The sequence below is a fragment of the Acinetobacter sp. R933-2 genome (genome assembly GCF_030325485.1).
In the GTDB taxonomy this organism is placed as follows: Bacteria; Pseudomonadota; Gammaproteobacteria; order Pseudomonadales; family Moraxellaceae; genus Acinetobacter; species Acinetobacter sichuanensis.
In genome coordinates this window covers 57,672-115,342 of the sequence record NZ_JACAIJ010000010.1, presented here as the reverse complement: position 1 = coordinate 115,342, position 57,671 = coordinate 57,672, and the positions used below count along the sequence as shown (strand labels likewise).

Annotated in this window: 51 protein-coding genes and 1 tRNA gene (2 of these 52 cut by a window edge); 20 read left to right on the top strand and 32 right to left on the bottom strand. The window is 37.8% G+C overall.

Features of this window, described 5'->3' with window-relative positions:
- The 3 genes from HX005_RS12995 to baeS form a co-directional block, all read right to left on the bottom strand.
- Positions 1 to 151: the beginning of a hypothetical protein gene (locus HX005_RS12995; protein ID WP_286377671.1), read on the bottom strand. It extends 155 nt beyond the left edge of the window; the window shows 151 of its 306 coding nt (coding positions 1-151); the start codon lies at positions 149 to 151; the stop codon falls past the left edge of the window.
- Positions 152 to 349: 198 nt separating this feature from the next.
- The gene (locus tag HX005_RS12990; RefSeq protein WP_107008060.1) at positions 350 to 1,036 is read right to left on the bottom strand and encodes a response regulator; all 687 of its coding nucleotides are present in this window, start codon (positions 1,034 to 1,036) and stop codon (positions 350 to 352) included.
- A gap of 16 nt (positions 1,037 to 1,052) precedes the next feature.
- Positions 1,053 to 2,711: a sensor histidine kinase efflux regulator BaeS gene (gene baeS / locus HX005_RS12985; RefSeq protein ID WP_286377710.1), complete on the bottom strand. Its 1,659-nt coding sequence runs from the start codon at positions 2,709 to 2,711 to the stop codon at positions 1,053 to 1,055.
- A 138-nt stretch (positions 2,712 to 2,849) separates the two neighbouring features.
- Between baeS and HX005_RS12980 the strand changes: the two genes are divergently transcribed.
- From HX005_RS12980 to HX005_RS12965, 4 genes are all read left to right on the top strand, one after another.
- Entirely contained in the window at positions 2,850 to 3,482 is a 633-nt protein-coding gene (locus HX005_RS12980; RefSeq protein WP_286377670.1) for a hypothetical protein, read from the top strand.
- A 297-nt stretch (positions 3,483 to 3,779) separates the two neighbouring features.
- Entirely contained in the window at positions 3,780 to 5,726 is a 1,947-nt protein-coding gene (locus tag HX005_RS12975) for a hypothetical protein (RefSeq protein WP_286377669.1), read from the top strand.
- A 388-nt stretch (positions 5,727 to 6,114) separates the two neighbouring features.
- Entirely contained in the window at positions 6,115 to 7,917 is a 1,803-nt protein-coding gene (locus HX005_RS12970; protein WP_286377668.1) for an acyl-CoA dehydrogenase C-terminal domain-containing protein, read from the top strand.
- Positions 7,918 to 8,113: 196 nt separating this feature from the next.
- Positions 8,114 to 9,895: an acyl-CoA dehydrogenase C-terminal domain-containing protein gene (locus HX005_RS12965; protein WP_286377667.1), complete on the top strand. Its 1,782-nt coding sequence runs from the start codon at positions 8,114 to 8,116 to the stop codon at positions 9,893 to 9,895.
- A gap of 102 nt (positions 9,896 to 9,997) precedes the next feature.
- Here HX005_RS12965 and HX005_RS12960 read toward each other — a convergent pair whose 3' ends face one another.
- Positions 9,998 to 10,411: an ADP-ribosylation/crystallin J1 gene (locus HX005_RS12960; RefSeq protein ID WP_107008065.1), complete on the bottom strand. Its 414-nt coding sequence runs from the start codon at positions 10,409 to 10,411 to the stop codon at positions 9,998 to 10,000.
- A gap of 152 nt (positions 10,412 to 10,563) precedes the next feature.
- On the opposite strand from HX005_RS12960, the gene HX005_RS12955 reads away from it, so the two are divergent.
- Positions 10,564 to 11,058 (top strand): phosphate-starvation-inducible protein PsiE, encoded by a 495-nt coding sequence (locus HX005_RS12955; RefSeq protein ID WP_286377666.1) that lies wholly within the window; start codon positions 10,564 to 10,566, stop codon positions 11,056 to 11,058.
- A 100-nt stretch (positions 11,059 to 11,158) separates the two neighbouring features.
- Here the strand turns inward: HX005_RS12955 and HX005_RS12950 are convergent, their stop codons facing one another.
- On the bottom strand, positions 11,159 to 11,659 hold the full coding sequence (locus HX005_RS12950; RefSeq protein WP_286377665.1) for an RcnB family protein: 501 nt from the start codon (positions 11,657 to 11,659) through the stop codon (positions 11,159 to 11,161).
- Positions 11,660 to 11,835: 176 nt separating this feature from the next.
- On the opposite strand from HX005_RS12950, the gene HX005_RS12945 reads away from it, so the two are divergent.
- Positions 11,836 to 12,288: a hypothetical protein gene (locus tag HX005_RS12945; protein WP_286377664.1), complete on the top strand. Its 453-nt coding sequence runs from the start codon at positions 11,836 to 11,838 to the stop codon at positions 12,286 to 12,288.
- Between the two features lie 108 nt (positions 12,289 to 12,396).
- On the opposite strand, the gene HX005_RS12940 is transcribed toward HX005_RS12945, so the two are convergent.
- Positions 12,397 to 13,860, bottom strand: coding sequence for a phospholipase D family protein (locus HX005_RS12940; protein ID WP_286377663.1), 1,464 nt, complete (start codon positions 13,858 to 13,860; stop codon positions 12,397 to 12,399).
- Positions 13,861 to 13,944: 84 nt separating this feature from the next.
- Positions 13,945 to 16,071, bottom strand: coding sequence for a zinc piracy TonB-dependent receptor ZnuD (znuD, locus tag HX005_RS12935; protein WP_286377662.1), 2,127 nt, complete (start codon positions 16,069 to 16,071; stop codon positions 13,945 to 13,947).
- 132 nt (positions 16,072 to 16,203) lie between these two features.
- Here znuD and HX005_RS12930 point away from each other — a divergent pair, with 132 nt between their 5' ends.
- The 4 genes from HX005_RS12930 (at position 16,204) to HX005_RS12915 (ending at position 20,420) form a co-directional block, all read left to right on the top strand.
- Positions 16,204 to 16,980, top strand: coding sequence for a DUF4184 family protein (locus HX005_RS12930; RefSeq protein ID WP_286377661.1), 777 nt, complete (start codon positions 16,204 to 16,206; stop codon positions 16,978 to 16,980).
- A 179-nt stretch (positions 16,981 to 17,159) separates the two neighbouring features.
- The gene (aspS, locus tag HX005_RS12925; RefSeq protein WP_286377660.1) at positions 17,160 to 18,947 is read left to right on the top strand and encodes an aspartate--tRNA ligase; all 1,788 of its coding nucleotides are present in this window, start codon (positions 17,160 to 17,162) and stop codon (positions 18,945 to 18,947) included.
- Positions 18,948 to 19,205: 258 nt separating this feature from the next.
- Positions 19,206 to 20,081: a lysophospholipid acyltransferase family protein gene (locus tag HX005_RS12920; protein ID WP_286377659.1), complete on the top strand. Its 876-nt coding sequence runs from the start codon at positions 19,206 to 19,208 to the stop codon at positions 20,079 to 20,081.
- A gap of 120 nt (positions 20,082 to 20,201) precedes the next feature.
- The gene (locus HX005_RS12915; RefSeq protein WP_107008073.1) at positions 20,202 to 20,420 is read left to right on the top strand and encodes a hypothetical protein; all 219 of its coding nucleotides are present in this window, start codon (positions 20,202 to 20,204) and stop codon (positions 20,418 to 20,420) included.
- 59 nt (positions 20,421 to 20,479) lie between these two features.
- Here HX005_RS12915 and HX005_RS12910 read toward each other — a convergent pair whose 3' ends face one another.
- From HX005_RS12910 to HX005_RS12900, 3 genes are read right to left on the bottom strand one after another with little or no spacing between them, the layout of a single operon-like run.
- On the bottom strand, positions 20,480 to 21,520 hold the full coding sequence (locus HX005_RS12910; protein ID WP_286377658.1) for a capsular polysaccharide synthesis protein: 1,041 nt from the start codon (positions 21,518 to 21,520) through the stop codon (positions 20,480 to 20,482).
- Positions 21,520 to 22,362, bottom strand: a complete 843-nt coding sequence (locus tag HX005_RS12905) for a WlaTC/HtrL family glycosyltransferase (RefSeq protein WP_286377657.1) — start codon at positions 22,360 to 22,362, stop codon at positions 21,520 to 21,522. Before HX005_RS12905 ends, HX005_RS12910 begins: the two co-directional genes overlap by 1 nt.
- Before the next feature lie 9 nt (positions 22,363 to 22,371).
- Positions 22,372 to 23,145: a glycosyltransferase family 25 protein gene (locus HX005_RS12900; protein WP_286377656.1), complete on the bottom strand. Its 774-nt coding sequence runs from the start codon at positions 23,143 to 23,145 to the stop codon at positions 22,372 to 22,374.
- 144 nt (positions 23,146 to 23,289) lie between these two features.
- On the opposite strand from HX005_RS12900, the gene HX005_RS12895 reads away from it, so the two are divergent.
- The 3 genes from HX005_RS12895 to HX005_RS12885 are packed head-to-tail and all read left to right on the top strand — an operon-like array spanning position 23,290 to position 25,772.
- A complete protein-coding gene (locus HX005_RS12895; protein ID WP_286377655.1) occupies positions 23,290 to 23,982 on the top strand; it encodes a hypothetical protein in 693 nt (230 codons plus the stop codon).
- A 2-nt stretch (positions 23,983 to 23,984) separates the two neighbouring features.
- Positions 23,985 to 24,920 (top strand): glycosyltransferase family 2 protein, encoded by a 936-nt coding sequence (locus HX005_RS12890; protein ID WP_286377654.1) that lies wholly within the window; start codon positions 23,985 to 23,987, stop codon positions 24,918 to 24,920.
- A 54-nt stretch (positions 24,921 to 24,974) separates the two neighbouring features.
- Positions 24,975 to 25,772, top strand: coding sequence for a glycosyltransferase family 32 protein (locus HX005_RS12885; RefSeq protein WP_286377653.1), 798 nt, complete (start codon positions 24,975 to 24,977; stop codon positions 25,770 to 25,772).
- A gap of 13 nt (positions 25,773 to 25,785) precedes the next feature.
- Here HX005_RS12885 and HX005_RS12880 read toward each other — a convergent pair whose 3' ends face one another.
- The 5 genes from HX005_RS12880 to HX005_RS12860 all read right to left on the bottom strand — a co-directional run bounded on the left by HX005_RS12880 (position 25,786) and on the right by HX005_RS12860 (position 32,652).
- Positions 25,786 to 26,592 carry a polysaccharide deacetylase family protein gene (locus tag HX005_RS12880; protein WP_286377709.1) on the bottom strand — a complete coding sequence of 269 codons (807 nt, stop codon included), beginning with the start codon at positions 26,590 to 26,592 and terminating at the stop codon, positions 25,786 to 25,788.
- Between the two features lie 12 nt (positions 26,593 to 26,604).
- The gene (locus HX005_RS12875) at positions 26,605 to 27,495 is read right to left on the bottom strand and encodes an ELM1/GtrOC1 family putative glycosyltransferase (protein ID WP_286377652.1); all 891 of its coding nucleotides are present in this window, start codon (positions 27,493 to 27,495) and stop codon (positions 26,605 to 26,607) included.
- Between the two features lie 79 nt (positions 27,496 to 27,574).
- Positions 27,575 to 28,501 carry a branched-chain amino acid transaminase gene (locus tag HX005_RS12870; RefSeq protein ID WP_286377651.1) on the bottom strand — a complete coding sequence of 309 codons (927 nt, stop codon included), beginning with the start codon at positions 28,499 to 28,501 and terminating at the stop codon, positions 27,575 to 27,577.
- Positions 28,502 to 28,527: 26 nt separating this feature from the next.
- Complete coding sequence (gene glnE, locus HX005_RS12865; protein ID WP_286377650.1) at positions 28,528 to 31,278, bottom strand: bifunctional [glutamate--ammonia ligase]-adenylyl-L-tyrosine phosphorylase/[glutamate--ammonia-ligase] adenylyltransferase; 2,751 nt, start codon at positions 31,276 to 31,278, stop codon at positions 28,528 to 28,530.
- Between the two features lie 99 nt (positions 31,279 to 31,377).
- Positions 31,378 to 32,652: a sensor histidine kinase gene (locus tag HX005_RS12860; RefSeq protein WP_286377649.1), complete on the bottom strand. Its 1,275-nt coding sequence runs from the start codon at positions 32,650 to 32,652 to the stop codon at positions 31,378 to 31,380.
- Positions 32,653 to 33,682: 1,030 nt separating this feature from the next.
- On the opposite strand from HX005_RS12860, the gene HX005_RS12855 reads away from it, so the two are divergent.
- The gene (locus HX005_RS12855) at positions 33,683 to 35,914 is read left to right on the top strand and encodes an NADP-dependent isocitrate dehydrogenase (RefSeq protein WP_286377648.1); all 2,232 of its coding nucleotides are present in this window, start codon (positions 33,683 to 33,685) and stop codon (positions 35,912 to 35,914) included.
- Between the two features lie 96 nt (positions 35,915 to 36,010).
- Here the strand turns inward: HX005_RS12855 and HX005_RS12850 are convergent, their stop codons facing one another.
- Together HX005_RS12850 and HX005_RS12845 are read right to left on the bottom strand one after the other, a co-directional pair.
- A complete protein-coding gene (locus HX005_RS12850) occupies positions 36,011 to 36,136 on the bottom strand; it encodes a hypothetical protein (RefSeq protein WP_286377647.1) in 126 nt (41 codons plus the stop codon).
- A gap of 210 nt (positions 36,137 to 36,346) precedes the next feature.
- Positions 36,347 to 36,433: transfer RNA gene (locus HX005_RS12845), tRNA-Leu, on the bottom strand.
- Positions 36,434 to 36,608: 175 nt separating this feature from the next.
- On the opposite strand from HX005_RS12845, the gene queA reads away from it, so the two are divergent.
- From queA to secF, 6 genes are all read left to right on the top strand, one after another.
- Positions 36,609 to 37,646, top strand: a complete 1,038-nt coding sequence (gene queA / locus HX005_RS12840; RefSeq protein ID WP_286377646.1) for a tRNA preQ1(34) S-adenosylmethionine ribosyltransferase-isomerase QueA — start codon at positions 36,609 to 36,611, stop codon at positions 37,644 to 37,646.
- 90 nt (positions 37,647 to 37,736) lie between these two features.
- Complete coding sequence (locus HX005_RS12835; protein ID WP_286377645.1) at positions 37,737 to 39,161, top strand: SMI1/KNR4 family protein; 1,425 nt, start codon at positions 37,737 to 37,739, stop codon at positions 39,159 to 39,161.
- Positions 39,162 to 39,374: 213 nt separating this feature from the next.
- A complete protein-coding gene (gene tgt / locus HX005_RS12830) occupies positions 39,375 to 40,505 on the top strand; it encodes a tRNA guanosine(34) transglycosylase Tgt (RefSeq protein ID WP_107008348.1) in 1,131 nt (376 codons plus the stop codon).
- A gap of 128 nt (positions 40,506 to 40,633) precedes the next feature.
- Positions 40,634 to 40,963 carry a preprotein translocase subunit YajC gene (gene yajC / locus HX005_RS12825; RefSeq protein ID WP_107008347.1) on the top strand — a complete coding sequence of 110 codons (330 nt, stop codon included), beginning with the start codon at positions 40,634 to 40,636 and terminating at the stop codon, positions 40,961 to 40,963.
- Between the two features lie 53 nt (positions 40,964 to 41,016).
- Entirely contained in the window at positions 41,017 to 42,915 is a 1,899-nt protein-coding gene (gene secD / locus HX005_RS12820; protein ID WP_107008346.1) for a protein translocase subunit SecD, read from the top strand.
- Between the two features lie 7 nt (positions 42,916 to 42,922).
- Positions 42,923 to 43,906, top strand: coding sequence for a protein translocase subunit SecF (secF, locus tag HX005_RS12815; protein WP_286377644.1), 984 nt, complete (start codon positions 42,923 to 42,925; stop codon positions 43,904 to 43,906).
- A 68-nt stretch (positions 43,907 to 43,974) separates the two neighbouring features.
- On the opposite strand, the gene HX005_RS12810 is transcribed toward secF, so the two are convergent.
- The 15 genes from HX005_RS12810 to HX005_RS12740 all read right to left on the bottom strand — a co-directional run.
- Positions 43,975 to 44,640 carry a 4'-phosphopantetheinyl transferase family protein gene (locus HX005_RS12810; protein WP_286377643.1) on the bottom strand — a complete coding sequence of 222 codons (666 nt, stop codon included), beginning with the start codon at positions 44,638 to 44,640 and terminating at the stop codon, positions 43,975 to 43,977.
- An 18-nt stretch (positions 44,641 to 44,658) separates the two neighbouring features.
- Positions 44,659 to 45,093 (bottom strand): excinuclease, encoded by a 435-nt coding sequence (locus tag HX005_RS12805; protein WP_286377642.1) that lies wholly within the window; start codon positions 45,091 to 45,093, stop codon positions 44,659 to 44,661.
- 10 nt (positions 45,094 to 45,103) lie between these two features.
- Positions 45,104 to 46,333 (bottom strand): beta-ketoacyl-ACP synthase, encoded by a 1,230-nt coding sequence (locus tag HX005_RS12800; protein ID WP_286377641.1) that lies wholly within the window; start codon positions 46,331 to 46,333, stop codon positions 45,104 to 45,106.
- Positions 46,333 to 47,058 carry a 3-ketoacyl-ACP reductase FabG2 gene (locus HX005_RS12795; RefSeq protein WP_286377640.1) on the bottom strand — a complete coding sequence of 242 codons (726 nt, stop codon included), beginning with the start codon at positions 47,056 to 47,058 and terminating at the stop codon, positions 46,333 to 46,335. The genes HX005_RS12800 and HX005_RS12795 overlap by 1 nt, the downstream gene beginning before the upstream one ends.
- Before the next feature lie 31 nt (positions 47,059 to 47,089).
- Complete coding sequence (locus tag HX005_RS12790; RefSeq protein ID WP_502872743.1) at positions 47,090 to 47,503, bottom strand: hotdog family protein; 414 nt, start codon at positions 47,501 to 47,503, stop codon at positions 47,090 to 47,092.
- A 5-nt stretch (positions 47,504 to 47,508) separates the two neighbouring features.
- Complete coding sequence (locus HX005_RS12785) at positions 47,509 to 48,708, bottom strand: beta-ketoacyl-ACP synthase (RefSeq protein ID WP_286377638.1); 1,200 nt, start codon at positions 48,706 to 48,708, stop codon at positions 47,509 to 47,511.
- An 8-nt stretch (positions 48,709 to 48,716) separates the two neighbouring features.
- The gene (locus HX005_RS12780) at positions 48,717 to 49,271 is read right to left on the bottom strand and encodes a DUF3261 domain-containing protein (protein WP_286377637.1); all 555 of its coding nucleotides are present in this window, start codon (positions 49,269 to 49,271) and stop codon (positions 48,717 to 48,719) included.
- Positions 49,271 to 50,560 (bottom strand): NAD(P)/FAD-dependent oxidoreductase, encoded by a 1,290-nt coding sequence (locus tag HX005_RS12775; RefSeq protein WP_286377636.1) that lies wholly within the window; start codon positions 50,558 to 50,560, stop codon positions 49,271 to 49,273. Before HX005_RS12775 ends, HX005_RS12780 begins: the two co-directional genes overlap by 1 nt.
- 18 nt (positions 50,561 to 50,578) lie before the next feature.
- Complete coding sequence (locus HX005_RS12770; protein WP_286377635.1) at positions 50,579 to 52,903, bottom strand: MMPL family transporter; 2,325 nt, start codon at positions 52,901 to 52,903, stop codon at positions 50,579 to 50,581.
- Positions 52,878 to 53,462, bottom strand: coding sequence for an outer membrane lipoprotein carrier protein LolA (locus HX005_RS12765; RefSeq protein WP_286377708.1), 585 nt, complete (start codon positions 53,460 to 53,462; stop codon positions 52,878 to 52,880). Before HX005_RS12765 ends, HX005_RS12770 begins: the two co-directional genes overlap by 26 nt.
- Positions 53,463 to 53,595: 133 nt before the next feature.
- Positions 53,596 to 54,015 carry an acyl-CoA thioesterase gene (locus tag HX005_RS12760; RefSeq protein WP_286377634.1) on the bottom strand — a complete coding sequence of 140 codons (420 nt, stop codon included), beginning with the start codon at positions 54,013 to 54,015 and terminating at the stop codon, positions 53,596 to 53,598.
- 3 nt (positions 54,016 to 54,018) lie between these two features.
- The gene (locus HX005_RS12755; protein ID WP_286377707.1) at positions 54,019 to 55,569 is read right to left on the bottom strand and encodes an HAL/PAL/TAL family ammonia-lyase; all 1,551 of its coding nucleotides are present in this window, start codon (positions 55,567 to 55,569) and stop codon (positions 54,019 to 54,021) included.
- Positions 55,570 to 55,584: 15 nt separating this feature from the next.
- Positions 55,585 to 56,511: a lysophospholipid acyltransferase family protein gene (locus HX005_RS12750; RefSeq protein ID WP_286377633.1), complete on the bottom strand. Its 927-nt coding sequence runs from the start codon at positions 56,509 to 56,511 to the stop codon at positions 55,585 to 55,587.
- On the bottom strand, positions 56,504 to 57,259 hold the full coding sequence (locus HX005_RS12745; protein WP_286377632.1) for a glycosyltransferase family 2 protein: 756 nt from the start codon (positions 57,257 to 57,259) through the stop codon (positions 56,504 to 56,506). The genes HX005_RS12750 and HX005_RS12745 overlap by 8 nt, the downstream gene beginning before the upstream one ends.
- Before the next feature lie 3 nt (positions 57,260 to 57,262).
- Positions 57,263 to 57,671, bottom strand: the end of a protein-coding gene (locus HX005_RS12740; RefSeq protein ID WP_286377631.1) for an ApeI family dehydratase. Its footprint extends 1,277 nt past the window's final position; only the last 409 of its 1,686 coding nucleotides appear in the window; its start codon lies off the right edge, out of view; its stop codon occupies positions 57,263 to 57,265.

The window sequence follows — 57,671 nt, the reverse complement described above, 5'->3', positions numbered from 1 at the left end:
AGGTTAAAACAAACAGGATGACCATAATAACAAGCAAAATATAATGCTGCGAACCTGTACTAAAAAATGCAATCAAACAGCCAAATGCTGACAGAAAACACAGTACTGCAAGAAATCGACGAAGATGATAATAATCTGATGGATTTGACATTCAATACTCTTATTTATAATGTAAAAATGGTTAAATTAATTTTTATAATCGCAAAATAAACAAAGTTTTTAGCTGATATTTTTATCTTCTCTCCCGTTTTAAATGATCATTTTTTAAGAAGAGTTATACACTTTTATACCCAAAAACTGTGGATAAACCTGTGTCTATCCACAATATATGTTTCAGTTTGTAAATTTTTTAATCTTCTGGATATTCAAAACGGTAGCCTACACCATAAACTGCTTGCACCCATTCATGACGGTTTCCTGTTTCCGCAGCATCCGATATTTTACGACGTAAGTTTTTGATATGACTATCAATAACACGGTCAGCAACATCAAAACTATCAGGATTAATATGGTCTAAAAGTTGTGCACGAGAATAAACCTGTCCGACATGTTCTAAGAATAACTCTAATAAACGAAATTCAGTTGGTGTTAAATTCAACGATTTTTGTTGATACCAAATACGTTGTTGTGCTTTATCCATACGGAATAAGTTATTTTCCTCAGGCTCAGCTTTACGCTCTAAACGACGTAAAACAGCTTGTACACGTGCCACCAATTCTTTAGGGCTAAATGGCTTACATACATAATCATCTGCGCCCATATTTAGCCCCAAAACACGGTCAATTTCTTCAGTACGGGCAGTGACCATAATAATGGGCAAGTCAGATTGTTCACGTACTTTACGGCAAATCGTTAAGCCGTCCATACGCGGCACCATCAAGTCCAAAATCATCAAACTTGGCTTACGTTGCAAAAAGCTATCATATGCTTCTTGCCCATCATGAAACATACTGACTTCTAAGCCTGCTGCTTCAAGATAATCTCGCACTAACTGTGCAAGTTCCACTTCATCTTCTACAAGCATAATATGTTTCATGCTGTCTTTTTCCTTCTTAATGCTTTGTTTGTTTCGGGAAAGTCAATTTACAACGTAAACCGCCTAAAGGAGAATGGTCAAATGTAAGCTCACCACCTAAAGCTTGTGCAATTTTACCTGACAATGCTAAACCTAAACCTGTGCCACCTGTACTACGTGTACGTGAATCATCCACTCGATAGAAACGCTCACCCAACTTTTCTAGCTGCTCATCTGTTAAACCAAATGGACTATCATCGACATAAATTGTCCAAGATTGTGCATCTTGTACAGTATGTATGTGGACTTTACCACCTGCTTCAGTATAACGAATACTATTCCCTAGTAAGTTGACCATAATTTGTTTAAAGCGGTCTATGTCTAATTGTAATTTCGCACCATCACCTTGAACTTCTACGGATAGATCTGCCTGTTCAAATTTAGGTTTAAAATTTTCTACTTCCTGCACGACCATTGACCAAGGATCAACTTCAGCAAAATAACATTTCAATTGCTGTGCTTCGGCTTGTGCCAAATCTGCCAAGTCTTGCGTCAGTTTTTTCAAACTTGTGACTTGACGTAGCATAGATGCAAAATGTTCAGGCGTTGGTTTACGAATCCCATCCTGCATAGCCTCAATTTGAGCTTGTAACACAGCCAATGGCGTTTTTAGCTCATGTGAAGTATCTGCGACCCATTGGCGACGTGAGGTTTCATGCTGATCAAGAATAATCGCTAATTGATTAATTTCATTAGACAAATCTCCCAATTCATCATTACGATTTACAATCACTTGATGCTGATAATTACCTTTTGTTAACTCACGAGTTGCATTTAGCAAGCGTTGAATTGGCTTTTTAAAATACGTTGCCAATAATAATGCTGCAACCAAACTACTGATCAAAGTCAAAATATAAATCAGTACCAAATAACGTTTTTGATTACTAAAAAAATTAATACTTAATGCATCATCTTGATCTAAAACAGGTTTTAAACCCAAATAACCCACCACCTTGTTCTTTACAATCACTGGGCGATATGACACTGGATCTTCTGAAGGCTCACCTAAAATAAATTGATGTTTTGCATCATACAAAGATAAACGTGAACTTAAACCCAAACGATCTGGCATAGAAATAAAACGTTTTTTGCCATCTTGCTTCAATGTAGACACTGAAGTCTGGCTTTTATTATTTTTTTCAGGCGGTTTAAAAAAGTTTTGATTTGCACTTAATGGAAATTTTAAACCCTCAAAAGGTTGAAACTGCGAAGGTAAATTTTCTTGTAAGATTTGCAACTCAACAGGATCAATCTTATTTTGGTTGGTTGCTGTATCGTGTGCAATTTGATTGACTAGCGTATGCTCTTTAAAATAACGTTGTTGCAACGCAATATCATATTGACGTCTTAACCACCAACGTGACAATTTATCATAATCATCAGGCGCTGCATCACCCTCAATTTGCAAAATTTGAGCCTGAACTGCATTGCCCCAATCATGATATAAACCATAGACATCAGCTAAGTTATCGATTAAATAATCGAGTTTTTGCATTTCGACATCGGCAACATATTTAGCAAAGTTTTTTTGCATCGTCCAATGAAGTACACCTAAACTGACCGTCGTAATCAATAAAGTCGTGAGCAAAACGGTCAAAAATAGACGTAACGCAATAGGAACTCGGCGTATATTCAAAATGAGGCTCACACATTTTCTTCTCTGTTTTGTATTGTAACCAACAGGGACTCAAAATACTCTCCATTGTTTCTACATCATTATTATTTAATCTTTAAGCATTGATAATATTTGAAACTTGTTATTGGAGCAGCCTCAATGAAAGCAACCTCTAAAATTGTACTTGTAACCGCAAGTATTTTGAGTATGACAGCATTGACTGCTTGTCAATCTACAAATACTCCTAAACATGATCATGATGCTCGTATGATGGGACATCATCAGCATGGTCGCCAAATGACACCTGAACAACGCGCACAAATGAAACAAATGCGCGAAGAGCGCAAAGCTATGCATGCACAAATTCAAAAAGCATGTGATGGTAAAGCTTTAGGACAAGCAGTACAGATTAAAGCAGGTGAAAAAACACTGGATGGCTCATGCAATATGGTTTTTAAAATTGATCGTAAAGCCATGAACGAAATGCGTGATGCTCGACACGATCAAGGTCGTATGATGCATGGGCATCATCAAGGTGAACGCCATATGCAACAAATGACTGAAGAGCAACGTGCTCAGCTTCAACAGCAACGTGAACAAAAACGTGCTGAACGACAAGCGCAATGGGAAACCATGCAAAAAGCATGTGTAGGTCAAAACAATGGTCAAGCCATTCAAGTGAAATTAGGCGATAAGACTGTAAATGGCACATGTGTTGTTAAATTCCAAGCACAAAAACAAACTCAACCAATGCAACCTTTGGTTCCTACCAATGACCTAAAAGTTTCATAATTTTTTAAGTATTTTTCTATATCAAAATCGCTTTTCGGAGCGATTTTTTTACATCTATATTTCAGCCATTGCTGTCTTATATTTTAAAATTCAACAAGTTTAGTCCTCATTTGAGGAATAGTATTCATCAATATTTTCCTTAATATTCAAAGTGAAAAATGAAATCATTCATCTCAAGTTAATTTAGAGCATCATCTATTTTACCTGATCGATTTCATTTCTAATTCATTAAAAATAAAGATGATTTTTAATTTTTCATCATATTAAAAATATGGATATCAATTTAGGGGAAAAGATATGAAATTTAAATTCAGTACTGTCACCTGCTCTATTTTATGTGCAACAACTTTGGTTGCCTGTGGAGGTACAGACGATATTATTGACGCCATTATTGATAAAGTTTTACCTCCAATGCCAGAGGAAACCATCGTCACAGCAGATTTAAATCAAGGGCGTGTTGCTATCCCACTAGAATTTAGAGATGCGAAAACAGGTCAAATCGTTCAAGAAAAAATCTCACTTCATGCAGAGGATGATATTGCCCAAAGCAATGTCTATGAAGATCCTACGCAGCAGAACATTCAAAATGGTTATGCTTACATCTATCTCACAGCCGATGCGGCAAAAAGTGCATCAAGCAATAAACCTGTCAAACTCAGAGTGATCATTTCTGCGGATGGCTACTTCACAACAAGCACAGATATCATTTATACAGGTCATCCAATCAGCCTACAAAAAATCAGTCTAGTCAGCAAGGCTGCCCCACCTGCGGGTATTGCTGTTGCATTACAAAAAGATGTTAAAACAGATACTTCAGGTAAATTACTCAAAGATATTCAACTTACTGCAAAAACAACTGATGTCGCTTCAAAAGGTGCGGCTGCGAGTTTTAGCTTAGCTGCTAACACCATTTTAAAAGATGAAAAAGGACAAGCACTTATAGGTGATTTAAAAGTCAGTATTGGTTACTTTAGTCCAAAAACTGAGAATATTGGAGCCGTCTTCCCTGGTGGTCTAAATCCAGATCAGGTCAAAGTATTTGAAAATAATCAATGGCGATTACAACAAGGATATTTTGTCACAGCAGGTTTAATGGCAGTCGATATTACAGACGCGCAAGGACGTAAAGCTCATTTACTCAGTAATGGTCAAGGTACCATGACGATTCAAACACCTGCGGGGCTACTCAACCCTGAAACCAACTTACCCGTCAAAGATGGTGATACGATTCCTGTGTGGAGTCATAGTGAAACAACAGGTCTATGGCAACAAGAACTTGTGGGCAAGTTTAAACAAAATGCGCAAGGTAATTTTGATGTGAGCTACCAAGTTTCACATTTATCGTATTGGAATTTAGATTGGTACTATAACCAAATGTGTGCTGAGCTTCCCCTCCAATATAGCCAAGATTTTCACGTTGATCCTTATTTGACTATGGATGTAGATGTTGAAGGGTTTGGAAAATATCAAACTATATATATACAAAATTCAGGTGAATTCACATATCTATTAAATATGCCACAAGATAGAGCAATCAACTTTCAAGTTAAATATCAGAATAGATTGGTTGGGCGTGGTTATAAAGCCCCAAATACTTGCGGTAAAGTTCACATTGAAATGTTGGAGAAACTTCCAATCACTCGCAATGTACCTACACAAGTCTATATTGCCGCACCCAAAAGCTTTACCAAAGCTGAACTGTCTACACTTTTAGATAACATTAGTTCACTCTCAAATGCAGAAAAAATTGCTATTTTGAAACTCACCCATCCTTCAAATGCCGATGCTAAATTTACAATTAATCAAAATACCTTAAAGAAATTTATGGATTTAGGTGTTGGGGTTAAAGAAATTGGTTTGATCCAAACAGTATTAAGTCTAAAAGTCAAAGTGAATGGAGATTTTAGAGGCTTAGATCAATTTGGAAAAATTTATTTCCAAACACTAAACTCACAAGGGCAAATGACTTTATCTAATCTGCCACAACAAGATATTGTGTTCGATGCACCAAAAACCATGATGAAAGAAAAATATAATTGGTACACACAACAAACGACCACTTATCCATTTACACAAATTTATGCATCTTTAGGAAATTATGTAAAAAATAATCAAGGTGGTTCAACTTATACGGTGATCCCATTAAAAACAGCAACCACAATTAAAAAGACAGACACTCAAGCCACCATTATTTTTGAAGATATTTCCGCGCTTCAACAAATTATGAAAAATATTAAAAAATAATTTTGCTTGATTGAAAGATTGTGAGCGAGTTGGTTTTATTTCACTAAAACAGGCTCGCTTTTTTCTATTTTAAAAATTTCTTTGAGCAAATAGCGTTACTTTTATATTGTGTGATTTGTCATCCTGACAAAATCATGACTAGAAATATCTTTTTACGATTTTGACTATTTGTTACCTTATTTTCACTATAAAACTGTTTACACTCAAAGCACTTACAATATTGACACTATTTTTCTTTGACTTTACAGTCACAGAGAAATCACACAGAAATACTTGTACGTTATTATAAGTTGTTGCACGATGTACATAACAACTATGTGTCGATGAAGACACGCATCGTATTTATTAGGATTATAAATCTGGTTTAACCAGTATTGAGGAAACCGATATGCCACAATACAAAGCGCCCTTACGTGATATGCAATTCGTTTTACATGAATTATTAAATGTCGAAGAACACTACGCTAAACTCCCTGCATTTTCTGAAACCGTAAGCCGTGAGTTGGTTGATCAATATTTAGAGGCTGCGGCTGACTTTTGTGAAAATGAACTTTCTCCACTCAATCAAGTGGGTGACCGTGAAGGTTGTACATGGAATGATGGCGTTGTAACAACACCAACAGGTTTCAAAGAAGCGTATCAAAAATATATTGAACTCGGTTTCCCATCGCTTTCTGTACCAGAAGAACATGGCGGTCAAGGTTTACCTGGCTCATTAGGTACGGTTATCTCTGAAATGGTGGGTTCTGCAAACTGGGCATGGGGTATGTATCCTGGTCTTTCTCATGGTGCAGTACGTACCATTGAGCATCACGGTTCTGCTGAGCAAAAAGAAATTTATTTACCAAAACTGGTTTCAGGTGAATGGACAGGTACCATGTGTTTAACAGAATCTCATGCAGGTTCTGACTTAGGTATTATCCGTTCTAAAGCTGAACCACAAGCCGATGGCAGCTTCGCAATCTCGGGTGAGAAGATCTTTATCTCAGCGGGTGAGCATGACATGGCTGAGAACATTATTCATATTGTTCTTGCACGTCTGCCAGGCGCGCCAAAAGGCACCAAAGGTATTTCGTTGTTTATCGTGCCTAAATTCAATGTGAATGCAGATGGCTCTATTGCAGATCGTAATGGTGTACGTTGTGGTTCAATTGAACACAAAATGGGGATTCATGGTAACTCAACGTGTGTGATCAACTTTGATAATGCAAAAGGCTTCCTGATTGGACCTGAAAACAAAGGCTTACATTGCATGTTCACATTTATGAACACTGCGCGTATTGGTACTGCTGTTCAAGGTTTGACTGCATCTGAATCTTCTTTCCAAGGCGCACTTGCTTATGCAAAAGATCGCTTAGCAATGCGTTCACTTTCTGGTCCTAAAGCACCTGAAAAAGAAGCAGATCCAATCATTGTGCATCCTGCTGTACGCAATATGCTCATGACGCAAAAAGCATTTGCTGAAGGTGGTCGTGCTTTAGTTTATTTCTTATCTCAATACGCTGATGTTGTTGAGCAAGGTGTTACTGAAGAAGAACGTAAATTTGCTGACAATATCTTGTCTTTATTAACACCTATTGCAAAAGCATTCTTAACTGAAACAGGTTCAGAATCTGCAAAACATGGCGTACAAGTCTTTGGTGGTCACGGCTTTATTTCTGAACATGGTATGGAGCAAATTGTACGTGATACACGTATCTCTTGCTTATATGAAGGTACAACTGAAATTCAAGCACTTGATTTACTTGGTCGTAAAGTTTTAGGTACTCAAGGTGCAATGTTGAAAGACTTCACTAAGATCATCCATAAATTTATCGAAGCAAATAAAGACAATGCTGAGTTAAAAGAGTTCTTAGAACCACTTGCTGCTCTGAACAAAGAGTGGGGTGATTTAACCATGCAAATTGGTATGAAAGCGATGCAAAACCCAGATGAAGTGGGTGCTGCGGCTGTTGATTACCTCTATTTCTCAGGTTATATCACACTGGCATTCTTATGGGCGCGTATGGCACTAGTTGCACAAGAAACTTTGGCAGCAGGTACAAATGATGCTGACTTCTATAAAGCAAAAATTACCACTGCACAGTTCTACTTTAAGAAAATTTTACCACGTGTACGCTCACATGTTGACGTTATCGCAGGTGGCTTAGATCCATTAATGGCTTTAGATGCTGAACACTTCGCATTCTGATGCTAAATATCTAACAGATATTAAAAAACTGTACTCTTGAGTGCAGAAATACAGAAAGGACGGTCATAGCTTTAACCGTCCTTTTTCTTTATAAATAGACCGTAATTTAACTTACTTAAGTCGTCTAACAACATTGAAAATCGTTGCTTATACTGATTTAGGTCAACAGATTCAAACAAAAAACAGGTGAACGAACATGCCAATTTATAATGCGCCACTTGCGGATATGAAATTCATTTTAAATGACGTATTTAATGCAGAGCAATTCTGGCAAGCCAATGAAAAACTTGCTCATGTTGATGCTGCAACAGCTGAAGCAATTTTAGAAGAAATGGCGAAGTTTGCACAAAATGTCACCCTTCCCTTAAACCGCACAGGTGATGAAGAAGGTGCAAGCTATAATAATGGCACTGTGTCTACACCTGCTGGCTTTAAAGAAGCATTCCAACAATATGCTGAAGGCGGTTGGATTGGTTTAGGTGCTGACGAAGAATGGGGCGGTCAGGCGATGCCGAAAATGCTGACTGTACTTTCTGATGAAATGCTTTTCGCAACAAACCCATCATTCATGCTCTACCCACTTCTGTCTATTGGTGCAGGTATGGCATTAAACAGCTATGCATCACAAGAGCAAAAAGAAACGTATTTACCGAAAATGTACGCAGGTGAATGGTCAGGTACTATGTGTTTGACTGAACCGCATGCAGGTACAGACTTAGGGATTATCAAAACCAAAGCTGAACCAAATACAGATGGTACATACAACATTACAGGTACAAAAATCTTCATTACAGGTGGTGATCACGACCTTTCTGAAAATATTATTCACCTTGTTTTAGCAAAAACACCAAATGCGCCTGCAGGCTCACGTGGTATTTCGCTATTCATCGTACCGAAATTTATTGTCAATGCAGATGGCTCACTTGGCGAACGCAATGCTGTAGGTGCAGGCTCAATTGAACACAAAATGGGGATCAAAGCATCTGCTACTTGCGTAATGAACTTTGATGGTGCTAAAGGCTATCTCGTAGGTAAAGAAAACGAAGGTTTAGCTGCAATGTTCGTGATGATGAACTACGAACGTTTGTCAATGGGGATCCAAGGTCTAGGTGCTTCTGAATACGCTTACCAAAATGCTGCGCAATATGCGACTGACCGTTTACAAGGTCGTAGCGCACAAGGCGTTCAGTCTCCAAACAAACCTGCGGACAGCATCCTTGTTCATGGTGATGTGCGTCGTATGTTGCTCAATGCGCGTGCGAATAACGAAGCATCTCGTGCATTTGCGGTTTATGTGGGTCAACAGCTCGACATCACGAAATTCTCTACAGATGCAGAAGCTGTAGCAGCTGCAAATAACCGTGTTGCATTACTAACTCCAATTGCTAAAGCCTATTTAACTGATACTGCTTTTGATGCTGCCATTGATGCACAAATGGTCTTTGGTGGTCATGGCTTTATCCGTGAATGGGGTATGGAACAATGTGTTCGTGACTTGCGTATTGCACAAATTTACGAAGGAACCAACGGCGTTCAATCTCAGGATTTAATTGGTCGTAAAACAATTAAATGCAATGGTGCATTTATTGCAGAATACATTGCTGAAATTCGTGATTTTGCCAATGACTTGGATTCGGACTTAAACTTCATTAAAGATGCAACTTTAGACGTTGCAACTGAAATTGAAGTGGTGACACAGCGTATTCTTGAACGTGCTAAGGAACATGCTGATTTTTCCAATGCTGTAGCGGTTGATTACTTACATGCAGTTGGTTTGCTCAGCTTTACTTATATGTTTGCACGTATTGCCAAAGCGGCATCAGCGAAAGAAGGTCAATTCTACCAAGACAAATTGGCATTGACACATTACTTCATTCAACGTGTGCTGCCTGACCTAAGCTCACGTATTGCTAAAATCAAATCTGGTGCAGAAGTGATTATGGGCTTTAGCGAAGATTACTTTACCAATCAGGCTTAAGTTCAAAACCTTTTAAATAGGTTTTAGACTTTGAAAATACCCTCAATTTGTAAAAGTTGGGGGTGTTTTTTATTTAAAGTCCGTTGGTAAGTACATTTTTGATTAATACTCTTTAGAGCCGTCTGGACTGGTTTTAAATATCTCAGGTAATTCGGCATTTTCAGTAAAAGCCTCACCTTTAAAAATATTTACAACTTCAATTTTACCCATGATTTGCTGATTAAACTCATCCAAACGTTCCGCAGGTATCCACATCTCCTGACAAAAATCATCGCCTACAGTATGTACTTCAAATTGAGCCAAATACTCATCTGCCAACTCAAAACGTGTGACATAACCAATGTAACCACTCGCTTGATCTTTGGTATTCCAATCTAATGCAATCTTTTCAGCATACTTTTGATTGAGTACAGGATAAAAAATGGGTTGCCAATACAAACGTGGTGGAAATGCTCGAAAATTTGTACTTTCAATTAAACGATATTCAAATAATCCAACTGGGCGATATAAATACATATTTGTCCTTATTTTTATCAAAATTGATCTTTGTATTGATCTTAAATGACAGATTAATATTTTCAAAATTTTATTTGCTTCTCAACTGGCTTTCATGTGCATGAAATTTGCATGGTTTTAAATAACTTAAAGCTTAGGCAATGGAGGACGACTTGAACAAAGACCCGCGTATAGAGAAAATTGAAAAAATCCTCGACAAATTTGGCAATCTTGCTGTTGAAGCCTTTCATTATTTAGCACTTTTTATTATTGGTTGTATGATTGCATGGTCTGCGGTACATACCATTGTAGAAATTTTAACTGTCAAACAATATGCCAGCATTGATGATATTTTATTATTATTCATTTATTTGGAACTCGGTGCAATGGTTGGAATTTACTTTAAAACCAATCATATGCCTGTACGCTTTCTGATTTATATTGCCATTACGGCACTGACTCGGCTACTGATTTCAGACATTCAACATGACCATAAAGCGGATATAGACCAAATTATTATTACAGGTTCTATTTTAATTTTAGCGATTTCCATTTTAATTGTGCGTTTTGCTTCATGGAAATTTCCTTCGGTGATTCGGGAAAAACAGCACGATCACCCTGTACCGCATGGCAAAACGCCACGCCCAGAGGATGATGAACTGGCTTAGAAACAAACCACTTCAGCAATCCATCATGCTACCCACAACCACCTCACCCTCTCCTTAAATCAAGGAGAGGAAATTATATTGAGGGTCGCTATCCATTCATCTAGCGATCATTAGGGGTTTGAATATAACGCCCATTTTCATAGATCCAATGCATACCAACCTGAGGATCAGGCAAACCATAACGGCGCCAATCACTGATCAGCATATATTGTGAACTTTCTATTCGCCCACCCTCACCATTAACATAACCATAACTGCTGCCCGAATACTGCGTCTGGGTTGGAAATTGCTGTTGATAAATAATCGTTACACCATTTTGTTGTGGGTAAACAGGATAAGGCTGATTTGGATAGCTTTGATGTGGGTAATGCGGATAATTTGGATAAGAATTTCCCCATTGCCCATGATTTTGTGGTGGTCGAATGGGAATCTGTTTGCTTTGAGTTAAACCATTTTGGTCAGTGTATTGATACGTTTGCGTTGGAATCTGATGTTGATGACGCTCTTTCATACGATAGTTTGACCAATCTTGTGCTCCTGCCCACGTCATTGTTGATAATGTGGTCACCATCAGAGAGAGTACTAAAGCTAATCTATTCATCATGACCTCATGGATACGTTCAAAAGTTTTTTATATTTTAAAGCCAAATTAAAGATAAATAATGGATATTTTATAAGCAATTTTAAACGCTATTGATGGCTTTTCAATACATCATAAGGTCTATTGATCACACAATCTGCTAAGATATTATTTTTAAATCTGATGGATGCTATGTTGTGGCTGAACTGAGTTTTGACCGTTTACATCAATTTTTTTGTAAAGTACCAAGTGTACAAGAAGCATTTATAGACAGTTATGGTACAGATGGAAAATCTGCATGGTGGTTTAAGTTTCAGATTAATATTGATCATCCACTTGCTTGGCAAACTGTACAAGAACTTGGGCACGTTTTAAATTATATTTCTAAAAATGAGCGTCTCCCAACTCAGTTTTTACCTGTTTCTCCTCCACCTTATATGAATGGTGAAGCAAAACAATTTCTAGCTTGGGTGATTCAGTGTAATCATGCTGACTTTCCACCTGATGTCATCTGTGACTGGTTAGAAGCGCGTTTGCCACAACCTATCGAAGATGAAAGTCAGTGGAAAATCAAAACAGATATTAAAGAGTTAGACAAAATGACGGATAAAGATTTGGATAAAATCGTACCGCCAAATCCACAACCTTAATGATCTAAACTGCAACCTTCTCCCAAAAGGAGAAGGTGACGATTGTTTTCACTGCTTATAGAAAAGCAAAATCCTGAGCAAATCTTTTGAATTTGCAAGAAAAAATGATTAAAACGTCGATAAACCACTCCATTCCATAAAACGATATACGCCATATTTCAGTTTAGATTCATCAGCATATTTAGAATAATTCACACTCATATTGCGACCATTTAAGTTCGACCAAGCTGTATTAAAATACTGTGTTGCATCAAGAAAAACTTGCTGTTGCGGATGACCAACAACACGTAGATCGGTTTCCAGATTATAGTTTTTCAGATTTCGTGCAGTAAAATTAGCAGAACCTAATATCAATTCGGCAGATTGCGCATTACGTTTGATGATCATTTTGCTATGACACTGCTCACCTTGCGTATTACACCAGCGTACTTCTACGCCAGCATCATTGAGCTCAGAAGCCACTTGACGATTTGGAATACCATTTTTCTGACGACCAAACGCGTCTTTGTTCGGATCAAGTAAAATGCGTAACTTTACGCCACGATCTTTTGCTGCAATAAGTTCTGTAATAATTTGACGTTCAGATAAGTAAAACATTGCCAAATCAATCTGGTCATTGGCTTTTGCTGTTTCTAGCATCTTTAAAACTGCATCATAAATTGCTTTTTCAGTCAGCACTTGTACTTGTGGATTGACTGGACTTTCAGGCAGTTTACCTACAATCACAAAAGGAGCATCACCACCTGACAAATGTGCAACAACTTGTTCAGTTTTTAAAATATCGGTTGCTGTCGCACCATCAACCATGAGTGCAACATTTGAATGACGCGAGCTACCATCATGCGGATTTGCTGAAGTGACAATGGTTTTCCAACCCTCATCAGTATCAACTACAATGGTTTTACGATGATTTGCTTTAAAGTTAAATAAGTTTAGATAGCTACGAAGCGTAATTTTTTCTTGACCAAATGGATTATTGAGCCAACCTTTCTCAGGGTTATTGCCTATATCTTGACAGCATAAATACCAAAAACCAGACCATGTCGGATTTGAAGCCCGTAGTGGCGTAAGATTCGTTTCAATCACCTCAATTCCGCCCTGACGTAATTTTCGATACTGCTCAGGTACTATACCGCCGTAAACAGAATTAATCGGATCTGTGATAAATTTAATCTCTAAGGTTGGATTAACGACTTTCTGGTTAATCAATGCTTGAGTTAATTGTTCAGTTAATTGACGATGTTGAGCTTTTGAATCACCTAATTCTTGATTAAATAAAAACATATCAATCACAATGGTCGTTTTTGCTTGCTTAATCAAAGCCAAAACTTGATCAAAAATATGCTGATCAAGCTGTTGTTTACCCTGTGCATCGATATAGGTTTCATCTGCAATAAATTTCACATTGGCATGACGCAGTGTTCCAGTAAAATCTAAACCTTTTACGACAGGTTTATAGGTATGATAAATCGCTGAAGATAAATATCCTAAAGCCAATACACCTAAAATAATGCTGAAATAACGACGCTTTGACCAATTCAGCTTACTGTGAATTTTATTGAAAATACGCATAAGAAAAAACCTAGACTAATGTATTCAGCCTAGGTCTAATCTCTTTATTTTTCAATAAGGGTTTGGTGAATAAAAGCAATTCAACTAAAACTTATAATCTACACCAATCACAAAATTACGCCCAATTTGTGGAATATTCGCCAAGAATGAACTATGTTCATAAATTTCTTCATCTAGCAAATTATTGGCATTGAAGTACACTTTGGCAACTTGTTTATTGGCAAATGGATGCTGATAAGCAACCCCAACATTAACCATATTGTATCCACTGCTTTCTTGCTCATAAGCGGCAAACTTATCTTGATTAAACACATGTGAATATTCAGCAGAGCCTGACCAGTTTTCGTCAAAAGTTGCATTTACACGTGTTCCTAAACGACCTGCAGGCACACGAGGCGCATTTTCATTGTCAATTTTGCCACGTACATAATCACCAAAAATCGTTGTTTTATAGATATTATTCCACTGATAAGCCACTTCTGCTTCAGTGCCATAAAACTTCGCTTCATCTTGGCTATATTGAATAAGACGGAAATTTTCATAACGATCAAGTGTACGTGCATAAATGTAATTATCGAACCAGTTATGATACAGATGAACATGATAACTAAGCTGATCACCCTCATAATGCAGCCCAAGTTCAACATTATTTGACTTTTCTTTATCTAAATTTTCATTGCCTAACTCATACGTATTGGTCGCAAAATGCCCACCATTTGAATATAACTCTTGCGCAGAAGGCAAACGCTGTTGATGTGATGCCGATAAAGATAATGTGTAATCTGGCTTAAATTCCCAATTTGCTGCACCTGAAACAGAAAAAGCATTGCCATCAAAGTCTTTTTGAGTTGAATCAATCTCTATTTTTTGATGATCCAAACGTGTGCCCAACTCTAAATGCACATCACCAAACTGACGATATTCTAAACCAAATAGACTATATTTTTGAGTTTTATTGGGTGCAAAAATCGCTTCTTCACCTGAAATATCAAGTTTTTGCTGACTGGCTTGTACTCCCCATACACCTTCCCACTGTGCAATTGGGTTATGGACTAACTCAACACGCCCTTCGTAACCTTTACTCTTGAAAGTAGTCATTGCTTCATCACCTTCAATTTCATCATGTTGATAATCTGTATAACTCGCTTGAGCACGTAATTTTTTAAAACCTGCAAATGGGTCTTTTAACTCTGAACGAAAATCATAACGTTCTGTTTTTAAATCAATCCATGGACCCGCACCTGAGTGATCATGATCATGTCCTTCATGTTCATGTGCAGATTCATCTTCATGATCATGATCATCATGTCCACCACAATGTAAATGATCACCATGTGGATGGCATGATTCATACTCGTGACTATGACCCGGTAAACCATATTGATCTTGGCGATTGCTATAAGACACGCCTGCAAAACCTCGTTCACCAATCCAAGATAAACCTACATTGATATTCTCTGATTCAGAGAATGTATTGCCAACACGACGCTCTTTCGTGCTGTGTGTATGATCATCATGATCTTCGGTGACGATATAATTGGGTGTAATATAATCATTCGCTTCACGCTTTAAACCTTCAACACGTAAAGCGACATTTGAGCCTAAGCCGACTGTCACCCCTGCATGTGCTAACTTTTCATCGTTACCTGAGTTATAACGTACTCCAACATCCCCTGCATAACCCTCTTTGGGCATTTTTGTCGCAATTTTAGAGTCAACAACATTGACTAAACCACCGACAGAGCCTGCACCATAAAGTAAAGTTGATGGTCCACGAATCACTTCTATTTTTTCAGCCAGTTGTGGGTCTACAGTGACGGTATGGTCTGGTGACAAACTGGATACATCCATGTTTTCAGTTGCATTTTGTGTGACTTTTACTCGTGCGCCTTCTTGTCCACGAATCACAGGTCGACTCGAACCCGCACCAAAACTACTAGAATATACACCTAACTCAGATTTGAGTGCTTCTCCTAAAGTTGTTCCTCCCTGCTGTAATTTTTCACGTGAAATCGTTTGATCGGCAACACCAAAATCTTGTGTACTTTGTTCTAAAGGATGTGCTGTCCAAGTTACGGCATCTAATTGTTGAACTCCGTCTTCATTGATCTTATCCGTTGGCTTTGAATCTACCTGTTGATCTTCAGCCCAACTCATAGATGAAAATGTAGTTAAAATAGAAAGTGCTAAAATATGTTTAGAAAAAGACATGTGATTGCTCGCAAAGCATTATACTTTCAAAATAATTGTTATATTATAACATTTCATTTAATTTGCAATAAAAAACATTACTTTTATAAAAAATCGTTAGACTCACAGGATTTTATATTCCATTGTTTTGATATGCCTTTTACACTTTCTCATGCAGTTTTAGCACCTCCACTGGCAAAATTATCGGGCAATCGTTTACCCATTGCTGCACTTGCAATTGGAACGATGACACCTGACCTGTATCGTGTTTTAGTCAAAACTGAAATTCATCTTAATCATCAATTTAAAGGCTTAATCTATCCAGATTTGTTTGTTGGTTTATTATTTTGTTTCTTATGGTATTGCCTTTATCGCCCAATGATTTTTCAATATTTAGCGATTGATAAACCGCTTAATATTCATTCATTTTCATCATTTATAAAATTTTTCATTTGGATGGTCATCGCGATTTTAATCGGTACTTCAACCCATATTATTTGGGATGGACTGACACATTTAGATTTTAGAACCTTTGCTTTTCAAAATTTTCTTGCTCAACCCATTCATATTTTCCATCAGACTTATCCAATGCATCGCGTCTTACAAATCGGCTGTTCAATTGTCGCTTTACCATTTTTATTTTGGATGGGTCTGCATTACTTTTCAAAATACCGTATAAATAAAAAACCAAATGCTAAGCTCCAAAAATTTTGCTTTCTTTTGGCTTTTATTTCGTTCTTTAGTGGCTGTGCTTATTACATTTATTTTGCAAAAAAGATGGGTTTTGTACCACAACAAACAGATCTTTATATATTTATTGGCTTTTTTATGAAAGCATTTACTCAAGGTGCAATGGTTTGTTTTACCTTAGGTTGTGTTTTATTCCACTATTTTAAATATCGAAAATATTTTGATTCAGTGCATGAATAATCTATTTAGTCATTAAAAATTCACTTGTATCCGCTTAAATTGATCAGGCAATGTGGTAGTTTTTACTGTAAGTCCTTGTGACTCAATGCCCAAAGAGGCATAATCCTACATTCGAATAAAAGCGGTGCGCTGTTTACGTATTCGCTGAACTTAACCCATATAGTTGGATTTCTAACGCTATGATGCGAACTCATTACTGCGGTTCTTTAACCGAAGCTCAAATTGACCAAACCGTTACACTATGCGGTTGGGTACATCGTCGTCGTGACCACGGTGGTGTCATTTTCCTAGATATGCGTGACCGTGACGGTCTTGTTCAGGTTGTAATCGATCCAGATACGCCTGAAGCATTTGCAACAGCAGACAAAGCACGTTCTGAATTCGTATTAAAGATTGTAGGTCGTGTACGTCGTCGCTATGAAGGCACAGAAAATGCCAATATGGTCAGCGGTCAAATCGAAGTTTTAGGTAAAGAAATTGAAGTTCTTGCTGCATCTGAAACACCGCCATTCCCATTAAATGATGAAAACTCAAATATTTCTGAAGAAATTCGTTTGAAATATCGTTTCCTCGACATCCGTCGTCCAGAAATGATTGATCGTTTACGTTTCCGTTCTAAACTGACTAACCTGATTCGTAACTATTTCGAAGAAAATGGTTTCTTAGACGTTGAAACTCCTGTTTTAACACGTGCAACCCCTGAAGGTGCACGTGACTATTTAGTGCCAAGTCGTGTTTCTAACGGTAGCTTCTATGCACTTCCACAATCACCACAATTATTCAAACAATTGTTGATGGTGGGTGGTATTGACCGTTATTACCAAATTGCTAAATGTTTCCGTGACGAAGATTTACGTGCAGACCGTCAGCCAGAATTCACCCAGATCGACGTTGAAACATCGTTCATGAGTGACGATGACATCATGGATTTGATGGAAAAATTAACTGTTAAAATGTTCAAAGAACTTTTAAATGTTGAATTCGACAAATTCCCACGTATGACTTATGCAGACGCAATGCGTGACTATGCATCTGACAAACCAGATATGCGTATTCCTTTGAAACTGGTTGACGTTGCAGACATGATGCAAGACGTTGAATTCAAAGTATTCGCTGGTCCTGCAAAAGATCCTAAAGGTCGTATTGTTGCACTTCGTGTACCAGGTGCTGGTGCATTACCACGTAGCCAAATCGACGAATATACTAAATTCGTGGGTATTTACGGTGCGAAAGGCTTGGCTTATATCAAAGTCAACGAACTTGAGAAAGGTATCGAAGGTCTTCAATCTCCAATCGTTAAATTCATTGAGCCAATCGTGCTTGATTTGTTGAAACGTGTTGGTGCTGAAAATGGCGACATCGTATTCTTCGGTGCGGACAAAGCAAAAATTGTAAATGATGCAATGGGTGCTTTACGTATTAAAGTTGGTCACGATATGAAACTTGCAACTTGTGAGTGGGCACCACTTTGGGTTGTTGATTTCCCAATGTTTGAAGAAACTGATGATGGTAAATGGACATCTGTACATCACCCATTCACACTACCAAAATCAAGTGTTGAAGAAGTGAAGAACAATCCTGGTGCTGCTCTTTCAGTAGCATATGACATGGTTCTAAACGGTACTGAAGTTGGCGGTGGTTCTCTACGTATCTTCAATCTTGAAATGCAAAAAGCAATCTTTGAAGCACTTGGCATTGGTGAAGAAGAAGCAGAAGAAAAATTCAGCTTCTTGTTAAATGCATTGAAATTCGGTGCACCTCCGCATGGTGGTTTAGCATTTGGTCTTGACCGTTTGGTGATGTTGATGACTGGTTCATCTTCAATCCGTGACGTGATTGCATTCCCGAAAACCAAAACTGCTGAATGTCCGTTAACTCAGGCACCTGCACCAGTTGAAGCAAATCAATTGCGTGATTTGGGTATTCGCTTACGTGAAAAACCAAAAGCTGAAAATAAAGACGCTTAATTCTTTATTTACGTAATAAAACCCTGCCTTGGTGCAGGGTTTTTTTAATGATAAATGACCTGATCTCAACTGTCCGATATAAATCTTAAATTTAATAAATCACTGACTCTCTTTAATTTTTATTTTCGATTTGAAACTTTTAAACAGTCACTTTATATACTTTTTCAGATATGATGCAAAATATTGAACAAAGTTTCATTTATGACTCTTTTTTCCCTTTTTCCTGCATAAACTTTTAGCAGGCTTGATGAGTCACTTATGTATTTTATTTTAAAAATTATCGCCCTACTTCCGTTGTCTTTCCTACAACTTTTTGCAAGCTGGGTGGCTTGGTGGCTCAACCTCATCAATAGTTCCATGAAACGAATCACTGCAATCAATCTAAAAATTGCATATCCAGATTTAACACAAAAACAGCACAATGACTTAGTCAAAAGAAGTTTAAAAAGTCAGTGTATGACTTACTTAGAATTTATTAAATGTTGGGGGTCTACACCAGCTTATAGCCTAAATTTATTAAGTGAAATTCATGGTGAACAGCATTATCTCGACGCATTGAACAATAAAAAAGGGATCATTATTGTTGTTCCACATTTTGGCTGTTGGGAATTACTCAATGCTTGGCTCAATTTATACATAGCCCCAGTGATTATGTATAAGCCTAATAAAAATAAAGGTATTAATCGTTATTTGATCGAAGCCCGTCAAAAAGCCAACGCCACTTTAGTTCCTACTGATGAAAGTGGAATTCGTGCCATTTTTAAACACCTCAAACAAGGTGGATTAACCGTTATATTACCTGATCATGTACCAAAACCATCTGGAGGAATTTTCTCAGATTTTTATGGGCAACATGCACTCAGTAGTACCTTAGTATCTAAATTAGCAAGTAAAACTCAGTGTAATGTTTTAGGCTTAAGCTGCATTCGTAACGAGCAGCAACCACAAAAATATTCTGTTCATTGTCAACCACTTGCAAATGAAATTTCATCAAAAGATCTTCAACTTTCTGTAGATACACTTAATACAGAAATGGAAAGGATGATTAACCAAGCACCTGAACAATATATTTGGTCATATAAACGTTTCCGTCGCTTATCTAACCAATGCAATATTTATCAAAAATCACATTAAGTTTGCATTTTAGAACATAAACATTAAAAAAATGATTGAAGATGCTTTACCTGATATTCAATTGAGATAAGTTCTCAAAAATGGCATACTACAACTGTTCATTTTACAGGTAATTCTCCAATGGCTATGCGTCCCGATGTTCGTCGTCATACGATTGTTCTTATTGCATTTGCACTAATTCAGTGGGGCTTTGTCTTATATATTTTAAATCATCAATTATTTGATTTAGATAAATATGAACGTATTTTATTATTCTGCTTAAGCTGTTTTGGCGGTGGTTTCCTTATTATGGGATCGCTGATTTATTTAGTGATCAAAGGTAATGCAGATCAAAAATAAAATTTTTAAACGTATGAATAAATAGTTTTATTTACTCATACGTTACTTTAATGATTGAGTCATTTTAAATATTTCTTTTTCAATTGCTCAAAATAACTAGAGTCATTTAATCCATTCATATAGTTTATTTTATGAATGTTAGTTTTTAATAAAATACGCTCAAAATTATTTTCATTATATTCTTCTTTAAGTTGAATTTGTAATAAATGAGGAAAAGTGTCATCAATCAGTAAAAATGATTGTTCAAACGAAGGACGCTTTAATAATTCATTAAACATAATTTGAAAGATAAAATAATGTGGAATATCTTGTTGAGTTTTCCAAAAATTCATCATTATCTCAAAACAAATATGTACTCCTTTATTCTCTTTTTTAGCAACAATAAAACTATTTAGAACATTTACAACATGTTCTTCACCCCAACCAAAATAATCAGTGTTAAAAGCTGTCCAAAAATCTTGATTTTCTGCAGAACTAACACGCTGAAACATAAAAAAATCTTGTTTTAAAATCACAGGATCAATTGGTGCTGTTAATAAAATTGTTGCATCAATCCAAATTCCTCCGTAAAGATCTAATAATGCCAGACGAATTAAATCTGCAAAAAAGGCAGGTTTAAATTGGGCATTTTTTTTCTTTTCCCAAATAAAGTCAGGTAAATCTAAATATTCCTGAACACTTTTTTCATCCAGTCGAATGACATGATAATCACCTTTGAAACGATCAACAGAAGCAAAACATAGTTTTACCGTATCATTTTGCTGTGCGGCAGCCAAGCCTTGCCCCCAGTATTGCCAAATGATTTTTTGATCAGTAAATTGCTTTTTAGCTTTTAATTGGAAATGATCTAACTTTCCATCAAAATATTGGTCTAAAAAAATATTCCAAAGTTTTGCTACATGTTGCTTCTGTAAAATATTTGCTTGTTTTTGTTGCAATTTTCGCTTTTTTTTAGGTACAAATATTGAATAAAATGTTCGCCAAGGCTGTTTTTTGAGACGTTTTAAACGCACAGTCTGAACTTCATCTTGAGAAAATAAATTAATCATATTTAGATCAAGGCTTTGATTGGCTAGATTATTTATTTTATTCTGTGACATTAAAAACCCATCCATTTTTTTATACGATCTATTATATCTAGTTGCTGATCTGCAAAAAGTTTAAATACATCAAACCATTGATCCTCACCTAAATAGTGTATTTCAAAAAGTTCTGGCTCTTTTAATAGTGTTGTTAAATAAACGCCTTGATCATCATCAACAATATGTTGATTTAGCATATCGATTTGACATTGATATACTAAATTTGAAAATGCTAGCCACTTTTCAGGAGCTGCAACAATTACACCACCAATAATAAATGCTTGGTTATTAAAAATTGCATAATTTACATTTTCTTGATTAATATCAAAAACTTTTTTAATCGAAAAAAAGTGAACTTTTTCTAAGGAAAAAGAAAAATTCCATGCTTTAATTTTATTTAAAGTTTTTAAATTTCGACAATACCCAAAATCCACCCATGCAGCTAAAGATGAATTCACAAATCCTTCCTTAATGGCTTTTTTGACAAAATATGATTTTAAATTCGTCACTAAAACATATTCAGCTGACCAATATTCAGGATTTTTTAATTGCTCAGTGCCAATATTTTTTTTAAAATCTTCACTTTTTTGAATATCTTCAATAGCTTGTTTACATGCATAAAACTTTTTATCTAAACAGATATCAATAATCGTTGTAGGCTTGTCTTTTCGAATCGCTTTGATTTTAGCCACATAATCTGTACTGGTAAAAATAACCATATGGTTTTCAAGATGAGCTAAATTAGAAAAATACTTAAAATATTTTTCTGTAGAACGCTCTAAATAACAAGGATGCCCATTTTCTACGCTCCAGCTTCCTCGTCCAATATCAAAAAAAGCAGTAATAATTGTAATTGACATTGAGTTGACCTATTTTGGGTACTTACTTAACATTATTTTAAATATTCTTTTTAAAATCGAAACTTTCCATTTATAAAGTATCGTTTTTTGTACTTTTTCCTCTTTATTTAATAATTTTCTTTCTTGCTCAATATAGCTTTGCCCTATTGAAATTTCATCTAGCTCTGGATGATCAAATAAAAAAGTCGCATAAAATTGACATGTTGGATCATAATCACGGATTTGTGACCAATGATCACATCCTTTTGGAACTTCGTGATAACGTATTAATAACTCTGCCATTTTTCGATCAATAATATAAGCATAAGTGTAAAATAAACGTCCGAAATAAATAGGATGTAACTTTAATACAGGCGTATGATTTATTTTTTCTATTAAAAAATTTCCACGAACTTTAGCACTACTTTTTAATTGTATTCCCCCCATACTTAAAAAAAAGCATGGATTTAAATTCAAACTTTTAACCTGAGTTTCTAAATCATTTAAATCTAAATCATGTAAACAAATCGCATCATCTTCAAAAATACAAGCATATTCTTCATCTGAAGCTAAAAAATCTTTAAATGCAGTCACATGTGATAATGTACAGCCTAATTCTGCAGGACTTAATGCTTTTTTACGTCCTGCAACAGCAAGTTTAAAATATTCTGCTGTTGGTAATTGGGCACCAATTACACCTATTTTTTTAAATTCATTTTGGTATTTTCCAAAAGTTGGTTGCGCAAAAAAACCAGCCAAACGAGGACTATCTGTTTTTTCAATACTAATTAAATATTTCTTCACCGCACAAACCTAAAATAACTATTTGGAACCTCATTATTATATTTCATTCATCACTCAAATAGTAATGCCATATAGCCAGTATGAATAGATTTTTTGTAGTAAGAAGATTATGATCTGTTTTTATTTTTTTATGATTTAAGCAATATGGAACAATTTGGTTTTTCTTCTGAGTATTATCATATAAAGATTGAAGAACTATTAAATCTTAATGATGCTCCGACTGAATCTTCAACGAATACTAAAACAATGACAAATCAAGGTGTTATTTTACTCATTGGTCAAGAGTCTAAAAATATTTCGGATGTGCTCTTTAAAGGTCGCGACATCTTAATTCAAGCACAAAAACAAGGTTTAACTCATTTTCCCACATGGATCATGTTTGAACAACGAGCACCACAACTTGGATTATTAGCCCTACTTAAACCAATTCGTAAAAAATATCTAGACTTTTCAACACAAAGCTATGAAATTGCACTCAGTGATATTATTGATAATCACCTTGAACGCAATTTAAAAAACGAAGAAACCGCTTATAATTATAGTGATCGCAATAAATGGGGCGTGCCTAAAGATCAACGCCAAAGCCGTTTCCACGATATTGATATTTCATTTAAAGAACATGGTTATGATAAAAATCATCCTATGGCAATTATGCTATGCCGTGGTTTAGGTGTAAAAGATAAACTACATCAAGGTCATCACCGTATGTTTTTTTGCCGAAAATATAATATTCCTTATGTCCAAGTACAATTTTTAGCAACCAATAGTTTTACAGGGCATTTAAAAACCTTCTTTTTATGGTTAAATAAAACCCTTAAATACAAGCAGGTGAACTAGATATGGCAACAGTTTCCATCTCGGTTGTTTTAACTCATTTTAATAAAGGTCTTCTTTTACAAAGAACGATTGAGTCTTTGCAACCTAACTTGCCTGAACTTTTAGAAATCATTGTAGCTGATGATGCTTCAACTGATCCAAATTGGAAAAATTTTTCCCAACAATTAGAACAACAATATCCTAAAGTTAAAATTATTCACAATATCGATAATAAAGGTCCTGCAAACCGTCTCAATCAAGGAGGCAACGCAGCACAAGGTGATTATCTATTTTTTATGGATGCTGATGATGTGCTTGCACCCAATCGTTTGAAACAAATTGTCGAATTGATGCAAGCTGAAAACTGCGATTTATTTTATGGTAATAAAGTCAAAATTCGTGATTTAGCAGAAATTCAAAACTATCCAACAATGGATACTTCGACTATTGAACAACCACTGACCTACATGATTCAGCACAACATCATGGAAATGTGTGTCATGTGTTCAAAAGAGGTCTGGCAAAAATCTCAAGGTTGTAACTCAAGCTTATTTATTCAAGATGAATCTCTGGCTTTAGAATTAGGTGTAGTTGCGCAGAAATTATTATTTACTGAAACTGCCACCGTTTTTGTAATTTTAGATGCTGAAGAAACCAAAACTAAACGGGGTGATAACCGTTTATCTCAAAATTTAAACCAACAACATCATGATATGTTTTTTACTATTTATGATTTTTTAAACGATTATCCACTTGATCAAATTCAACAAAATTTGCTCAAGAAAAAGGCTTTGTCAACTTATTGGAAAAGTCTAAAATCTCGTGATCAAAAAAGTTTAAAAGAGTTTTTTTATTATGCTTTAGCCAAAAGAAATCCACAAAAATGGTGGAGTTCTCGTGCTGAGCAGCTTAAATCTTACTTCTCTCAATTGGATCATGTTCGCAAACCACATGCATAACTGATTAATACATTTTTCTGCTTTTATTTGATGAGCTGTTCGAGAATATATTCCATGTCCATTCCTAAAGTGATTCACCAGATTTATTTACAAGGTGAAGATAATATTCCTGATAATATCAAAAAATCAGTGATTGAATTGCGTGAACGTAATCCTGATTGGGAATATCGCCTTTATGATGAAACACAAATTTTGGACTATATTCAACAATATTATGATCAAAAAACATTAGATACTTATTTATTGATCCAAGAGAATTATGCTGCTGCTCGTTCTGATTTTTTTCGTTATTTACTCATGTATCAAGAAGGTGGGGTTTATCTCGATTTAAAAAGCTCATGTGCTGTGCCTTTTAATGACATTTTACGTGCAGATGATGAGTTTATTATTTGCGGTTGGGAAAATGAAGAAGGACAACAATATCAAGGTTATGGCATTAACAAACATCTAAAATTTTTAAAATATGGCGAATATCAACAATGGAATATTATTGCAAAACCACATTCACCATTTTTAAAAGCAGTCATAGATGAAGTCAGTTTTCGTATTCATGACTATACCCCAATGAAATATCATGTGGGACGTAAAGGTGTATTGAACACTACAGGACCTGTGCCCTACTCCATTGCTATTGAAAAAATAATTCAAACACAACAATATAAATATCGTTATGAACGTTTTGCTGGTCAGTTTGGGCTGATTTATATCAATGCAGATACAACGGTGGTGAATAAAAATCACTACCGCCTACAAATCAACCCTGTGGTTAAGCTCAACACATTTAACCAAATACTTTATAAATTATGGCTTTATTTACTTCATCCAAGAAAAGCCTTTAAACAGCATAAATAATTGCTTTGTAAGATTAAGCTCGTTTACCCAACTTCAAGCGTAGTTTCACTGCAAACATTGAATCTTTACCGCTGATTTTAATCCGTTGTAGTTGCATAAAGTCAGGGCTTAGACCATCAATGCCTTCTTTGGTGGTGACTGCATTGTGATAACCTGCCTGTTCTGCCAAATCGACATCACGCTGTGAATAGATTCCAAAGGGATAAGCAAAACTTGTCACCGCTTGCTGAGTCAGTTGCTCCAGTTGTACTTTTGAGTCCTGTAACTCATGCAGACACTGTTCATCCGTCAGTTTATCCAGATTGGCATGAGTTAAGGTATGTGAACCAATTTCAACCACAGCACCTTGTGCCAAAAAACGGACTTGTTCATCATTGAGTTTAGGTTCACGTGCCAATTCACCACTATTATGATGGGCTTTTTTATAAGTAGACCAATCACGATCATGACGATCAACCACCACATAAATCGTGGCTTTGGCTTGATATTTTTCTAAAATAGGATAAGCATTTTCCAGATTATCCAGATAGCCATCATCAAAGGTAATGGCAACCGTTTTTTCAGGGTGTTTGCCCCAATTTTGCTGTAATTCCTGCATGGTCACAAAATGAAAACCTTGTGCTTTCATCCATGCAATTTGCTTTTCAAACTCAGCAGGTTTGACCCGTAATTTATTGAACTTCGCACCCTCTATATGCTCGCGTACCATGTGATACATCAACACACGTGGACGTTTCCAGTCTACAGCAGGTTTCCACCATGCATATTTCATGCTGAATGCAATCATTAAAACCAACAGTAAAATGAGAATATAAATCACGGTCATGACCAGTTATTTTGCTAAAAGATATGTTGCCACACGATCTGCTTCTTTAAAAGTCTGTGCTTGTGGTAAATCGGCAATGTTTTCAGCAGTGGAAATTAAATGCGCTGTCAAAATCTGATCTATAGATTGCGTGATTCGATCTTGCTTGCTGCGATCAATTAAAATCGTCCCGACTCTACACCCTGCCGTCAATGCCTCAAAAATCATTGAAACACTGTCCTCTGTCACCCAGACAGCTTCTGCCAATTGCATTTGCTCAAAAATCCAGCCTTGTGGTGTTTGCTTTACAGGAAAAATTTGCAATTTTTCTGCATATTTTTTTTGCTTTAATTGACTCAAAAAATCTGAGGGTGTACGTCTTGATGTGGTTAAAATGATACCGCCATGAGGATTTTGCTGAACAATATTTTCAATTGCAGTTAAAACTTTTTGATCATTCCATGTATGGCGTTTCGATGAACCACCCAATGCAATCAAAATGCGACCTGAAATATGCCGTTGCTCATCCACAATAGGATTCAGCGCGCCTCTGCTCACAATCACATTGCCCTGTTCTGCCACAGCATCATGTTCAGGAATCACAGCATAATCAAACCATGAGCATGGAAAATTTGGCTTCATCAAAATGACAGTTTTTGCCTGTTTATAGATTTTCCCCAACAACAAAACCCTGAATTGAGTGTGGCTTCCCACTCCAAAGATATAATCCGGTGTTTGTTGAAGCTGAGGAATTTTATGTTGCATTATTCCCATGATTAAAGGAAAAATCGCAAGTTCCGCAATTGAAATTTCTTCAAAAGTGACAGCTTGCGTAGATTGTCTTTGCATCGCTTTAAACAAGCCGATTGCCTGTGAACGATGTCCTGCTTTTCCATCACTGACGTAGACAATATGCATGAAAACCCTTATTTAACCGCCATAAAAATCATAAAAAAAGGCGAAACCAAGTTCCGCCTTTTTATCTTAACCGATCAACTTATTTTACGTAAGTCAACCAATGTGCATATTTAGGGTCTTTACCCTGAACTGCATCAAAGAATGCTTTTTGAATTTTTTCAGTGATTGGACCACGTGCACCACAACCGATTTGACGGTCATCATACTCACGGATTGGTGTCACTTCAGCAGCAGTACCTGTGAAGAACGCCTCATCACCAATGTAGAATTCATCACGCGTAATACGACGCTCAACTACTTCAATACCAAGATCTTTGGCGATGGTAATGATGGTTTGACGGGTAATCCCATCCAATGCACCGCCTGCGATATCAGGCGTATGTAATGCACCATCTTTGACTAAGAATACGTTTTCACCAGAACCCTGACATACATAACCTTGTGGGTCCATCAGCATGGCTTCGTCATAACCTGCTTTTGCCACTTCCTGGTGTGCAAGAATAGATAAAGTATAGTTACCCGCAGCTTTTGCTTTACACATGGTCACGTTTGGATGGTGGTGCGTAAATGATGAGGTTTTTACACGAATACCCTTCGCCATCGCATCTTCACCCAGATATGCACCCCAACCCCATGCAGCAACTGTTGCATGAATGGTGTTATCTGTTGCAGCAATACCGAGTTTTTCCGAACCAATAAAGATGATTGGACGCAGGTAGCAAGATGCGAATTTATTTTCACGAACAACATCAATCTGAGCTTGTTCTAAAGTTGCTTGATCAAATGGAACATTCATTTGATAAATTTTTGCAGAATTCAGTAAACGCTTAGTATGGTCCTGAAGACGGAAAATTGCTGTTCCATTTGGAGTTTCATAGGCACGGACACCCTCAAACACACCCATACTATAGTGTAATGTATGGGTTAAAACGTGGACTTTCGCCTCACGCCAGTCAACCATTTGTCCATCTTGCCAAATAAAACCATCACGATCAGCCAAGTTCATGGCGCACACTCCAAATTTTTACACAATTATTCACTTTCCAATGCGAAAGTCGCAGTTGGATCAATTAATCTTTGCCATAACTTACAAACGACCTCTCGGGTATCGTGCCAATCCGCTGCATTGACTTGCATATTATGATTGGCAAGTGCAAGGCGGTGGCTCTCGGCGCGTTCGCTTAGATAGGCCTGAATCAATGCAGATACATCGTCACTGGATAAGCAACCTGCCTTGGCTGCATCTTCAAGGATTCGTACATTGTCGGAATAATGGGCGAGATCAGGATTCGTCCCACTCCAGGCTAATACAACATACTGTGCCATAAATTCGATGTCAACGATACCACCTGCATCTTGTTTTAAATGAAAAATTCCATCTTTTTTCTGTTCTTTAGATGAACCCAGATGATCTTTCATTTTTTGCCGCATGTTCAAGACTTCTCTGCGGACAGTTTCCTCTTCTCGGGGCAAAGTCAAAATCCGACAACGTAGTTGTTCAAACTTGGTTCTTAAGGTGATTTCACCTGCGATAGAACGCGCTCGTACAATCGCCTGATGCTCCCATAACCATGCATTTTTTAATTGATATTGTTCAAATGCTTTTAGACTGGTCACCAAAAGCCCTGCTTCACCTGATGGACGTAAACGCGTATCCACCTCATACACTCGACCATCAAGGGTTTGCGTGGTCATTAAAGACATAAATTTCTGCGCAACGCGCATAGCAAATTCAAAACCACTAATGACTTTCATCCCATCGGTATCGGCTTGTTCATCCATATAATGAATAAAGACCAAATCCAAGTCCGAACCATAGCCCAACTCAATTCCACCCAATTTACCGTAGCCTGCAACAACAAAAGCCATGTGATCAAGTGAACAACGCTGCCCTTCTGCGTCTAATGGATAACCATGCCGTTTTGCCACAGTTTGATAAGCAAGATTCAAGGTCGCAATCACCGATACTTCAGCAATATCAGTGAGTGCATCTGAGACTTTCATGAGTGGACTTTCCGCCAGCACATCACTTGCTGCAACGGTAAGAACATTAGATTTTTTAAATAAACGCAAGACACGCATTTGATCTTCAACTTGATCAATTTCAATGCGGAGTAACTGTTGGCGTAATGAATCTTCGAGATCTTTGCGTTTTGGTAATTCAAAATCCATAGACAAAAATTCATCTAACAGCACTGGATAATGCGTCAATTCCTCACAGATCCAAGGGCTTACTGTTGCCATTTTCACAAGACGTTGCAATGCACCTTTACTTTCAATCAACATCACCAAATACACGGTACGGCGCATAACCGATTCGACTAAGGGCATGAGACGCATCAAAGCCACTTGTGGTTTATTTGACTGTAAAATCGCTTCAATCAAATGTGGCCAAAACTCTTTTAAACGTTGTACTGCTTTTGCTGGTAATTTTTTAATCGCATGCCCAAACCAAAACTCATGTACCAGATTTTTAGCATCAGCATCTAATACTTCATCCAATTTTTTTTCGAGCTGACTAAAACTTTCAGCAGGTGAGTCATAACCTTTTTCTTTAATCAAATGCTCAAATTGATAAATTACTTTATTACGTTTTTGATTGAGAAAATCTAAAAATGCTTCCCATGTTGCAAAACCTAAAGTCTGATAAATTCGTTTGCGTAGTTCAGGTTCTGTAGGTAAAGATTGGGTCTGTTGATCATTTAAAGCTTGGATCGCATGTTCAACACGACGAAGGAAAAGATAAGCATCCTCAAGGTCTAAAACAGACTGTTCATCTAATAAACCAACTTCACCCAAATGTTTTAGGCTGACTAAACATTGACGATCTTGTAGCTCTAATTTTGAACCACCATAAATGAGTTGAAATACTTGAACAATAAATTCAACTTCACGGATTCCACCTGCACCTAGCTTAATATCATCTGCAATATTACGACGAGCAACTTCACGCTCGATCATGGCTTTCATTTCACGCATCGCTTCAAAAGCGGTGTAATCTACATATTTGCGAAAAACAAAAGGGCGCGTCATTTCTAACAGCTCATCCCCTTCTTTTCCGCCAGACACAATACGCGCCTTAATCCATGCATAACGCTCCCATTCACGCCCATGCTGACTGAGATATTTTTCTAATGCGACATGACTAATTGCCAGTGCTGAACCATCACCCCAAGGGCGTAAACGCATATCGACACGAAATACAAAACCATCTGCGGTAATATGCTCCAACAAATAAATCAGCTTTTGTCCCCAATGAATACAAAACTGCTGAACTTCAACGCATTTGCGACCGTTGGTTTCTCCCTGTTCATCAAAAGCAAAAATCAGGTCAATATCACTTGATAAATTCAGCTCTTGCGCACCCAGTTTCCCCATCGCAATCACAATCAGATCTTGCTCTTTGCCATTGTAGCCAATCGGCTCTCCATACTTGGCAATTAATGGAATTCTTGCAAAATCTTTGGCTGCATTAATACTCGCATCAGCAAAATCGGAAAGTTCACGTGTCAATGTAACCACATCTGTGAGTTGATTAGCATCTTGCCAAATCCAACGAAACATCAATCGTGCACGTAAAATACGAATGGCTTTCATCCACTCGGCTTCTTCTTGTAAATTTTTTAACGTGTCTTGAACGAGATGCTGTAATTGCGCCGTTGATAACGATTGTTTAAATTCATCAAAGGCATAATCTTGTTGTAAAATTGCTTGATGTAAACTTAAAACCTGTTCTGCATACTGACTTGCACCTAAAGTTTTTTGCAATTGCTCAGCGTTCATCGAAAAAGCCTATACTTCTTAATCTATTTTTATCTTTATATCAGTTACAGCCTTCTTGTGGTCAATATTTTTCGCTTGAAATCAAAGTAAAATTAAGCTTTAAACTTTCACTCGCTCTTTAGGACTATCGTGTTCATTCATCAATGATTGATGTGAGTTTTTAGCGATGGGTAATACAACTTTAAATGTTGTACCTTTACCTTGTTGGGAAGTCACAGAAATTTCGCCATGGTTTAAATCTACAAATCTTTTACATAAGACCAAACCCAAACCTGTCCCTTTTTCTCCTGCTGTCCCTTTAAAACTTGCATTAATTTCTGGCTCAAAAATCTTTTTTATTTGCGCATCTGTCATACCTAATCCTGTATCTTGGATCAGAATTTCGATGCCGTTTGAAATTTCCCTTGCAGACATGCGTACCTTTCCTGAACCATCTACATGGGTAAACTTAAGCGCATTAGAAACCAAATTTTGTAATAATGACGTAATCATATTAATATCGCCACATACTTTTAATTCTTCAGGAATATCATCAATTAACAAAATATTTTTATTTACAGCCAAACTATTTAAAACATCAAAAACAATTTTAGAACTTTGTTTTAATTTAAAATTAATAGGATGATAAACAAAACGTCCACCTTCTGCCATTGCCCAATTTAATAAGTTTTCTAATAAATTATATGTAGACTGAGCTGTGTCATATAAATACTCTGAAATATTATGCACACTTTCTTCATCTAAACTTGCGCGCTCTTGTGCTAATACTTCTGAAAAACCCAACAAACCGTGAAATGGTGCTCTTAAATCATGAGCAATAATCTGAAAAAATTTAGTTTTACTAAAATTTAATGCAAGTTGTTGTTCATATAAGTCTTTTAATTCTTCGTGCTCTCTGTTCATTTCAATGACTTTAATCAGCCCTTGAATAAAATCCTGCACAAATACATCATTTTCTTGATCAAAACTTTCCGTTTTATCATCAAAAAAAGTCACTTTACCCAGTGATTCTTGCTCATTTTTTTGAATATCAAAACAAATAACACGATGATGATCCACACCAATATCAATAAGATGCTGTGAAAATGACGCATAATTTGGATGTGTAGGGTCTATTTTCTGATGACCCGCAAAATAAAAATGCAAATTGGCATCTGGACTTGCTAAAAAAGCTTTAAATTCAGATTGATTTGAATACCAAACATAAGGTTCATTGGCAAATGAGATTATGGCATTTTCTACATTTAGTAATTTTCTTGCTATTTTTAAAAACCGCTCAACAGAGTTTTCTTGACTTAATACGCCGAGTAGTAATGATAATTTACATGCGCTCAGCTTGTCAGCCTGACCCATCTCTAAGAGCTTTAATCTCATGGCTGCCTCGTTTTTAGATGACAAAAAGATAACGACCTACAATGTTTTACATGATTTTACGCTTTTATAATATAACAACAATATTTAGCGAATTATATAGTCACTGGTCAATAATATTTACTTATATGACCTTAGGTATTTTGTAAGTTTTAAATAAAAAATAATAGAATAAAATTCCTATAAATACTAATTAAAACAACAATTTTGAATCACCTAAATAAAACCAAAAGATAAAATAAAAATAACTCAATGAAGATAAAATATATTTTATTACATTTTAATTTTTCATTTATTCAAATTTATTTTCCTCTGAACTTTTTTTAAAGTTAAACAGCGGTATATTTTAAAAACTTCCATTCATATTATCTATTCATATTCTATATTTATCTTATTATTTCGATCATGATTTATTTTCAATTTACTAAACGCATATCTTTTTTAAAAAGCAATAATTCTTATTTAAGCTCATAACCACCGCTCACCAGTAGATTAAAAACACATTTTTCATTAAAATACCCCGTGCATCGTTTTGTTTAAATAAAATGAGAACGCTACCCACATCACCACGACCTTAACAAACAACTTAACAATTTGTTGTTTAACAGGTTTTGATTTGAGTTCTAGGTTTGAAATAACCAATGCTTGTAATGTTATAACGCATGTGCAAGTCTGCGAAATTCTCTTTTAAGTTTTTAAAAGCCCATGCAGTCACTTTAGTAGATCATCGCATGCCTCGAAACAGTACAGTGATTGTTCATTTGAACCCTCTAGAACACTGAAATAAAACGTGATAACAGTCATTGAAAGAAATGAATATGTGAAACCCAAGATAGAAATTATCTTTAATAAAAGGTTCATCACATCGCTTTAGCATCATTTCCTAGCGAAATGTCGTTATCACTCGATCGTACATTGACTGCAATGCAATGAACCTTGATACTTTCAGTGTTTTTATTTAAGCAAATCGGTTCGTAGGGACTGAACCAAAAGTTTGGTCCTCAAAAACATAATCTAAAGCAAGGGGCTATATATGGCTGGTGGAAAGTCAACAATCATTTACACATTGACCGACGAGGCGCCACTGTTAGCGACCTATTCGCTGCTACCGATCATTGAGACCTTTACTAAGCCCGCTGGCGTAGAGATTGTAAAAACAGATATCTCTGTCGCTGCTCGTGTGCTTGCAGAATTTACAGATTACCTAACAGATGAGCAAAAGTTACCGAACAACCTTGCAGAATTAGGTCGTCTTACTCAAGATCCTGATACAAATATCATCAAACTTCCAAATATTAGTGCATCTGTTGCCCAATTAACAGCATGTATCAAAGAGCTTCAATCTAAAGGTTTTGCGATTCCTGATTATCCAGAAAATCCAACCACTGATGAAGAGAAAGAAATCAAAGCACGTTATGGCAAATGCTTAGGCTCTGCTGTAAACCCAGTTTTACGTGAAGGTAACTCTGACCGCCGTGCGCCAACTGCTGTAAAAAATTACGCGAAAAAACATCCACATTCGATGAGTGAATGGAAACAGTGGTCACAAACCCACGTTTCTCATATGGATGAAGGTGACTTCTATCACGGCGAAAAGTCAATGACTTTGGATCGTGCGCGTAATGTCAAAATGGAATTGATCACTAAGTCGGGTGAAACTATCGTTCTTAAGCCAAAAGTTGCGCTTCAAGACGGCGAAATCATCGACTCAATGTTCATGAGCAAAAAAGCACTTTGCGACTTCTATGAAAAAGAATTAGATGATTGTAAAGAAGCAGGCATTTTGTTCTCTTTACACGTTAAAGCAACCATGATGAAAGTTTCACACCCGATCGTATTCGGTCACTGTGTGAAAATTTATTATAAAGAAGCGTTTGAAAAACACGCTAAATTATTCGCTGAATTAGGCATTAACGTAAACAACGGTATGGCAGGTCTTTATGAAAAGATCGCAACTTTACCAACATCTTTACGTGAAGAAATCATCGAAGATTTACATGCTTGTCAAGAACACCGCCCTGCTTTGGCAATGGTAGATTCTGCAAAAGGCATCACCAACTTCCATTCACCAAATGACGTGATTGTTGATGCTTCTATGCCTGCAATGATCCGTGGTGGCGGTAAAATGTGGGGTGCTGACGGCAAACCTTACGACTGTAAAGCAGTCATGCCTGAATCTACATTTGCGCGTATTTACCAAGAAATGATCAACTTCTGTAAATGGAATGGTAACTTCGATCCACGTACCATGGGTACTGTACCTAACGTTGGTTTGATGGCGCAAAAAGCTGAAGAATACGGTTCACACGACAAAACTTTCGAAGTTTCTGCTGCTGGTGTTGCAAACATCACTGACATCGAAACTGGTGAAGTATTGATGTCTCAAAACGTTGAGGAAGGCGATATCTGGCGTATGTGTCAGGTGAAAGACGCACCGATCCGTGACTGGGTAAAACTTGCTGTAACGCGTGCGCGTAACTCTGGCATGCCTGCTATTTTCTGGTTAGACCCGTACCGTCCACACGAAAATGAATTGATCAAGAAAGTTCAAACTTACTTGAAAGATCACGACACTGCTGGTTTAGACATTCAAATCATGTCTCAAGTACGTGCAATGCGTTATACACTTGAACGTGTAGCACGTGGTCTAGATACAATTTCTGTAACGGGTAACATTTTACGTGACTACCTTACAGACTTGTTCCCAATCATGGAGTTGGGTACTTCTGCGAAAATGTTGTCTATCGTTCCGTTAATGGCGGGTGGTGGTATGTACGAAACTGGTGCTGGTGGTTCTGCGCCTAAACACGTACAACAATTGGTAGAAGAAAACCACTTACGTTGGGATTCTTTAGGTGAGTTCTTAGCACTTGCTGTTTCTCTTGAAGAAATGGGCATCAAAGAAAACAACGCGAAAGCGAAACTTCTTGCTAAAACATTAGACCAAGCAACAGGTAAACTTCTCGACAACGATAAATCTCCATCACGTCGTACGGGTGAACTTGATAACCGTGGTAGCCATTTCTATCTTGCTAAATTCTGGGCTGAAGCTTTGGCTGCGCAAGATGAAGATGCTGAACTTAAAGCGAAGTTTGCACCACTTGCTAAAACACTTGCTGACAACGAAGATAAAATCGTTGCTGAACTTGCTGCAGTGCAAGGTAAAGCTGCTGATATCGGTGGTTACTACGCAGTAGATACAGCAAAAGTTGATGCGGTAATGCGCCCAAGCGCAACGCTTAATGCAGCACTTGCTTCTGCTTAAGTAAAAAACTTATCTCAATATACAGAGATATAAAAACCGATGCTAAGGCATCGGTTTTTTTATTTACGCTATACGCTTTTTCAATCTTCTTGCACCTTATAACCAAATCTTTGAATAAATACCTGAATGATCAAATTTTGCGGATGTTTTAGCTTGTACAGGATGAATCACAGCAAATATTAGCGCTGGCGTCCATACACCCAATATTGTGATATTTTTCATTCTATTTTCCTTATGATTAAAATCTTTTTTTAGCCTTAAAATAATGTCTATCTTCATCAATATGGAACTTTATTTAGCCATAAAAGATACGTTTCATCTGAGGATGATGTAACTAAAGTAGTTCAAGCATATGAATTTTAAATTATATAATTTAATTTTTTAGACAATAAAAAACCCCAAGACTTAATATGCTTGGGGTTTTTTGAATTTTGGTCCCGAGGGTCGGACTCGAACCGACACATCATCTCTGATAGTGGATTTTGAATCCACCGCGTCTACCAATTTCACCACCTCGGGAAAGGTTGTGTGGCTATAATAGCGTTTTTCTGAATGTTGTCAATCGACAAGCTTTTTATTTGTATATTTTTAATTCATTTTTATTTTTTTAGATTAAAAAAAACTCAATCCGAACGATTTATTTTAAAAAAGACTATACTACATCCAGTTTTACTGCCTATATTTTATTGTACTTATGCAACTCTCTGACTTTAAATTTGATCTCCCTGATGAACTTATTGCACGCTATCCATTAGAAACTCGTAGCGCATCTCGCTTACTTCATTTAAATGCTGATGGCACATATCAAGATCACCATTTCACAGACATTCTTGATCTCTTTGAAGAAGGTGACTTAATGGTGTTAAATGACACCAAAGTGATGAAAGCACGATTAAAAGGTAAACGTGCAACTGGAGGTGCTGTTGAAATTTTGGTTGAACGTATCTTTGATCAAACAACAGCGCATTGTCATATCAAAGCCAGTAATTCACCAAAAGCAGGTGCAGAACTATTTATTGGAAAAGATGAAGTCAAAGTGACTGTCACAGGTCGACATGAAAACTTATTTGTTGTTGAATTTTCTCAACCAATTTTACAAGTTTTAGATTTATATGGTCAGTTACCTATTCCGCCTTATTTTAATCGTGAGGCTGAAGCAATTGACACTGAGCGCTATCAAACTGTATTTAATGATCCAACAAAACTGGCAAGTGTCGCTGCGCCAACAGCAAGTTTGCATTTTGATCAAAATTTATTAGAAAAGTTAGCACAAAAAGGCATTCAAAAAACCTTTGTGACTTTACATGTCGGCGCAGGAACATTTTTACCTGTGCGTACCACAGATATTGAAAATCACATTATGCACAGTGAATGGTGCGAAGTGTCAGAACATGCTGCTCAAATGATTCAAGAAACACGAGCGCGTGGCAATAAAGTGATTGCGATTGGTACAACTGCAACGCGGGCAATTGAAAGTGCTGCACAAGCGTGTGGCGGAAAAATTGGCGCTTGGACAGGTGATACACAAATTTTTATTTATCCAGGTTATCAGTTTTGTGCAGTTGATCGTTTAATTACAAATTTCCATTTACCAGAATCGACTTTGCTGATGTTAGTTTCTGCACTTTCAAATAAAGAAAATATTCTCAATGCTTATCAGCATGCTGTTGCAAGTAAATATCGTTTCTTTAGTTATGGTGATGCGATGTTGATTGAAAAAGCTGCCGTTTAATTGGTTAAATTTTGCAGCCTATACTTGTGTACTTTTAAATTTTAACTTTAGAATGGTGTGATTTTTCAATCACACCTATTTATAACAATGATGCCTTATCAAACACAAATTCAACGTATAAAAACAAAATTAATCGCTGCTCAACATGCCGATCCAGATTTAGAAGTCTTTGGTGCTGATGCACATCAATATCAATTGAATGCGCCCATTCCCATGCAAAAAATTGTTGATTTTGAACAACAACATGGCATTCAACTTCCTATTGAATATAAGCTTTTTTTAACTGAAATTGGTCATGCAGGTGAATCTTTTTCAAATTCTGCGGCAGGTCCTTTTTATGGGATCTACCCTTTTGGGGAACAATATCAATTATTTTCTAATGATTTTGACCAAGCGTTACTGACCAATCCAACCTTGCTCACGCCCGATACCCCCCATGAAATATGGCAAGCTCAAATCCAAGAATTATATGCAGAAAATTTAAGTGATTATGAGTATGAGCAGCAAGAAGCCAAAATTTTTGGTGGTTTATTTGTGATTGGTTCTCAAGGCTGTGGTTATTTTCATGCGCTTATTCTCAATGGGATATATACAGGCAAAGTGGTCAATATAAGCATTGATCATGACAAACCAAAATTTAGCTATGAAGCTCATTTTTTAGACTGGTATGAGCGTTGGTTAGATGAGGTCATTGATGGCAATTTACAAAATACGCATGCGTGGTTTGGCTATCAAATGGGAGGAACAGAATCCGATTTAATGCAAAGATATAAAAATACACAAGACCATCAGTTGAAGTATCAAATTTTAGAAGGTCTAAATTTCAAGAAAAGTTTAACTCAAGATACATTACAACAGCTTTTAGCGTATTTTCCTGATGAAAATAATGAAAATCAAATCATGATTTTGTCTTTAGTTTCAAAGCATGATGCTCAACGTGCTGTGCCTTATTTGGAAGAGTTATTCAAAACCCAACTCAATACTGCGGTTAAACTGATTCATTGGTATATTGAAGAAGACTTACCACATTGGATTTCACGCATTTATAAATATCTGCCTCATATTCAGGATGAGGAAACTTTTCGTTTTGCATGCTACATTTTACAAAAAGATGAACAACAGCAATTTCAGCAACTAAAACCATTTGTACAGCATCCTGATCTTAAAATAAGAAAAAGTACTTTTTACACCTTTTCTTTTTTAAATGATAAAAAACCCTATGAGACTGAGTTTTTACATGGTTTAGACAGTAATGAACCATCTCTACTGATTCAAGTTTTACAAGCCATGCAAGGTTTAAAAACACGTGCTATTTTGAAAAAATTACAAGCTTTAGTTGTAAAATTTCCCTATCAAGACATTGAACCTGATGAAAATGGTCTTCGTTATTATTCGGCTGACACTGATGATTTGGTCTATATCAGCAGTAATATCAGCAATGTACTCAAAGAATACAACTTAAATCATGATTCTATTCAGCATATAAACCCAGAGACATTTGAATTTAATCCATAATTTTAAACTCATCAACTTGCTAAGCTCATCCTCTAAAATACAGCAAGTGCGCTTGCTGTCATTCAGCTTTGATCAAGGCAGTTGCTTGCCTTCATTTTCAATTCATATTTAGTCTTTATGATGACTAGCAATTCACCATAAAAACATGGGAAAATAGTCACCTTTTGCAACAATCAATCAGCGAACTGTTTTTTCGCCAGATTTAGGTCATTTATGAAATTTGAAAGATTAGGTCAGTCGGGACGTGCTCGTCGTGGTCGTTTAACTTTAGAACACGGTGTGGTTGAAACGCCTGTATTTATGCCTGTAGGTACATACGGTACAGTGAAAGGCATGCTACCGCGTGATATTGAAGATATTCAAGCTCAGATTATTTTGGGCAATACTTTTCATCTTTACTTACGTCCGGGCTTAGATGTCATTCGTGAGCATGGTGGCTTGCATGAATTTATGAAATGGGGAAAACCTATTCTCACTGACTCAGGTGGTTTCCAAGTCTTTAGTTTAGGCGCAATGCGTAAAATTAAAGAAGAAGGCGTTACTTTCCGCTCGCCTATTGATGGTTCAAAAGTCTTTTTATCACCTGAAATTTCAATGGATATTCAACATACATTGAACTCAGATATCGTGATGATTTTTGACGAATGTACGCCCTACCCTGCAACACATGAAGAAGCACAAAAATCATTACAACTTTCATTACGTTGGGCGAAACGTTGTAAAACTCAGCACCATGACGTATTAAAAAATAAAAATGCATTATTTGGCATTATTCAAGGTGGAATGTACGAAGACCTGCGTGAAGAATCACTCAATGGTTTGAAAGAAATTGATTTTGATGGTTTTGCCATTGGCGGTTTATCTGTTGGTGAACCAAAAGAAGAAATGATCAAAGTCTTGGATTATTTGCCTGCAAAAATGCCAGAAGACAAGCCACGTTACTTGATGGGTGTTGGTAAACCTGAAGATATCGTTGAAGCCATTCGTCGTGGTGTTGATATGTTTGACTGCGTTATGCCAACCCGTAATGCACGTAATGGGCATTATTTTGTGACTGATGGTTTGGTGCGTATTCGTAACGCAAAATATCGCCATGACCAAAGTCCACTCGACCCACATTGTGATTGTTACACATGTAGCAATTTTACTCGTGCTTATTTATTCCATTTAGAAAAATGTGGTGAAATGCTCGGTTCAATGTTAGGTACGATTCACAATTTACGTTATTACCAACGTTTTACCCAAGATATTCGTGATGCTTTAGACAATGGCACTTTTGATGAATTCGTAACAGATTTCTATCAACGCCGTGGTTTAGACGTTCCACCTTGTCCAGAAGACTAATCACTAAAATAGGAATGTTTTTTCATTCAACAGGATTTGCGCTGAACCACAAGACAAGGTAAATTGCAGAACAAGTCAATTTAAATGTCATGTTTTTGACACCAGTTATTTAACTTTAGGAAACTAAAATGAGTTTATTTATTTCTGCTGCTCATGCAGCTGAGGCACCTGCACAAGGTCCAAGCATGATGGCTAACTTATTGATGATTGCTGTTTTTGTTGCAATCTTCTATTTTCTCATCTGGCGTCCTCAAGCTAAACGTGCCAAAGAACACCGTACACTGATTGACAGTTTAGGCGTTGGTAGTGAAGTTGTTTTTGCTGGCGGTCTAATGGGACGTGTCATCAAACTTGAAGGTGACTTTGCTGTTATTGAGCTAAATCGCGGTAATGAAGTAAAAATACAACGTGCTAGTGTCATTTCAGTACTTCCTGAAGGCACATTAAATAACCTTTAATCATAAAGCAGTCGTGCTCCTCGCACGACTTTTTCATTTTAAGAAGAAAGCGAATGCGTTACCCTGCATGGAAATATCTACTGATCCTCGTTGTTCTCGTGGTCAGTACATTATACGCACTGCCAAGTTTGTATCCTGATGAGCCTGCTGTTCAAATTTCTGGTGCCAAGGCTGGTACTCAGATTGATCAGTCTGTCATACAAAAAGCAGAGCAAATATTAAAAAGTGACAATATTGCCACTCATGATAATACTTTTACCAACAATGCTGCATTGTTGCGTGTAAGTTCATCTGATGCCCAACTTAAAGCACAAGAAGCTTTACGCAAAGGTTTAGGTGATAATTATGTTGTTGCATTAAACCTTGCGCCAACCACACCAGAATGGTTACAAAAAATTGGTGCTAAGCCAATGAAACTTGGTCTGGACTTACGTGGTGGTGTTCATTTTCTACTTGAAGTAGATATGGACAAAGCAATTGCACAACGTATGGAAACATCAGCAACAGATTTACGTCGTGATTTACGTGAGCAAAAAATTAAATTCAATAGCTTAACGCTAAACAACAACACGATTACTTTGTTATTTGCAAATAATGATGATCGTGCTGCTGCTATGGATTTTCTACGTCGTGATGGCAATAAATATACTCAACAAGCACTTGCAACCGATACAGGTTCTACTTTAAAACTCACCTATAATGATACAACAAAGCAAGAGATTCAGTCTTATGCTTTAAATCAAAACTTAACCACTTTACGTAACCGTATCAATGAGTTAGGTGTAGCTGAAGCTTTAGTACAAAGCCAAGGTAGTAATCGTATTGTTGTGGAATTGCCTGGTGTACAAGATACAGCCGAAGCAAAACGTGTTTTGGGGCGTACTGCTAACTTAGAATTCCGCTTAGTTTCTGATTTGAATGATCAATATGTAACACCTTATGGTCAGTCTAATGGTCAACCTGTTCCACCAGGAACAGAGCTATTTGCTTATGAAACTTTAGACAGTGGCAAACAGTTATTATTAAACCGTAACCGTATTTTAACAGGTGAACGTGTTCAAAATGCATCAAGTGGTTTTAGCCAAGATACTGGCGGAGCTGAAGTAAATATTACTTTAGACAACGCTGGTGGTAAGCTCATGGCAGATGCGACACGTAATGCTGTTGGTAAACGTATGGCGGTATTGTTTATTGAAAATAAACAAAAAATTGAATATATAACCGACCCAACTACAGGTGTTCAAACAGAAGTTCGTACGCCATTTACCGAATCTGTCGTCATCAACGCAGCAACGATTCAAGCTGTGCTAGGTGCTCAGTTCCGTATTACAGGTCTAGATTCACCACAAGAAGCGGCTGAACTTGCCTTGATGTTACGTGCAGGTGCTTTAGCTGCCCCAATGTACTTTGTTGAAGAACGTGTTGTAGGTCCAAGCCTTGGTCAAGAAAATATTGATAAAGGTGTACTTTCAACTCAAGTTGGTTTCATTCTTGTCGCAATTTGGATGGTTGTATTCTTCCGTGTCTTTGGTGTTATTGCAGATTTAGCATTAGTGATTAACCTTGCAATGCTCTTAACAGTGATGTCTTGGATTGGTGCTTCGCTCACTTTACCTGGTATTGCGGGTATCGTCATCACCATCGGGATGGCAGTCGATGCGAACGTTCTGATTTGTGAACGAATACGAGAAGAAATGCGATGGGGCGCCTCCCCTAAACAGGCGATTGTGGCAGGTTATGATCGTGCTTATAACACGATCTTTGACTCCAACTTAACCACCTTTTTGGTTGCATTTATCTTATTTGCGATTGGTACAGGTCCGATTAAAGGCTTCGCTGTGACATTGATGATTGGTATTGTTTGCTCAATGTTTACTGCGATTACAGTTACTCGCGCTATCGTACAGATCATTTATGGTAAAAAACGCAACTTGAAAAAGTTGAGCATATAGGAGATCTATGATGACTGATGTGACTCAACCTCAAGAGCAAAAAGCCAAAAAGTATGGTCGCCCTGATGATGAAAAAATCATCAACTTTATGAAGATTGCAAAACCTGCAGCAATCCTTTCGATCATTCTCACCATTGCCAGTATTTTCTTTATTGCCACCAAAGGTCTAAATTTAGGTTTGGACTTCACGGGCGGGGTTTCTGCTGAACTTAACTATCAACATGAAGCAAAAACTACTGATGTAATCAACACATTAGATAAAGCAGGCTTTAAAGATGCGGTTGTGCAAACTTTAGGTTCTAACAAAGATTTAATTGTACGTATGCCAGTACAAGACATTAATGTTGAAGATCTTAATAATGCATTAACTAAAGCAGTACAGTTACCAGATAACCCAGCTAAAGTACATAAAGTTGACTCTGTTGGTGGTCAAGTCGGTAATGAGCTTTATATCCGCTCTGCGGGTGCTGTTGCGCTCGCAATGCTGCTCATGCTCGTTTATGTCACTATTCGTTTTGAGTTTAAACTCGCACTGGGTGCAGTTTTATCTTTACTCCATGACGTTATTGTGACTGTAGGTATTTTTGCCATGATGCAGTGGCCGTTTGACTTAACAGTTCTTGCGGCAATTCTTGCGTTAATTGGTTTCTCACTCAACGATAACATTGTTGTTTCAGACCGTATTCGTGAAAACTTCCGTAAGATTCGTGGTGCAACACCACTTGAAGTTGTGAACTCTGCATTAACTGAAACACTACGTCGTACCATCCATACCTCTATGACGCTTTTGCTTGTTGTTATGGCAATGATGTTCTTAGGCGGTGATGGTTTACACTGGTTCTCTGTTGCAATGTTCATTGGTGTATTTGTAGGTACATATTCTTCTATCTATATTGGTACAGCCTTCGCTTTATGGCGCGGTCTGAGCCGTCAGGACTTTGTTGTTCAAGTTAAACCTGAATTTGAAGATGAAGAACAAATTCCCCACTAATACAAAGTTTTGAAAATGGCTCATCTTCGGATGGGCTTTTTTATTGCTCAATTGAAAAAAAGAAAAAATTAATGCTGAATAATATCAATCATTGGAAATGCAAAACCTTTACAAGAGTATTCTGAACGCCAAGCGATACTTAACATACTCTGTGCTAACTGAAAGTTTTGATAGGCAAAAACACCAATCAATGGATGTGAACACATTCCACCATTTTCTAAAGGATGAGCATGAGTATTTAACTCATTTAAACTTAAACGAATGCCTAAACCTGATGCTTTTAATACCGCCTCTTTGGTTGTCCATACCTTAAACCAATATTCGATATCACCGTCTAAATCTTGCCATTTCTGATATTCATCTTGATGAAAAGCATGCTTTGCCAATGCATCAAAACGTACTTTCCGCTTTAAATCTTCAATATCTACACCAATATCTTGTATTTGCTGAGAAATTGCTAAAGCATAATGATTTTGACTATGGGAATGATTAAAAGCGACATGTTTAAAGTGCACTAAATGGGGTTTACCAAATTCCGTTTTTACAATATCTGTATCTTGAATCGGCTGTTTTATAAAATCGGAAAGATATTGATTACGTTTTTGATAAATTTTATTTTTTTTATAGTAATTAAACTCTGGCAAAGAAGCAAAGCCTGTTTGAGTACCTTCAATAAATTGAGCCAATGGCTGAACGTGGATTTGAATTGTTCTGTTTTTCACTGGCTCAATCATACTCATGTCAAATAAAAATTAGAATTTAGTGATGTCACCTTTCAACGCAACACCTGCTACTGCAGTTCCTTTCGCACAATCATACGTTGTTGTGCTACGTGTTTCATTCGATTTATAGAAACTTGTAATATTTGTCACCGCATTTGCACCACGAGATTTTGCAGTTTTTTCAAATTGAATCAATGCTGAACGCAAAACATGATCGCAGGCATTTTCTGCTGTTTTACCAAATCCATTGGTCTTTTTATTGGTCACTAAACCTTTTTGTAAGACCTGCCCTCCTGCTTGAGTGCCTGCCAAATAAAATTTTACAGTGCCATCTAGGACACCATCAGCAACTGCACGATCAACAGCCTCTTTAAAATTAAATTGATGTATTGCATCAGCTGCTTGTACAGAAGCAATGCCACTCACACCTAATGCTAAAGCGATACAGATATTTTTAATAGACATGTGGTTACCCTTATTTGTGATCTATTTTTTTGAAAATAATGGAAGTATTAATACCTCCAAAAGCGAAATTATTGCTCATCAATATTTCGGCATTTATTGTTCGAGCTTTCCCCACAATATAATCTAAATCTCCACAAAGTGGATCAATATTTTCTAAATTTAATGTTGGAATAAATTGCTTTCTTTGCATCATTTCTAAGCTTAGCCATGCTTCAATTGCACCACAAGCCCCTAATGTATGCCCAAAATAACTTTTGAGCGAACTGATTGGTTTACGCCCCAACACACGTGCAGTTGCCTGTGTTTCAGCAATATCCCCCTGATCTGTCGAAGTTCCATGCGCGTTAACATAATCAATCTGATCAGCATCAATATTGGCATCCTTCAATGCCAATTGCATACAACGCCCCATCATCTCTGAATCAGGGCGGGTCACATGCTGACCATCGGTATTGCTGCCATAACCGATAATTTCCGCATAAATTGTAGCACCACGTGCCTTGGCATGTTCATATTCTTCCAGAATTAAACAGCCCGCACCCTCACCCACGACTAAACCATCTCGGTTTTGGTCAAAGGGACGTGGTGATTTTTCAGCTTGATCATTCATTCCACTAGTCGCAAGTAGGACATCAAAAACTGCACAGCCTGCTGCACTTAATTCTTCAGCTCCGCCTGCTAGCATGACGGTTTGTTTGCCATATTTAATGGCTTCATAGGCTTGCCCTATTGCCATAGAGCCTGAAGTACAAGCACTTGATGTTGGCAATGTCAGTCCTTTTAAACCGAAATACACGGTCATATTGACGGCACTGGTATGTGACATCATGCGTATATAGGTGGTTGCATTCATTTTATTCATGTTATTTTCCAACAACATGGAACCAAACTCAGCGACCGCATCAACACTGCCCGCAGATGAGCCAAATGCCACACCTGTATCACCGCTTTGTAAAATCGGATCGTGTAGCAAATTGGCATCCATTAAGGCTTTTTCTGCACAGATCACGGACATTAGAGCGACACGCCCCATGCCACGTGTCACTTTGCGGTTAAAGTGTTTGGGAGTTTCAAAAGACGCCACAGGTCCTGCAATCTTGCAGCGTAAATCGGTAAATATTTCCCATTCAGGCATGTAGCGAATGCCACTTTTTGCTGCTGCAAACTGTTCAAAAATAGAGTCTGCAGTCTCACCTAATGAGGTAATACCTGCCATTCCTGTCACCACGACACGTTTCATCAGATCAAACCTCCGTTGACTGAAATGACTTGTCGGGTGATATAACTGGCATCATCACTGCACAGAAATTTAACCACTTTTGCCACTTCATCGACTTGCCCCATGCGCTGCATAGGGATCATTTTCAGTGCATGTTCCTGCACTTCCTCACTGACCATTTCTGTTTCAATCAAGCCTGGCGCAACACAGTTGACGGTAATTTTACGTTTTGCCAATTCCAGTGCCAATGCTTTGGTCGCACCAATGAGTCCCGCTTTGGCAGCACTGTAGTTCACCTGCCCACGGTTGCCCATCACGCCAGAAACAGAAGACATTGTCACAATGCGCCCGCCTTTTTTCAGACGAATCATGGGCATAATTAACGGTTTTAAAACATTATAAAAACCATCAAGTGAGGTGGAGATCACCTCATCCCAATCATTGTCAGTCAAGGCTGGAAATGCAGCGTCATGGGTTAAGCCTGCATTGAGAACTACACCATAAAATGCACCATGTTCAGCAACATCCTGTTCGAGTTGTTGTTGTACATTTTCACGTTCAGTCACATCAAAGAGCAATACATGACTGCGTTGACCCAATGCCTGAATTTGTGCTGCCACCTGTTCTGCTTCTGCCCGCTTGGAACGTGCATGTACAGTCACATCAAAACCCGCTGCCGCCAATTGTAAAGCAATGGCTTTTCCAATGCCTCGACTTGACCCCGTTACCAAGATTCTTTTTGTCACATTTACATCCTAATTTTTAAATTTGCTGTTGTTATTCAGGTTCATAGACACTCAGCATGGCTGAAATTGTATGTTGCTGATAAAAAATTTCACAGGCAAATTGTCCCAATCCTTCATGTAGATACTGTCGTTCTGCACGGATTGTGACGATTTGACCCATTTCAAAATAAGCAATTGGTAACTGTAATTTGCGTGTTCCCAATAAAAAGCCAATTTTAGGTGCCTGACCCGATTGTTGACCTTGCATACCTGCATAGGCACTGATGGTTTGTGCCATCAACTCAATACTGGTCCATGTGGGTAGCCCTTGAGCTTCGCAAAACATCAGTTCAGGCGATATTTTTAGTTCTGCAACAACAAATTGATCACCGATCGTTACGACATGATCAATAAAAACCATAGGTTTTTCATGTGGAATGACATGAATGGCAGGTATTGCTTGCATAACGGTCATGTTGATGATGTTCCAAAAATCAGACTGATATTACTGCCGCCAAAGGCAAATGAATTGGACATTACATAGCGAATTTTATGAGATAATTCAGCATGCTCTACATAATTTTGTGTGTCTAATTCTGCATCTAAAAGACTCGCTTGATGTAAAGGCAACCATGTTTGTGCTTTTAATATTTGCTGACAAATAAATGCTTCAATGGCACCTGCTGCACCTAAACAATGTCCTGTTTTATGTTTGGTGCTACTCAAAGGCACAAGATAGTTTTGAAATACCTGCTGTACAGCTTTAATTTCCATAGCATCATTCTGTGGGGTTGCTGTTCCATGTAAATTTAAATAACCAATCTCTGTTGCATTTAACTGCGCCAGATCTAAAGCGGTTTGCATGGCTTTGGCTGCACCTTGCCCTTCAGGATGTGGTGCTGAAATATGCCATGCATCCATAGACTCTCCAGCTGATATTAACAAGGTTGGCGCTGTTTGTTTTGATAATAAAAATAAAGCGGCTGCCTCACCAATATTGATACCATCTCGTTGTTGCCCACAAGGCTGACAAATACCTTGAGATAAACTTTCAAGGCTATTAAAACCATTTAATGTAAGCTTACATAATGTATCGACACCACCAACTAAAACCGCATCTGCTAATCCAGCATTAAGTAAACGTTGTCCTGCTGCTAAAGCTTTTGCACTGGATGAACAAGCTGTAGAAATCGTATAAGCAATACCTTCCCAACCTAAATAAAGTTGCAATGCTTTGGCTAAACAGTCCATTTCTTGTTTTTTCTGTATCACTTGAGCAGTTGTATGCCCTTGCATATAGCCCTGAAGCTGGTCTTCATTATCTGCAATTCCTGAAGTTGATGTACCAATAATAATTGCTAAACGTTTTACGGGGATCTGTGCAACATAAGCTTTAAGTTCAGCTTCAATCTGTTGCAGAGCGGTTAAAGCAAAACGTAAATTTCGAGTTTCAACTGTTTTTAAAATTTCAGGTACATGCACCAGTAAAGGTACTGAACAAGCCCCGACCCACACTTTTTTTTCAGCAATAAAATCTGAACTTAAACTGAGTGTATTTTCTGTGTGAGTCAATGCATGCTGTAGTTGTTCTGCATTTGCACCTAAAGCAGATAAAGCCGCACTTAACTGAATACCAACCGCAGGATTTTTTAAATCAATCATTTCAGGCATTTTGATTTTTACTCATTATTTTCCAGCGTATTGGGTACAGTGCTGAATACCATTTGGTAAGGAACTTGCAAATTATTCAGTTCAATATAAGCAGCACTTCGCTGTATGGTTAATACTTTTTGCTGGTTAATTTCAACGTCTTGTGTCTGAGTTTCACCTTGTTGTCCTGACTTGATACTTACTTTTTCAGGAGGATGCTGAATAAAATCAGGATAAGTCGCAAATAAAATATCTCGCATTAAAAAATCAAAAGGCAATAATTTCATTTGATCAATACGTTGCTCTACAGTCACTTTTTGCCCATCAAAATGTAACTTAAATAATTGCTGTCCTGTAAGGCTTAATGCTAGCACATCTAAGTTTTGGTCTTGCTGTTGTTGATATAACAAGAAGCTAAAGCTATGCTCTTTCCATTGCACTTCAACCTGATCTTGACGTTGATACTGCTGTGCAGACCATTGTGAACTGACTAAGCCCTGTGCTTTAGGTAACATCTGCTGACATGCACTTAAATTCAACATTAACAAGAGAATAAAAGCATATTTTGTCCATTGATTTAGCATTATTCAATTCCAACTACAGCCGTTTGTGACTGACCTTCACGACAGTATTCGGCTAAAGTACTTAAACGTTGCTTCGCATTTTTATGAATTGGATTCTGATCATCCCATGCATAGCCTGCTAAAAGCGATGCGATCATACGACGAATTTTATCATTTTGGTTTTTAGAAAATACCACATCCTGAAATTCACCTTCATACCAAGACTCAACATAAGCACGAAAGACTTTAATCCCTTTACGTAAAGGCTGCTCATACTCTTTCATCCAATCTACTGATGCTCCTTGAATGACACGCTCAACCAAAGGTACAGCCAAACTCGATGATTTTAAAGCAATCGTCACTCCTGAAGAAAATACAGGATCTAAAAACTCACCAGCATTGCCCAATAACGCATAATTTTGACCTGCCAAATGCTTTACGTTAGCAGAATAGCCAACCAAAGTTCGTACAGGTGTATCAAACTTTTTATTTCTTAATACATGTGATAAAGCAGGATCATCCGCTAAAATACGTGCAAAAGTTGCTTGTAAAGTTTCAGGGCTTGTATCATCAATTTGATAATGATCAAAAAAATCTTGCTCTGCAACTACACCAAATGATGCACGACCATCGGCAAATGGAATCAGCCAATACCAAGCACGTGGGTCTTTTTCATGTACGGTGATTAAAATCTTTTCACGATCAAAATCTGGATCATCCAAAATACCATCTTCAATATGAGTGAACACGGCACGACGCACAGGGAAATTTGATGGACTTTCAATATCTAAAAATTTAGGTAAAATACGACCAAAACCACTGGCATCGAGTAAAAATTTGGCTTGAATCTGATACTGTTCAGCGTGTTCATTTTTAACTGTTAAAATCGGATGTTTTGACTCGACATCAACTGCAATCACCTCATGCCCAAAACGAACTTCTGCACCATATTGCTCAGCTTGTTTCGCCAACAAGTGGTCAAAATGCGCACGTCTTACTTGCCAAGTTGTGCCTGGTCCATCACTAAATTTTTCAGTAAAATCATAAAAACTACGCTGTTGACCTTTTAAAAAAGCTGCACCATTTTTAAACTGGAAAGCATATTCATCTACATGATTTTTAATACAATCAAGTAATCCTGCTTCCTCTAAAAAAACCATAGATTGGGGGAGTAAAGATTCTCCTATCGTAAAACGAGGAAAATATTGTTTTTCAATAATCGTAACAGCATAGCCTTTTTGACGTAATAATGCAGCGGCTGAGCTTCCTGATGGTCCAGCACCAATAATTAATATATCTGTATATTGCATTGAATTTCCCCTAATTTTTCAGCTATCTTGCTGATTTTTTAAAGTAGTATGATATTGATGATCTGCTTTAGTTAAAAGCGTTGCATAAATGAATGAAAAAATAACGCCCAATAAAACCGTGAGACCAAAGCAGTGAATGGCATAGGTTTGACTAAAGGACAATAATCCAAACCCCAATAAAGTCGACATCATACATAAAAATAATGCCATACCTACTACATGCGGATGATCATGCCCATGCCGATAAAAAATCGCATAATCCACCCCGATCCCAATAATCAAGAATGTGCCCATAATACTGAACAAATTGATTTCTACACCAAGCCATGCTTGTACTGCAAAGGTACTGAGCAATGCCATACTGACAGGTAAAACCAAAGCAACAACTGACTTCAAACCATAAATCAAGGCTAAGCCAATACTCAGCGCAAGCAAGGCATACAGCAATAAATACTGCGCCTGAATCCGATGTTGCTGAAACAGTTGTGATAAACGCTGAACAGGCTGCACAAACTGAATCTGACTATTTTCCAATAATTTCAGTTGTTGCGCTGGAATTGTGCCTTGAACCATTATCAAACGTTCATGGGCATTTGGCTGTAAAAATGCCAATGGATGTTGCTGAAAATCGGCTAGTGTTAATGGTTTTTGCATGGCAAGTTGTTGTTGCCATTTCAATACATCCTGAAGATTTAACTGCATGGCTGCTGCATAATCTGTAAGCGCACTGACAGGAATCTGCTGTAGCAACTGAATATTTTCCTGCTGTGTCAGCATGGAAGGAATCGACTGTCCAATGGCTTGAATACTTTGCAATTTTCCCTGTACTTGTAATGTCTGTAGCTGGGCAAGGAGTTGCTGTTCCTGTTGCTCCAATTGCTGCTGATTTTGTCCATGCACCACAAAATAATCACTGCTTTGTTGCTGTCCAAAGCGTTGCCGTACATATTGATCTTCTTGTTTCAGTTGTTGATCCATACTTTGCAGATTACGAATATCATCATTACTTTTTAGAAAATAAAGACTACTCATGGACACAAGCACAATCACCACAACCATGCCAAAACGCAAGGTATTGTGACTGAGCATAAAGTCTCGTGCACGCCCAATAAAGCGCAAGGTATCAATTGCAGGCTGTGCATTGAGTGCCTTTAAACGGGGCAATAGCAAAATACTAGTGATCCATGCAGCACTTAACCCCACAATGGAGAAAACCGCAATCTGCTTAAAGCCCGGAAAGGGTGTAAAGGTCAAAAAAACATAAGCCACCAAGGTGGTCATTAAACCCATAAATAAGCTTGGTAGCACAGGTTTTAGAACCTTAAAACCATCCACCTGTCGATGCTGTGATTGCAATGCCATAAAATAGAAAGAAAAATCGACACATACACCAACCAGACTGGCACCAAATACCAAGGTCATCAGATGGATTTCACCAAATAACCAATGTGTGACTGCAAATGCCACCAAACTCCCACTGCTGACAGCAATAAATTCGGTCAGCATAGGACGCAATGAACGAAAACCAAACCAGACCAATAACAAAACGCCCAGACTTGAGCCAAGTCCAATGGTTGAGATTTCCTTTTCCGCAGACTGAGTTCCAAAAGCGGTGAATAATAAGGTACCTGTCCAATGGCTTTGCACACCTATTTTTTTCAGGTCAGCATCCAACTGTTGCATCCATTCGGCTGTACGCTGTTGATAGTCAATGTTATAAGGACTTTCTGTCAAATTCAGGCTAAAAAATCGTGAACTGCCTTTTTCATCATGAATGGTGGCAAAGCCCTGTTCCATTTCAATATTTTGATGATTATTTTGGCCAGATAAACCGACAGCAAAACGCGGAAATAACAATAAGGGATCTTTTTGGAATAATTCAGCACTTAAGGGCATGCCCGGACTCATCACCTGTAACAGTGACTGCTCTGTCAATCCCGTATAATCCTGATTTTTCAGTAATTGAATATCATCCTGACTCAATAGCCCAGCATGATGCTGATAGAGCACCTGAGCAAATTTTTCTGTATCCAACTGCGGTTTTAACGGTTGCCACAAGGTCGATGCAGCCATGTGCTGCCGAAGCAATTGAGTGGCTTGTGTCAAACGCTGATTGCTGTCTGCATCCACCACCAAAAAGACTTGATTGTTCAGTTGCTGACTGACATAGTCCTGCGTCTTTTCCAGTCGTGGATCCTGATGTTCTTTGGGTAGCAACGCAAAAATATTGGTCTGAACATGAATATCCTGTTTCAGCCATGCCGTGACAAGACTTGCTGCAACCATCAGTAAAATGGTTAACCACAGTGCGGTCAGTTTATTTTGCCAGTTTGAAAAGTGCATCTTCAGTCGCCGTTAATTGGACGGGTTGAGTGGTGTGTTGGCTGAACTGAATAGTCGTCGTATTATTGCCCTTTTCGGAAATCACAATCCGATCGACATAGCGTTGACCCTGTGCATCGACACGATCAAACAGCTTTTTAAACAAGCCACTTTTTGGTGTCAGGCTAATATTCCACTGCGTTGCCGAATAGTTTGCAGACACAATATTAAAGTTTTTACTGAGCGCTGTTTCATTGCCTGACATCAACTGCAAAAACATGGTGGCTACAGAACCATAAGGTGATTTATCAATTTCAATCTGACTATAGGTTCGCTGCGTTTTTTGTACCAGTTTTTTGGGGGTCACAATCAAGTTGGCTTGTACAGGACGTTGAATTTGCCACAACACACCATTTTGTTTGGAAAATAGAACCTCGCCATTGGACACAAAGGTTTTATTCAAAGATGCCAATTTCTTTTGCTGTTGAAAATTCGCACGTACTGTAGGGGTGGCTGACAATTGTTTAAAGATCTGTGTGACCTGAGTATTTTGCGCAAAACTTGTCGTGGAAAATGTCATACTCAACACCACCGCACACAAGCACATCCACAACAACTTCAATAGCAGCGCAGATGTAAATTTCGTCTGCTGTAGCGCCAATGCTTGCGATGCGACTTTCATTTTTTGCATGACAATTTCCTCTAAATTCACACTAAGCAGGCTGAAAAGCCGACCATGCATTTAAACGTTCAAACAGGACAGGTGGCGATTGAAAACACATTTCACGCGTTTCAATATGAACGGCAACCTGCGAGGTAAAGCCTTTGGTCAAACGTTTGCCTGAGTCTGCATCAAAAATCTGATATTCAATTTTCAAACGGTTTTCCCATTCTTTTAAAATGGCACGCACACGTATTTTTTGTTGAAATTCGATGCCTTGCACATAACGGACATAACTTTCAATGACCGGCCATGCATAACCCGATTGTTTCATTTGCACATAGTTATATTCAAATTCATCGAGTAATTTACAACGTGCAATTTCAAAATATTTAATGTAATGCCCATGCCACACAATGTTCATGGTGTCGACATCATGAAATGGAATTTCTATGATTACATCAGCATGCATAACTCAGCTCCATTTCAACTGTTGATCATGATCATTGAGTAAATCAAACTGCTCAAAACGGTCAACCAAACGCTGTAAATCCTGTTGTAAAGGGCGATCTTCCTCTACAAAGGTGAAGCTTTCAAGCACCCACTGTTGGAACTGCGTTAACACCTGCCCCAATTGTGTATTTAGCCCTTTGAGTTGAATCGCTTGTACTGCAGCACAGCTAAGTGCTGCCATCACTTGCTCGGTCAATAGAATCACTCGGCTTGCATCACGTGCAGCAATGGTGCCCATACTGACTTTGTCTTGATTGTGACATTCGGTCGAACGTGAAAAAATTGAAGCGGCAACGGTTTGCTTTAAGGCTTCTGCCGTCCATGCGGATACCCCAATTTGCACAGCTTTAAAGCCATGATTGAGTGGCAAACGCTCAAGGCTTGAACCTGTTAAATTACGTGGTAAACCATGATTCATTTTGTGATCGACCAATTGTGCAAGTTGTCGATCCATTAAATCGGCAATATTGGCGATCATGATTTTTAAACTGTCCATGGCTTGGGCAATGTGTCCACCATAAAAATGCCCACCATGTAATACCCTTAAATTGACAGGATCAATCAAAGGATTGTCATTGCTTGAATTTAATTCATTTTCAATAAACTGACGCAGCCATACTTTAGAGTCTTCAAATACACCTATCACATGCGGTGCACAGCGTAGTGAATAGCGGTCTTGTAAACGTGGGCTTTGGTGCGCTGTCTGTACTTCGCTGTTTAACCAATGACGTAATTGCGCCGCAATCTGTTGTTGCCCCTGATGCGGTTTTTGTGCAAATAAAACTTCATCAAAATGGCTCGGATTACCCTCTAAAGCCAAGACATTCATGGCTGTGACCAAGGTACTGCTGAGTGAAATCTGTTCCGCTTTTTTATAGTTCAGGCATGCGATGGCAGTCATGACTGCAGTGCCATTCATCAGTGCCAAACCTTCTTTTGGACGCAATACCAAAGCTTCAATTTTCTGTTCAGCATAGACTTCTGCAATGGGAACGATTTTTTGCTGTGACTGCAAATACACATCACGCTCACCAACCAAAGCACCTGCAATATAAGACAATGGTGTTAAATCACCACTTGCCCCGACAGAACCTTCAGATGGAATCACAGGAATAATATTTTCATTTAACATCCAAACCAGACGTTCCAACAATGCCAAAGACACACCTGAATAACCGCGTGCCAAAGAACATAAACGTGTCACCACCACAGCACGTGCAGTGATTAAATCAAGATTTTGCCCCAAACCACAGCCATGAAAACGTGACAAATGCAGGGGGAGTTCGTGTACCTGATGCGTTGGAATTTCTACTAGACACGAGTCGCCATAACCTGTGGTCACGCCATAAATCACGCCTTCATCTTCAAGCAACTGATCCAGAAAATCAGCACCACGTTGAATGAACTGACGCCATTCTGCTGTTGCAGGTAATGCCACATGGCAACGATACTGCGCCACAGCCACAATCTGTTCGATTGTTAATGCCTGCTCCCCAATCACTAAAACTTGCATCTTATTATTTTCCAATTATTTGTTCCAAAATTGATAAAAATTAAACCATTGATAAGGAGCACGCAGACAATGTTGCTCCAAAATGGCGACATATTTTCGGGTCACGACCTGCATGGCAGCCAAACGATCGGCACGTGGCAGATGTAACTTTTCTGCCAGCAAATGAATGTGGACATCAAAATGATCGTGTTGTCGGTAACAAAACACCGCCAATAAAGGGACTTTTAGCAAACTTGCCAAAATCCATGCACCTTGTGGCCATGGCGCATCTTCTCCCAAAAAGCAAACTTGCTGTATTCTTTCTGACTGCACAGGCACTCGGTCTGCGGCTAAAATCACCCACTCACCTTGATCAAGTTTATCTTGCAACAACATCGCTGTTTCAATGCCCAACTCATCGACAGAAATCAAATGAACATCTGCCTTGTCGTTCATTTTTTTTAAAAAATCATTAAATTTGGTGGCATGCTTCTGATAGACCAAGACATTAATTTTTTGGGCATGTTCCGACTTAATGGCACGTAACAATTCAATATTACCAAAGTGCGATACCATGATAATTGCACCTTTTTGATAATGTGCCCGAAAGTGTTCATGTCCATGCAAGTTCAACTTTTGTTCAGGAATATGCCCAAGCCATCCTTCAATTTTATCAAGCAGACATTCCCCAAATTGCATGAGATGGCTATAACTATTTGCAAGCGTGGGTGCATGGGTAAAAGGTGACTGTTCGCCTGCAAACTGATGCAATTTCCTGAGATATTGCAAAGAAGCCTGTTTGGCTGTTTTGGAAAATAACCAATACCACATAATCACAAAGTACAAGACGATACGGCATAAAAAACGCCCACCCAAACGGTAGAACCAAAGCATCAGCATCAGGGGGAACATTCCCCCTTTTTCTCTGAGTTCACTCCATTGTGGACGGGTTGACTCAGACATCCGTTGAACCTGTATATTTCTGTTTTAACAGCTTAGGCAATCGCAGCAACATTCCTGCAAACAGTCTCGAATGAGCTGTACTCATACCGACATTGTCACGCCAGACATTAAAATGTGAAATGCCCTGCTCAGGATAAATCACATGGGTTGGAACATTGACAAAAGGTACATTTTCCCATTTTAAACGGACTAAAATTTCACTGTCAAAACCCATACGCGGTTGAAATTTTGCAGTATTTAAAATGCGATGGGTGACTGCCAATGGATAAACCCGAAAGCCACACATACTGTCTTTAATTTCAAAAGACAGGCTATTGATCCATACCCAGATATGCGTCGCATAACGCCCATACAGACGCCCTTTGGGTACAGATTCGTCAAAAATGGGCTGACCAATCACCATCGCTTTTGGGTGCTGCTGTGAGATCTGTAAAAACTTAGCGATATCCTGCCAATCATGCTGACCATCTGAATCAATTTGTAAGGCATGACTTAAACCCAGCTCAAATGCATGATTCAGCCCTGTGATCACTGCCTGTCCCTTGCCTTGATTTACTTCATGTTCAAGCAAAATCATCTGTGCAAACTGATGTTTCAAATCTCGAAGCAACTGCGTACACTGTTCATCACTGCCATCATTGACCACAATGATGGGCAAAGCAAAAACATTCAGATGCTCAAGCAATGCTTGAATATAATGCGGATGATTATATACAGGAATGACAAATCCATACTGCGCCATATCCATCCCCTAGACCGTATCTGTTTGCTGTTGAAGCATAAATAATAATCGCCCTGAAGCCAGCGTTTTATCCTGTGTATAGAGTTCAAAATGCACTTTATGCAACTGACGTTGCAGTTTTAATTGCACAACAGCATAGGGCTTGATTAAGTCCTGAAACTTCAATTGTTCATAGCCATTACACCAATCCAACGCTGTCCAAAGTTGTTTGGCAAAATGCTGAATAAAGCCAATTTGCCCCACGCCTGCATAAATTGGCAAGTTTGGAAAATGCCCTTTAAAACACGCCAACTCAGGTGGAAATTCCAATAAATATTGTGCAGATTCTTCAGTATAGGTCTGACTCAGTACAACGGGGGTCAATAAAGGCTGAAACAAAGATTGCATCATCTGTTTATTCAGTTTGGATTGGCTGTTA

Bases quoted from the DNA above. Each gene is read 5' to 3' on its own strand.
- HX005_RS12990 (WP_107008060.1), bottom strand. From the start codon at position 1,036: ATGAAACATATTATGCTTGTAGAAGATGAAGTGGAACTTGCACAGTTA.
- HX005_RS12980 (WP_286377670.1), top strand. From the start codon at position 2,850: ATGAAAGCAACCTCTAAAATTGTACTTGTAACCGCAAGTATTTTGAGT.
- HX005_RS12975 (WP_286377669.1), top strand. From the start codon at position 3,780: ATGAAATTTAAATTCAGTACTGTCACCTGCTCTATTTTATGTGCAACA.
- HX005_RS12970 (WP_286377668.1), top strand. From the start codon at position 6,115: ATGCCACAATACAAAGCGCCCTTACGTGATATGCAATTCGTTTTACAT.
- HX005_RS12965 (WP_286377667.1), top strand. From the start codon at position 8,114: ATGCCAATTTATAATGCGCCACTTGCGGATATGAAATTCATTTTAAAT.
- HX005_RS12960 (WP_107008065.1), bottom strand. From the start codon at position 10,411: ATGTATTTATATCGCCCAGTTGGATTATTTGAATATCGTTTAATTGAA.
- HX005_RS12950 (WP_286377665.1), bottom strand. From the start codon at position 11,659: ATGAATAGATTAGCTTTAGTACTCTCTCTGATGGTGACCACATTATCA.
- HX005_RS12940 (WP_286377663.1), bottom strand. From the start codon at position 13,860: ATGCGTATTTTCAATAAAATTCACAGTAAGCTGAATTGGTCAAAGCGT.
- znuD (WP_286377662.1), bottom strand. From the start codon at position 16,071: ATGTCTTTTTCTAAACATATTTTAGCACTTTCTATTTTAACTACATTT.
- HX005_RS12930 (WP_286377661.1), top strand. From the start codon at position 16,204: ATGCCTTTTACACTTTCTCATGCAGTTTTAGCACCTCCACTGGCAAAA.
- aspS (WP_286377660.1), top strand. From the start codon at position 17,160: ATGATGCGAACTCATTACTGCGGTTCTTTAACCGAAGCTCAAATTGAC.
- HX005_RS12920 (WP_286377659.1), top strand. From the start codon at position 19,206: ATGTATTTTATTTTAAAAATTATCGCCCTACTTCCGTTGTCTTTCCTA.
- HX005_RS12915 (WP_107008073.1), top strand. From the start codon at position 20,202: ATGGCTATGCGTCCCGATGTTCGTCGTCATACGATTGTTCTTATTGCA.
- HX005_RS12910 (WP_286377658.1), bottom strand. From the start codon at position 21,520: ATGTCACAGAATAAAATAAATAATCTAGCCAATCAAAGCCTTGATCTA.
- HX005_RS12905 (WP_286377657.1), bottom strand. From the start codon at position 22,362: ATGTCAATTACAATTATTACTGCTTTTTTTGATATTGGACGAGGAAGC.
- HX005_RS12895 (WP_286377655.1), top strand. From the start codon at position 23,290: ATGGAACAATTTGGTTTTTCTTCTGAGTATTATCATATAAAGATTGAA.
- HX005_RS12890 (WP_286377654.1), top strand. From the start codon at position 23,985: ATGGCAACAGTTTCCATCTCGGTTGTTTTAACTCATTTTAATAAAGGT.
- HX005_RS12885 (WP_286377653.1), top strand. From the start codon at position 24,975: ATGTCCATTCCTAAAGTGATTCACCAGATTTATTTACAAGGTGAAGAT.
- HX005_RS12875 (WP_286377652.1), bottom strand. From the start codon at position 27,495: ATGCATATTGTCTACGTCAGTGATGGAAAAGCAGGACATCGTTCACAG.
- HX005_RS12870 (WP_286377651.1), bottom strand. From the start codon at position 28,501: ATGAACTTGGCTGATCGTGATGGTTTTATTTGGCAAGATGGACAAATG.
- glnE (WP_286377650.1), bottom strand. From the start codon at position 31,278: ATGAACGCTGAGCAATTGCAAAAAACTTTAGGTGCAAGTCAGTATGCA.
- HX005_RS12860 (WP_286377649.1), bottom strand. From the start codon at position 32,652: ATGAGATTAAAGCTCTTAGAGATGGGTCAGGCTGACAAGCTGAGCGCA.
- HX005_RS12855 (WP_286377648.1), top strand. From the start codon at position 33,683: ATGGCTGGTGGAAAGTCAACAATCATTTACACATTGACCGACGAGGCG.
- HX005_RS12850 (WP_286377647.1), bottom strand. From the start codon at position 36,136: ATGAAAAATATCACAATATTGGGTGTATGGACGCCAGCGCTAATATTT.
- queA (WP_286377646.1), top strand. From the start codon at position 36,609: ATGCAACTCTCTGACTTTAAATTTGATCTCCCTGATGAACTTATTGCA.
- HX005_RS12835 (WP_286377645.1), top strand. From the start codon at position 37,737: ATGCCTTATCAAACACAAATTCAACGTATAAAAACAAAATTAATCGCT.
- tgt (WP_107008348.1), top strand. From the start codon at position 39,375: ATGAAATTTGAAAGATTAGGTCAGTCGGGACGTGCTCGTCGTGGTCGT.
- yajC (WP_107008347.1), top strand. From the start codon at position 40,634: ATGAGTTTATTTATTTCTGCTGCTCATGCAGCTGAGGCACCTGCACAA.
- secD (WP_107008346.1), top strand. From the start codon at position 41,017: ATGCGTTACCCTGCATGGAAATATCTACTGATCCTCGTTGTTCTCGTG.
- secF (WP_286377644.1), top strand. From the start codon at position 42,923: ATGATGACTGATGTGACTCAACCTCAAGAGCAAAAAGCCAAAAAGTAT.
- HX005_RS12810 (WP_286377643.1), bottom strand. From the start codon at position 44,640: ATGATTGAGCCAGTGAAAAACAGAACAATTCAAATCCACGTTCAGCCA.
- HX005_RS12805 (WP_286377642.1), bottom strand. From the start codon at position 45,093: ATGTCTATTAAAAATATCTGTATCGCTTTAGCATTAGGTGTGAGTGGC.
- HX005_RS12800 (WP_286377641.1), bottom strand. From the start codon at position 46,333: ATGAAACGTGTCGTGGTGACAGGAATGGCAGGTATTACCTCATTAGGT.
- HX005_RS12790 (WP_502872743.1), bottom strand. From the start codon at position 47,503: ATGCAAGCAATACCTGCCATTCATGTCATTCCACATGAAAAACCTATG.
- HX005_RS12785 (WP_286377638.1), bottom strand. From the start codon at position 48,708: ATGCCTGAAATGATTGATTTAAAAAATCCTGCGGTTGGTATTCAGTTA.
- HX005_RS12780 (WP_286377637.1), bottom strand. From the start codon at position 49,271: ATGCTAAATCAATGGACAAAATATGCTTTTATTCTCTTGTTAATGTTG.
- HX005_RS12775 (WP_286377636.1), bottom strand. From the start codon at position 50,560: ATGCAATATACAGATATATTAATTATTGGTGCTGGACCATCAGGAAGC.
- HX005_RS12770 (WP_286377635.1), bottom strand. From the start codon at position 52,903: ATGCACTTTTCAAACTGGCAAAATAAACTGACCGCACTGTGGTTAACC.
- HX005_RS12765 (WP_286377708.1), bottom strand. From the start codon at position 53,462: ATGACATTTTCCACGACAAGTTTTGCGCAAAATACTCAGGTCACACAG.
- HX005_RS12760 (WP_286377634.1), bottom strand. From the start codon at position 54,015: ATGCATGCTGATGTAATCATAGAAATTCCATTTCATGATGTCGACACC.
- HX005_RS12755 (WP_286377707.1), bottom strand. From the start codon at position 55,569: ATGCAAGTTTTAGTGATTGGGGAGCAGGCATTAACAATCGAACAGATT.
- HX005_RS12750 (WP_286377633.1), bottom strand. From the start codon at position 56,511: ATGTCTGAGTCAACCCGTCCACAATGGAGTGAACTCAGAGAAAAAGGG.
- HX005_RS12745 (WP_286377632.1), bottom strand. From the start codon at position 57,259: ATGGATATGGCGCAGTATGGATTTGTCATTCCTGTATATAATCATCCG.